Source organism: Mycobacterium intermedium (assembly GCF_002086275.1).
GTDB classification, from domain to species: domain Bacteria; phylum Actinomycetota; class Actinomycetes; order Mycobacteriales; family Mycobacteriaceae; genus Mycobacterium; species Mycobacterium intermedium.
In genome coordinates, this window is record NZ_MVHT01000056.1 from 1 (window position 1) to 43775 (window position 43775).

Here is a 43775-nt window from a genome sequence, read left to right on the forward strand (position 1 = left end):
ACCACGTCGGCGACGCCGGTCGCGACGGCCATCGCCGCGTGCACAACGGTGCCCGCTCCGCCGCGACCGATCATCCCCGCAGCGCCGCCTTGACCGCCGGCGCCACCCGCGTCCGCGGCACCAACTCCGCCCCCGCCGCCATTGCCTCCGCCGCCGTAGAGCAGCCCACCGGTTCCGCCGTTGCCACCTGCTCCGCCGACCCCGGTTGCTGCCGAGGTGCCGCCACCGCCGGCGCCGCCGACGCCGCCCTGACCGATCCATCGACTGGAGCCGCCGTCGCCGCCCGATCCGCCCAGGCGTAGCCCGTCGCCTCCAGCTCCACCGGCCCCGCCGTCACCGACCAGTCCGCCGGTACCACCGAATCCACCCGCGCCGCCATTCGAATTGCCGACGCCGCCATGGCCGCCGGCTCCGCCTTGACCGAACAACCCCGCGGCGCCACCCGCACCGCCCGTGCCGCCGTCGGCGACCATGCCTTCACCCCCCGCACCCCCGTTGCCGCCGTTGCCCCAGAAGAACCCGCCGAGGCCACCGGCGCCGCCGGTCGAGCCGCTCCTACCCGCCCCGCCGGCACCACCGGCGCCGCCATGGCCGAACAACAACGCGTCGCCTCCGGAACCCGCGGTACCGCCGGCCAACAGCGGGTTTAGACTCGCTCCACCGTTCCCGCCCGCGCCGCCGTTGCCGAACAGGATTCCGCCGGTGCCACCGTGGCCCCCCGCCGCGCCGGCGCCGCCGCTTCCCCCGTTGCCGCCATTGCCGATCAGGCCGGCGCTCCCACCGTTGGTTCCCGGCACACCCGGCGTCGTGCTGGTGAAGCCGGCGCCGCCATTGCCGTACAGGATTCCGCCGGCGCCACCGGCCTGACCCGCCACGGTCGCGTCCGCGCCGTTGCCGATCAGCGGACGCCCGAACAACACCATCGTCGGGGTGTTGATGGCGTTCAGTACCGCCTCTTCGAAGGCCTGTAGCGGATTAACGCTGGCGGCTTCAGCGGTGAGATACGCACCGGCACTGGCGCTCAGTGCTTGCACGAACCGTTGCTGGAACGCGGCCGCTTCGGCGCTCAGCGCCTGATACGACTGTCCTTGCGCGCCAAACAACCTCGCGACGGCCACCGAAACCTCATCCGCGGCGGCGGCCAACAGTCTGGTCGTAGGTCCTTCGGCGGCCGCGTTGGCATCGCGGATCGCAGCAGCGATGCCCGACACGTCTGCGGCCGCTGCCTCCAAGATCTCCGGTTGAGCGAGTAGAAACGACATCCGGCACCTCCCCCGACACTGGCCGGCGCTCGCCTGCCAGTGCGCGTGAACGGATCATATCGCCGATCCGCGTTGATGATCCGGCTTTTTGACCAGACTTTGCGCGGTCCTACCGTCCACGGTGGGCCAATGCTCGCGCAAAGAACCCGAGGTTGGCGGGACGTTCGGCCAACCGTCGCATGAAGTACCCGTACCACTGGGTTCCGAACGGAACATAGACCCGCACCTGGTTTCCCGCGGCAACCAGCCGAAGCTGTTCGTCGTCGCGAATGCCGTACAGCATTTGGTACTCGAAATCGCCTGCACCACGCGCTGATTCGCCGGCCATCTCCGCCGCGGCTTGGATGAGCACCGGGTCGTGCGAGGCCACCATGGGATACCCCGATCCCGCCATCAGCACCCGTAGACACCGCAGATACGACTCGGTCACGTCCGCACTGTCCCGATAGGCCACCGGCGCGGGTTCGTCGTAGGCGCCCTTGCACAACCGCACCCGCGCGCCCACGGCGGCCAACTCCTCGCAGTCACCTACGCTGCGTCGCAGATATGCCTGCAAAACCGTGCCCACCCAAGGAAAGTCGACCCGCAGATCCCCTGCGATCGACAGCGTCGAGTCCGTGGTGGTGTGATCTTCCGCGTCCACCGTCACCCAGACACCCACTTGCTCGGCCCGCTCGCAAATGACGCGCGCGTTGTCGAGGGCGATCTTTTCGCCGTCTCGCTCGAGCGCCTGCCCCAGCGCGGACAGCTTGAGGGACACCTCGAGCGGGCGCACCCCTTCAGCCACGGCGTCTGCCCGCCGGCCCAGCCGGTCGAGCAGTTCGACATAGGCCTGCACCGTGGCGGTGGCATTGTCGGCGTCGGTGACGTTCTCGCCGAGATAGTCGATGCTGACAAGCCTGCCCGAATCACGCAGCGCAACAACGGCATTCATGACGTCATCCAGAGTGTCACCGGGCACGAACCGGTGGACCACCTGACGGCTGACCGGCGACCGCTCGACCACCCGGCGCAGCCCGGTGGACCGGCTGGCGGTCAGCAGGGCAGGTCGCACCGTGTGAGCGAAGATTCCGGCCATCAGTCGACCGCCATGTGCGGATAGGTGTAGTCGGTGGCGGGGACGAACGTCTCCTTGATGGTGCGGGCCGACGTCCAGCGCAACAGGTTCAACGGCGATCCGGCCTTGTCGTTGGTTCCCGATCCGCGCGATCCGCCGAACGGCTGTCGTCCGACCACTGCGCCGGTCGGCTTGTCATTGACATAGAAGTTGCCCGCGGCGAACCGCAACCGATGCTGCGCAGTCAGCACCGCTTGGCGGTCGTCGGCGATGATCGCGCCGGTGAGCGCGTACCGGGTTCCGGAATCGACGAGGTCGAGGATCTGCTCATACTGGTCGTCGGGGTAGACGTGGACCGACAGCAATGGGCCGAAGTACTCGGTGCTGAACGCCTCGTCGGTCGGGTCGTCGGACAGCAGCACCGTCGGGCGCACGAAATAACCTTCACTGTCTTCGTATTCACCACCGACGGCGATGGTGATCCCGGCGGCGCCTTTGGCCCGTTCGATGGCGTCGACGTTCTTGACGAAAGCGCGTTCGTCGATCAGCGCGCCGCCGAAGTTCGACAGGTCGGTGATGTCGCCGTAGCGCAACTCGGATGCGGCACCGAGGAAGTCATCACCCATCCGCTGCCACACCGAATGCGCTATGAACGCCCGCGATGCCGCCGAGCACTTCTGACCCTGGTAGTCGAACGCGCCACGGATCAGCGCGGTGCTCAGCACATCTGGGCGCGCCGAGGCGTGCGCAACCACGAAGTCCTTCCCGCCGGTCTCACCGACCAGGCGCGGGTAGCTCTGGTAGTTACCGATATTGGCGCCCACCTCCCGCCAGAGGCGTTGGAAGGTGGCCGTCGACCCGGTGAAGTGGATGCCGGCCAGCCGCGAATCGGCCAGTGCCACATCCGAAACCGCGTATCCGTCACCGGTGACCAGGTTGATAACCCCGGGCGGCAGCCCGGCCGCCTCCAGCAGCTGCATCAGCACACAGGCCGAGAACGTCTGGGTGATCGACGGTTTCCACACCACGGTGTTGCCCATCAATGCCGGGGCGGTCGGCAGGTTGCCGGCGATGGAAGTGAAGTTGAACGGCGTGATCGCATACACGAACCCGTCCAGCGGACGGTAGTCGATGCGGTTCCACTCCCCTGGCCCGCTGATCGGCTGCTCCGCCAGGATTTGCCGCGCAAACGCGACGTTGAACCGCCAGAAGTCGATCAACTCGCAGGGCGCGTCAATCTCGGCCTGGTACACCGACTTTGACTGGCCCAGCATGGTCGCGGCGGCGACCCTTTCTCGCCACGGCCCGGCCAGCAGGTCGGCGGCGCGCAGGAAGACCGCGGCGCGTTCGTCGAACGGCAGTGCCGCCCAGTCGCCTTTCGCGGTCATGGCAGCGTCAATGGCCGCCGTCGCGTCGGCGTGGCTGGCGTTCGTCAGGGTGCCCAGCTTGGCTGAATGCCGGTGCGGTTGGACGACATCGATCCGCTCGCCGTCGCCCATCCGATGCCGGCCGGCGATGACGTGCGGCAGCTCGATCGGATGGTCAGCGAGGGCGGTCAGGGCGGCCTGCAGCCGGGCGCGTTCGGGGGAATTGGGTGCGTAGTCGTGGACCGGCTCGTTGACCGGTGCGGGAACCTCGGTGACAGCGTCCATGTTTGCCAGGGTCCCCCTGCAACCCGCACAGATGGTTGTCTGATCGGACAATACTCAGGACATGTACTAGTAGAATCAGACAATATGCGCGCGACCGGTGTGGGACTGGGCCAGTTGCTGCTGGCGCTCGACGCCACCATGGTCACCTTGGTCAGCGCCCCGCGCGGCCTGGACCTTCCGGTCGCATCGGCCGCGCTGATCGATTCCGACGACGTGCGCCTGGGCCTGGCGCCCGCGTCCCGTTCTGCCGACGTGTTCTTCCTGGTGGGCGTGGGTGCCGACGAAGCGCTGCGCTGGGTCAAGGGGCAAATCAAGGGACGCACGAACGCACCGGTGGCGATCTTCGTCAAACAACCCTCGGAAGCACTCACGACGGCGGCGGTACGCGCCGGATCGGCCGTCGTGGCCGTCGAGCCACAAGCCCGCTGGGAACGCCTCTACCGGCTGGTCAATCACGTCTTGGAGCACCGCGGTGACCGTGCTGACGACGAGTCGGGCACTGACTTGTTTGGTCTTGCACAGTCCCTGGCCGACCGTATCCACGGCATGGTCAGCATCGAAGATGCGCAATCTCACGTGCTGGCATATTCGGCCTCCAACGACGAGGCCGACGAACTGCGCCGGCTGTCCATCCTTGGGCGCGCGGGGCCGCCGGAGCATCTGACATGGATCGGCCAGTGGGGCATTTTCGATGCGCTACGGGCCGGCGACGAGGTGGTGCGCGTGGCCGAACGGCCGGAATTGGGGCTGCGCCCGCGTCTGGCAATCGGCATCCATCAGCCGCAGGCCGGACGGCCGCCGGTGTTCGCCGGCACAATCTGGGTTCAGCAGGGCTCACAGCCGCTGGCCGATGACGCCGAGGAGATGATGCGCGGCGCGGCGGTGTTGGCTGCGCGGATCATGAAGCGACTGTCCAGCCGGCCGTCCACACACACCCGCCGGGTGCAGCAGCTGTTGGGCCTGGACGTCGGCGGTCCCGGAGAACAGGGCGATGCCGGCGAGGTGGAAATGATCGCCCGCGAGCTCGGCCTGCCCACTGGGAGCAACGCCGGAAACGCCGCCCTGATCGGCTTCGATACCGCCGTCACCACCGATGCTGCCGACACCAATGCGACCAACACCCGCAACGCCCGGCTGACCGAGGTTTTGGCGTTGAGCGCCAGTGCATTTCGCCCGGACGCCCAGGTAGTTTCGAACGGCTCGCGAGTTTACGTACTGCTACCGCAGATCACCGCCAGCCGGCCGGTTGCTTCGTGGGTACGCGGCACGATCGGCGCGCTGCGCAGTCAGCTAGGCGTGGAACTGCGGGCGGCGATCGCCGCGCCGATCGCCGGGCTTACTGCAGTCGCGACGGTACGAAGCGAAGTGGACCGCGTGCTCGATAGCGCTGAGCGGCACCCGATCTCGCTCAAGCGAGTCACCTCCTTGGAGGAGGCGCGCACCACCGTTCTGCTTGACGAGATCGTCACCATGGTGTCCGCCGATGCGCGGCTCATCGATGAGCGCATACGCGACCTGCACGAGCAAGATCCGGTGCTGGCGCAAACATTGCGGTCGTATTTGGACAGCTTCGGCGACGTCGCGGCCGCGGCGAACTCGCTACAGGTGCATCCCAATACGGTGCGTTACCGGGTGCGACGGATCGAGAAACTCTTGTCGACCTCATTGGCCGATCCTGATGCACGACTGGTCTTTTCGCTGGCACTGCGGGCACTCGAGAGGCCGCGGCAGCCCGGACAACATTGACAGAGCGCCACGGTAAAGCCCAAAGAGTGAAGTCACTTCCGCTCGACGCAATTCGCCGGCGGTGTGTGGATTTTGTGGAGGCTCCCGTGACGAATCAACCGGATCATTATCGATCACCGGGGGGCTATGGTTATCCGCCACCGCCACCGCCACCGCCACCGCCACCGCCCGGTTACGGCTACCAGTCCGGGACCCCGGGCGGTTATGGATACCCGTCGCCGTGGCCGCAGCAGTCACCGCAGGTCAGTACCAACGGACTCGCCGTCGCGTCGCTCATCTGCGCCTGCGTCTCGTTGGCATGTATGGGGTACGGGATCTTTCTTGGGCGTCATTTTCGGAATCATCGCCTTGTTTCAGATCAATCGGACCGGTCAACCGGGGCGCGGCATGGCTATTGCCGGAATCGCTATCGGCACCGTGGTCACTGTCGGGTGGGTGATATTCATTTTGCTCGCGGGCTTCTTTGGCGCTCACGACGCCAACAAACACAATCACCGCTATCACCGGTATGACAGTTCTGCACCCATGCCTGTGCCGATCGATGTTGCCACGCAGCCGCTCGGTCTCGTCAATTCCGGTTGAGCGGTCCCAGCACTCTGCCGGTATTGCAGATTTCTCTGGGAGAACCCGTTGGCGAACTCTATGGTTAGCGAATAGCAGTTACCGGGGAGGCCACTTGGACGGGACGCCGTTCGGCCGCTACCGCCTCATTGAGGTGCTAGGTCGTGGCGGCATGGGCGAGGTGTGGCGAGCATTCGACACCATCACCGAGCGGGTGGTCGCGCTCAAAGTGCTGCCCGTTGAGCTCGCCGACGACGAGACCTTCCAGCAGCGATTCCGTCGCGAAGCCCGCTCCGCGGCCGGGCTCGACGAGCCGCACGTGGTGCCCATCTACGACTTCGGTGAGATCGACGGACGTCTGTTCGTCACGATGCGTCTGATTCAGGGCTGCGATCTGCAAACACTGGTGGCGCGCAAACCGCTACCGCCCGAGCGCGCCATCTACATCATCGACCAAGTGGCCTCGGCCCTGCACGCCGCGCACCGCATCGGCCTTGTCCACCGCGACGTCAAGCCCTCCAACATCCTGGTCACCGACGACGACTTCACCTACCTGATCGACTTCGGCATCGCCCGCACGACCGGGGAAACCTCCCTGACGAACACGGGAAGCGTCATCGGCAGCTGGGCATATCTGGCACCCGAACGGTTGACCAGTGACCGCAGCGACCATCGCGCCGACATCTATGCGCTGGCCTGCGTCTTGCACGAATGCCTCACCGGGAGCCAGCCCTTCCCCGGCGACAGTCTCGAACAGCAATTGGGTGCCCACCTGACCGCACCGCCCCCACGCCCGTCCAAGATTCGCGCCACCCTGCCTCCCGACATCGATGACGTCATCGCGAAGGGCATGGCCAAGAACCCGGAGGAGCGTTTCAACAGCACCAGAGAACTGGTTGCCGCGGCTCGCAACGCCATCACCGCCCCCGTCAAACAGCGCCGGCCACCTCCGCCACCCGAGGCACCCCCGCAGCCGAAGCCCAAGCCCAAACCGCAGCCCGCACCGCAACAGAAGCCCCAACCCAAGGCCCAACCTTGGTACGCGCCACCCGCCCGGCCGCCGGCCTGGTCATCGCGTTCCGTGGCGATGACGAGCCAGCGCCCGTACCGCCAACCACCCGCTTGGCCACCTTTCCGGCCGGTCTGTACCGCGCCGACTTCGGCCCACCGAGCACGCACGGCCAGGCCGACGAGGGCGGGACGGCGTCAACCGGACAGTGGTCCGTCCGCTCCGAGTGTGGATCCAACGGTTGCGTGGCCACCGCCTCTGCGAACGGCGGTCCCGCCCTGCTGTCGGACTTCGTTTTCGACGAAGTCGACGGCAAGTGGCAATCCGTCGCCACCTCCTGGCCTACCACCGCCCCGGAAGGCGTCACGGGTTTCACGGGTTGCAAGTTCCCCGGCGAGTACTGGACCGTGATCACGCTGCAGCCTCAACCTGACGGAACGATGACCGGCGACTACCGCGCCGAAAGCAGCATCACCGAAACCTCGTGCACCACCGAGCGAACCGTCACCTTCACCCGAGTCGGCGACGCCGTCGAAAGTGAGGCCAGCAATCCCGCCAACCTGCCGGCGCGGACGGTGTCTCCCGCGCGAGGGTTCCGCGGCCGCTACCGCGGGACCGAAACCCCCGACAACGGTTGGCCGCCATGGTCCTGGGATGCCACCGTTGCAACCCACTGCCTCCGCACCGGCGAACGTTGCATCAGTTTGATAGACGCCGCGGACAATTTCTACGGGCGTTACTTATTCGCACACGATAAATGGACCACCGACGCGGTCGGCGATAATCCGTGCGCCTCCGATAATGTCACTGCACACTCGGTACTCCATTTGGAAATTCCCCTGCCGCAACAGCACGAAGATCCGTTCAACACACTTACCGGTAGCGGGCATCGGGAGGTGACGGGCCACAGTCGTTGTACCGCCTCATATGGCGAAACACTGGGGCTGGCGCGCACCGGTGACTAACCGACCCTGACGTCGCAGCAATGGGACGCGAAATATAGACGGCGAATACGCCAATCAAAGCAATCCAATTTTGGGGCAAGAGTTTTGTTCACGGTGAGGGTAAATCCCTGTGTTGCAGCCGATTTCCGTGCGGTTAGGCTTTGAGAATGGCAGATCCACCGAAGTCCTACCTAGTGCTGGCCTCGCAACGCAGCGGCAGCACGTTGCTGGTCGAATCGCTGCGCGCTACCGGTGTGGCCGGCGAGCCCCAGGAGTTCTTTCAGTACCTGCCGACCACCAGCCAATCCCCCCAGCCTCGGGAGTGGTTCGCCGACGTCGACGACGAGTCGATTCTGAGCCTGCTCGATCCGCTGGACGAAGGTAAACCCGACCTCGCGCCGCCGGAGATCTGGCGCGACTACATCCGCACGGTCGGCCGAACCCCGAATGGCGTATGGGGCGGCAAGCTGATGTGGAACCAGACGCCGCTGCTGTTGAACCGCGCGGCCGGATTGCCCGATCGATCGGGTGAGGGCCTGCTGTCGGCGATTCGCGACGTCGTCGGCGAGGATCCGCTGCTCATCCACATCCACCGACCTGATGTGGTCTCGCAGGCGGTGTCCTTCTGGCGAGCCGTACAGACCCGGGTGTGGCGAGGCCGACCGGACCCGGTGCGCGACGCGCGCGCCACCTACCACGCCGGGGCGATCGCGTACGTCGTCAAGATGCTGCGCGCCCAGGAAGAAGGCTGGCGGAACTGGTTCGTCGAGGAGAACGTCGAACCGATCGAGATTTCGTATCCGGTGTTGTGGCGCAACCTGACCCAGGTGGTGGCCGACATTCTTGAGCGCCTCGGACTGGACCCGCGCCTGGCACCGGAGCCGGTGCTGCAGCGCCAAGCGGATCAACGCTCTGACGAATGGGTAGACCGATACCGAGCGGATGCCGAAAGAGAGGGACTACCGACATGACCGCAACCGCGGAGACTCTGCACGTCGACGAACTGCGGCTATTGGAGGCCGAGGCGGTACACATCATCCGCGAAGTCGTCGCCGAACTTGAGAAGCCGGTCCTGCTGTTCTCGGCGGGAAAGGATTCCATCGTGCTTCTTCGCTTGGCGGAGAAGGCTTTCCGCCCATCCCCACTGCCCTTTCCGGTGATGCACGTCGACACCGGGCACAACTTCCCGGAGGTCATCGAATTCCGTGACCGCAGGGTCACCGGCCACGGACACAAGCTCATCGTGGCCTCGGTGCAGGAATCGATCGACAAGGGCCGCGTCCCCGACCCAGGCCCGACCGCGTCGCGCAACCGGGCCCAGACCCGCACGTTGCTCGACGCGCTGGAAGAAAACGGATTCGACGCCGCGTTCGGCGGCGCCCGCCGCGACGAGGAACGCGCCCGCGCCAAGGAACGCATTCTGAGCTTTCGCGACGAATTCGGCCAGTGGGACCCCCGTGCCCAACGCCCCGAACCGTGGACCCTCTACAACGGGCGCATCAAAAAGGGCGAGCAGGTGCGCGTGTTCCCGCTGAGCAACTGGACCGAGCTGGACGTGTGGCGCTACATCGAGCTGGAACAGCTTGAAATACCGTCCATCTACTACGCGCACGAACGCGAGGTGTTCGAGCGAGACGGCATCCTGCTGGCGGTCTCGGAATACGCCAGCCCGCAGGACGGCGAGCAGGCGTCCAAGGAATGGGTGCGGTACCGCACCGTCGGGGACCTGACCATCACCGGCGCCGTGCGTTCCAAGGCCACCGACATCGCCGGGGTCATCAAGGAAATCTCGGCGGCAACGGTGTCCGAAAGAGGCGAAACCCGCGCCGACGACCGCACTTCGGCCGCCGCGATGGAAGACCGTAAGCGAGAGGGTTACTTCTGATGACCACCACCGAGAAGTCTGAGCAGGGCGAAAGCTTCCAGCCGGCCAAGGGCATAACGCGCCAGCTGCTGCGGATCGCCACCGCTGGTTCGGTGGACGACGGCAAGAGCACGCTGATCGGCCGCTTGCTGCACGACACCGACAGCTTGCCGCTGGACCATCTGGCTGCCGTCACCGACGAAGAAGGTATCGCCGATCTGGCAGCGCTGTCGGACGGGCTGCGCGCCGAACGCGAGCAGGGCATCACCATCGACGTGGCCTACCGGTTCTTCTCCACCGCCACCCGCAGCTACATCCTGGCCGACACGCCAGGACACGAGCGCTACACCCGCAACATGTTCACCGGCGCTTCCAATGCGCACGTGGCGATCCTGCTGGTCGATGCCCGCGCCGGTGTGCTGCGCCAGACGCGTCGGCACGCGCGCATCGCAAAGCTGTTGGGTATCAAGCACTTTGTCGCGACGGTGAACAAGATCGACCTGGTCAATTTCAACGAAGACGCGTTCCGCAAGGTTGAGGAAGAGCTGAACCAGACGGCGGAACGCCTTGGCGACGTCGACATCCAGACGATTCCGATCGCTGCCAAGTTGGGCGACAACGTCGTACACCGCTCGACGAGAACGCCGTGGTATGACGGCCCGACGCTGCTGGACTACCTGGAGAACGTCGAATTGGCCGCGCCCCAGCCCGAGCCCTCCCGGCTTCGACTGCCAGTCCAATGGGTTTCGCGTCCGACCGACAACGTGCGCCGCCGCTACACGGGCCGGCTCGCAGCGGGAACGCTGAGCGTCGGCGACGAGGTCGTGTCGCTGCCCGCCGGCACACGTTCGAAGGTGACCGCGCTGGACACCCTGGACGACGACCGAACGACAGCCGTTGCGCCGCTGTCGGTGTCGATCGAGCTGGAAGACGACATCGACGTGGGCCGCGGCGACGTTTTCGTCAGCGGCGCCGAGGACGCCGTTCCGCCCGTGCTGGCTCGGGAAATCGACGCACACGTCTGCTGGTTCGTCGACTCACCGCTGCGGGCCGGTGACCGGCTGGCGCTCAAGCAGACCACCAAGACCGTGCGGACCACCGTCCAGGAGCTGCACTCGCGCCTGGACCCCGAGACGCTCGACGAGTTGGATCAGCCGGTTGAATTGACCCTCAACGACATTGGCACGGTGACGTTGCGGACCAGCTCGGTCATCGTCGCCGACCCGTATGACGAGAATCGGGACAGCGGTGCGTTCATCCTGATCGACGAGACCACCAACGACACGGTCGGCGCCGGCACCATCATCGAAGCCCGCGAGGTCAAGCCGGGCACCCACGCCCGCACCGACATCCGTTGGCATCCTTCGGCACTGGACCGCAAGCACCGCTGGAAGGCGACCGGCCAATCCGGCGCAACCATCTGGTTCACCGGCCTGCCCGCCTCGGGCAAGTCGACGATCGCGGTCGCGGTGGAACGTGCACTGGTGGAGTCGGGACGGATCGCGTACTTGCTCGACGGCGACAACTTGCGCCACGGCCTGTCCGACGATCTGGGCTTCTCACCCGGAGACCGGACCGAAAACATCAGGCGGGTAGGGCATTTGACGCGACTTTTGGCAGATGCCGGTGTGGTGGCGCTGGCCTCGTTGGTATCACCGCTGAAGTCGGACCGCGAGACGGCCCGCGCACTCAATGACGCCGCCAAACTTCCGTTCATCGAGGTTCATGTCAGCACCTCACTCGAGGAATGCGAGAAGCGTGACCCCAAGGGCTTGTATGCGCGCGCACGCAAGGGCGAGCTGAAGGGCTTGACGGGTGTGGACGCGCCTTATGAGCCGCCGGAGGACCCGGATCTGGTGCTGGACACCACCGGCGCCGACATCGACGAACTTGTCGCGCAGGTCATCGCGCTGCTGAACGAACGCAGCCCGCGCTAATTTCCGCCGCGAGCAGACGCAAAGTTGTCTTTTTTCAAGGGAAAATGTACAACTTTGCGTCTGCTCGGCGTTCAAAAGTGACCTAGATTCAGGGCGAGCCAATCACTTGGTGGAACCGGGGCGCTGGGAAAACATGGCGGCGTGAGTGGCGTGAGTGACAAAGGGTGGGGACGGCTCCGGGCGGTATCGGTGGATTGGTGGGCCACACTGCTGGCCGGCGTGATCGTCGCGTTGGCGGTGGCCGACGTGCTGCCTCGGATCCCCTGGTAATCACCGTGAGCACGGTGACCTCCGAGCCTGCGGAGTCCGAAGAGGCGGGCTTTACCAGCACGCGGCCGCTGGATTACCTGCCCGGCATTCTGCTGCTGGTCGCGGTGGGCTTGCTGGGTAAGTACGCCCAGATCTGGTGGAACTCCCTTGCCCGTCACCAACACTGGACGGTGCCCGATATCGAGTACGTCTTGTGGGCGATCGTGATCGGGCTGCTGATCACGAACACCGTTGGGCTGCACAGGGTCTTCCGCCCCGGCGTGCTGACCTACGAATTCTGGCTCAAGGTCGGGATCGTCCTACTCGGCTCCCGGTTTCTGCTTGGCGACATCGCCAAACTCGGTGGCGCCAGTCTGATCCAGATTCTGGTCGACATGACGATCGCGGGCACGATCATCCTTCTCGCCGCCCGAGCCTTCGGGTTATCGGGCAAGCTCGGTTCGCTGCTGGCCATAGGCACCTCGATCTGCGGTGTGTCGGCCATCATTGCCGCGAAAGGCGCGATCCGGGCTCGCAACTCCGACGTGAGCTATGCCATCGCGGCGATTCTGGCACTCGGCGCCGTGGGGTTGTTCACGTTGCCGTGGTTGGGGCATGTGATCGGACTCAGTGATTACGAGTTCGGCCTGTGGGCGGGCCTGTCGGTGGACAACACCGCCGAGACGACCGCGACCGGCTACCTGTTCTCCGATCACGCCGGCAAGATCGCGGTGTTGGTGAAGTCCGTCCGTAATGCGTTAATCGGTTTTGTGGTGCTGGGTTTCGCGCTGTTCTGGGCCGCACGCGGGCAGGCCGACGAGGTCGCCCCCGGTGTGCGGGCCAAGGCCTCGTTCGTCTGGCGCAAGTTCCCGAAGTTCGTGCTCGGCTTCCTGGCGGTCTCGGCCGTCACGACGCTGCACTGGTTGAGCAAGGGTCAGACGGCGAACCTGGCCAACGTGTCGAAGTGGGCGTTCCTGCTGACCTTCGCCGGTGTCGGCCTCAACACCGACATCCGCCAGATCGCGCGGACCGGTTGGCGGCCGCTGGTGGTCGCCGTCATCGGGTTGACGGTGGTCGCGGTGGTCTCGTTGGGCATTGTGTTGCTGACGTCGCGGGTCTTCCATTGGGGCGTCAGCGTCTGATTGCTCCTCGCCGCTACAGGTCCAACAAAATTCGCAATGCGGCGTCGACGCGGCGCAGATCGCCTGCGCTCAGATGGCCCACGCTGTCGCCTAGCCGACTGGGATCGACTGCCGCCGTTTGCTCGGCCAGCACCCGCGTGACACGACCGGCGATTTCAACCTCCGGTCGAAAGCTCGCGGCTCGGGCAGCTGTGGACGTCGGGGCGACCAGCCACGTCGACAAGGGTAGGTGGTCGGATTGGACCACGACCGCATATCGAGGGCCGGACTGCTCGTGGCCGCGGACATCCCGCGGAGAGCGCAGCCGGAAGACCTCACCACGCACGCAGCGTCTCCATGTCGCGAAGCACCTGCATGGCCTCGGCACGGTCGGATTCGTCGGCAGCCAGTGTCGCCGCCTCAGCACGGATGGTCGCGGCAGCCTCGCGGCGTGCTGCGTCGATAAGAGCTGCACGCACCGCCGCAGAAACTGATGTGCCGTCCTTCGTCAACACCTCAAGCGCACGGGAGGCGTCCGCGTCAAGTCGGAAGGTTATGGTGTCAGCCACTTCACCAGCGTAAGACAACTCGTATGACATTCCACTTCGCACTGCCCTAAGACGGCACCCCCGCGCGTAGGGTTCCTATATGAACAGAACTTTCGTCGTCACGTTGGCGCTCGGAGTGATCGTCGCGCTGTTCGGCCTCATCTGGGCATTGCAAGGCTTCGGCGTGCTGCAAGGCAGCCCGATGAGCAACACGACGACCTGGTCGATCATCGGCCCGATCACCTCGCTGGTAGGCATCGCGCTAGCGGTCTTCAGCTGGCGCAAAATCTCGGCGAAGTAGCGTTTTACGGCGCTTTACCCCTCTGCCACGGTGAAGTTCACCGTGTGCCAGCCAGTCGCGCCGTCGGGGGTGGGTGGAGCCTGGTCTGACGTTTGTACGGCTCCGGTGTTGTCGATCGCACGCACGGTAATGCTCTGCCTCCCAGAAGTTTTCGCCTCCCAGGGAAAGCTCCACAACCGCCAGGTGTCGTTGGAATAGCCGGCGCCCAACTGGGCCGGCTGCCACTCGCCATCGCCGATGCGAACCTCCACTGCCCGCACGCCGCGGTTCTGCGCCCAGGCGACACCGCCGAACACCACCGGGCCCGGCGGCACCCGTTGACCCCGTTTGGGCACGTCGATGCGCGACTCGGTCTTGATGGGTGCCTTTGCCGCCCAGCCATAACGCGTCCAGTACGCCTTGGCCCTGTCGAAGCGGGTCAACTCCAGATCGACGACCCACTTGGTGGCCGACACGTAGCCGTAGAGGCCGGGCACCACCAGCCGGGCCGGGTAACCATGTTCGACGGGCAGCGGCTGGCCGTTGAGCCCGATCGCCAGGAGCGCCGCACGGCGGTCGGTGAGTGCCTCGACGGGCGTGCCGGCGGTGAACCCGTCGATCGACTTCGAGAGGACCATGTCGGCGTCCTGGTGCACGCCAGCGGCCGCCAGCAGGTCTGCCACCCGGTAGCCGGTCCAGATCCCGGTCGAAATAAGGTCGCCGCCAACGGGATTCGACACACAGGTCAGCGTCGTCACCGATTCGACCACCTCGAATCGGTCCAAATCGGCGAAACTGTAGGTAGTTTCGCGGTCCACCATGCCGTGGATGCGCAGCCGCCAGTCACCGCGGCTGAGTTGGGGGGTCGAAAGCGCGGTGTCCACCCGGTAGAAGTCCGCGGCGGGGGTGATAAAACTCGGCAGCGCAACGCCCTTCGGCTGGACCTCCGGCGGTATCGGCGTTGCGGGGGTTCGCGGTGGAGGAAGGGCGAAGTTGGTGCGGTCACCGGCCACCGAATGCACCATTCGGGTGATCACCGCACCCGCTACCCCGCTGACGACCCCGATGCCTAACAGTCCCAATGTCAGCAACGAACGCCTGCGTGCATCGCGGTCGTCGTCGGCGCCGTCGTCTGAGCCCTCTGAGTCCTCCGAAACAGGCTCGAACCGACGGACGAGCCAGCGCAGCGCAACCACGCCGCACGCGGCGCCCACGATGGTGGGGATGGTGTCCAGCGCCGTCGCACCGTGCCGCGACAGCACCGCCGCGCAACCGAGGACGCCCGCCGCGGCGATCGCGACGCTGCCGACCGGGCGGCGCCGAGTCTCGAAACTCCCGGCAATGGCGGCAATGGCGGCGATGACGATCAGCACGACGACAGCCAGGAAGAGCTTGTCCATGGTGCCCAGGGTCTGGATCGCCCATTCCTTGACCGGCCCTGGCGTGAGGTCGACGACCACCGAGCCGATGGCGGCCCGCGCATCGGCTCGCGCACCGAACGGGATGCCGACCAGCTGGGCTATACCGAGGGCGACGGCTGCGGCGGCCACTCCCGCAATCATCCGCTGATTCGTCGAGCCTTGATTCGATGAGGCTTGATTCGACGAGGCCACGGAGTCACTCTACGCGCGTTGGCACGCGGGCAGCGAAGTCGTTGCGCTGCAGTAGAAACGGAGACTTACACCGCGGACGCGGTGCGGCTCTCGACCCGACTGGACGCGTAGACCTCAGCCAGGAACTGCTCGACCGCCACCGCGGTGTGCGCGGCACGTACCGACCCGAAGATGTCGAAAGCATGCTGCGCCCAGGGCAATTCGGCATACACGACCGGCTGACGGCTCACCTCCCGCAACCGCTTGACGAAGCTGCGGGCCTGCTCGACCGGGACCAGCGTGTCGTTGACGCCGTGCAGGACGAAGAAGGGCGGCGCATCTTCGGAGACATGCGTGATCGGTGACGCGAGGCGCAGCGGTTCTTCGATTTCCGCGCGGCTCAGCTTGAACACCCGCTTACCCACCACCGGCAGCAGCAGCGGATTCGAGGCTTCAGGGCGGGTGAAGTCGTACACGCCATAGAAGGGCACGGCCGCCTGCACCCGGGTGTCGGCGTCCTCAAAACCGGGCTGGAACCGCGGATCGTTAGGCGTAACGGCGGCAAGGGAAGACAGATGCCCGCCGGCCGAACCGCCGGTGATCGCGATCCAGTCCGGGTCGCCGCCGTACTCGGCGATGTGCTCCTTGACCCACGCGATGGCGCGCTTGACGTCGATGATGTGGTCGGGCCAGGTCCAGCGCGGGCTCAGCCGGTAGTTGACCGACACGCAAATCCAGCCCAGCTCGGCCAGGTGACTCATCAACGGATGTGCCTGTCCCCGTTTGTCGCCCACCATCCAGGCGCCACCGTGGACCTGCAACAGCACCGGCGCCTTGCCGTTGCGGTCCAAGTCAGGCCGGCGCCAGATGTCGAGGCGGTTGCGCGACCCGTGCTCTCCGTAGCTGATGTTCCCGTCGTGGGTGTAGTCGCGATAAATCCGCATCATGCGGACGACGCCGGGCTTCTTCGCCGTGGCACCGCCGGGCGCCGGCCGCTTCCACAGGTCGCCTGCCTCTTTGCGCCGGTCGGGGCCGAGTCCCTCGTCCAACGCCGCGGTCAACGTCTCGTCAGCCGAGCGCCCCAGGTGATGCAGACCCAGCAGGCCCAGCCACGACAGCACCGAGGCCACCCAGCTGAACCGACGGACGCGCGGCGGCATGTGGGGCGTGGCGGCGGCCAACGTAACCGCGTGAGCGCCCAGTGACGGCTTGGGCAGCTCCGAGGCCAACAGACCGTAGGCGAAGGCAGAGAGCGAGCCGTACCCGCGCTTGGCCAGCGGCCGGTAGCCGTTGGCTGTGTACGCCAACCCCAGCAGTGACGCGAGCGTGCCCAGCGCGGCCAACAATCGCTTCATAGTCGTCCCTCCGTCGTCCAACCGCGGCACAATCTTAACTACCCGCGAGCAGACGCTAACTCGTACGAATCGGGCCGCTTTGGTACAAGTTTATGCCTGCTCGCGAGCACAAAAGTTAGGTGAGGCGCGCGGCGGCCGTGGCGATGCGTTCGTCGCTGGCGGTCAACGCCGCCCGCACATGCCGAGCGCCGGCCGGACCGTAAAAGTGGCCGGGCGCCACCAGGATTCCGTGCTCTGCCAGCCAGGCCACACTGTCCGCGCACGGTTCGCCGCGGGTGGCCCACAGGTACAAACCAGCCTCGGAATGCTCGACGGTGAAGCCGGCACCACGCAGCGCCGGCAACAGGATCTCCCGCCGACGCGCGTAGCGCTCCCGCTGCACCTTCTCGTGATCGTCGTCATCCAGGGCTGCGACCATGGCGGCCTGCACGGGCGTCGGCACCATCATTCCGGCGTGTTTGCGTACCGCCAGCAGCTCGGCGACCAGTTCCGGATCCCCCGCGACGAAGCCGGCCCGGTAGCCGGCCAGCGACGACGTCTTGGACAGCGAGTGGATGGCCAGCAGCCCGCTGTGGTCGCCGTCGCAAACCGACGGATGCAACACCGACAGCGGTTCGGCGTCCCAGCTCAAACCCAGATAGCACTCGTCGGAAGCGACCAGGACCCCGCGGTCGCGGGCCCATCCGACCACCTTGCGCAGGTGGTCGACGCCGAGCACCCGACCGGTCGGGTTGCTCGGCGAATTCAGGTAGACCAGGGTCGGGGTTTGCGGGCCCAACTGGGTCAACGAGTCAGCCCGCACCACCTGCGACCCGGCCAGCCGGGCGCCCACGTCGTAGGTCGGATACGCCAGTTCGGGTACCACGACGAGGTCGCCCGCGCCCAGACCCAGCAGAGTGGGCAACCAGGCGATCAGTTCCTTGGAGCCGATCACCGGCAGCACCGACGATTCGACCAGGCCGGTGATGCCGTACCGGCGGGCCAGCGCCGCTACCGCGGACTCACGCAGCGCCTTGGTGCCGGCGGTCGTCGGGTATCCCGGCGAGGAACTGGCCGCCGCGAGCGCATCCTGGATCAGCGGCGCCACCGGATCGACCGGGGTTCCGACCGACAGGTCGACGATCCCGTCGGGATGGGCCCCGGCCAGCGCCTTCGCGTCGGTCAGGGTGTCCCAGGGAAACTCGGGCAGATCGGCCGAGACCACCCGGCGATGCCTGGGAAGCCGCGGCTTTTCGGACCCGCTCAGTCTTCGCCCTGCGGGGGCAGGTCCTTGACGACCTGCGGGTCGTTCTCGGTCAGTCCCACCTTGGCAGCGCCACCCGGCGAGCCCAACTCCTCAAAGAAGGCGGCGTTGATCTGCGTGTACTGACTCCACTGCTCGGGCACGTCGTCTTCGTAGTAGATCGCTTCGACAGGGCAGACCGGCTCGCAGGCACCGCAGTCGACGCATTCGTCGGGGTGGATGTACAGCATCCGGGCACCCTCGTAAATGCAGTCGACGGGACACTCTTCGATGCAGGCCTTGTCCTTGATGTCGACGCAAGGTTGGGCGATCGTGTACGTCACGGACGTCTCCTCAACGTTCCTCTAGTGCTGCTCAGTGTGGGCTGTGCTAGTCACGCACGCCGCCGAGGCTGCTTCCCGGCGACAGGTTCGGTTACTGATACTAGACGTTGCACATACACCCTCAGCAATTGGCACACCCGTCGTTTCACGCACCATATGCAGTTGGTTGCTTGGCAACGCCAGCCGCCTCTATGGTGCCCGAAAGGCGCTGCCCACTCGCGCCGAACGGAGAGGCCATGCTGAGCCCGTACCCCAACCTGCTGTCGCCGCTGGATCTCGGCTGCACGACGTTGCGCAACCGGGTGGTCATGGGTTCCATGCACACCGGGTTGGAAGACCGGGCCGGTCACATCGACCAACTCGCCGAATACTTCGCCGAACGGGCCCGCGGGGGCGTCGGACTTATCGTTACCGGCGGCTATGCACCCAACCGCACCGGCTGGCTGCTGCCGTTCGCCGCGGAGCTGACCACCTCGACCCAGGCTCGCCGGCAGCGCAGAGTCACCCGCGCGGTGCACGATGCGGGCGGCAAGATCCTGCTGCAGATCCTGCATGCCGGCCGCTATGCCTTCCACCCACTTTCGGTGAGCGCATCGCCGATCAAGGCCCCGATAAACCCGTTTCGCCCGAGAGCCCTGTCGAACCGCGGCGTCGAAGGCACCATCGACGATTTCGTGCGGTGTGCGCTGCTGGCCCGCGACGCCGGTTATGACGGCGTCGAAATCATGGGCAGCGAAGGCTATCTGGTCAACCAGTTCCTGGCGCCGCGCACCAACAAGCGCACTGATCGCTGGGGCGGCACGCCCGCCAACCGCCGCCGCTTCCCGACCGAAATCGTGCGCCGCACCCGCGCGGCGGTGGGACCCGATTTCATCATCAGCTACCGGATGTCGATGGCCGATTACGTCGAGGACGGTCAGAGCTGGGACGAAATCGTCGCGCTGGCAACCGAAGTGGAGGCGGCGGGGGCGACCATCATCAATTCCGGGTTCGGCTGGCACGAGGCAAGGGTGCCGACGATCGTCACGTCGGTACCCAACAGCGCGTTCGTCGACATCAGCAACGCGGTCGCACAGCACGTCAGCATTCCGGTGGTCGCGTCGAACCGGATCAACATGCCCGAAGCCGCCGAACAGATCCTGGCCGACACGCAGGTGCAGTTGATCTCGATGGCCAGGCCGCTACTCAGCGATCCGGAGTGGGTGCTCAAAGCGCAGTCCGACCGCGCCGAAGAGATCAACACCTGCATCGCCTGCAACCAGGCCTGCCTGGACCATGTCTTCGTCAAAAAGACGGCGACGTGTCTGCTCAACCCGCGGGCAGGGCGCGAGACCAAATTGGTGTTGTCGCCGACGCGTCACGCTCGCTCGGTGGCGGTCGTCGGGGCCGGTCCCGCTGGGCTGGCCGCGGCCGTCAACGCCGCGCAGCGGGGCCATCGGGTGACCCTCTTCGAGGCCAACGAGTTCATCGGCGGCCAGTTCGACATGGCCCGGCGCATTCCCGGCAAAGAGGAGTTCGGCGAAACCATCCGATATTTCACCGCGATGCTGGCCAAGCACGGCGTCGAGGTGCGGCTGGGTACCCGGGTGACGGCGGACGAGTTGACGGGGTACGACCCTCAGTTCGAGGCCGTAATTCTGGCCACCGGCGTGGCGCCACGCGTGCCGCCCATCCCGGGCATCGACCACCCCAAAGTGCTGACCTACGCCGAGGCCATCACCGGCGCCAAACCGGTCGGCAAGAAGGTGGCCGTGGTCGGAGCCGGCGGCATCGGCTTCGACGTCAGCGAATTGCTGGCGACCGAAACTTCGCCGGTGAACGTCAAGGAATGGAAGGCCGAGTGGGGTGTTGCCGATCCGCAAGAGGCGCGCGGCGCCCTCACCACGCCCCGACCGGCGCCGTCCGCTCGCGAGATCTACCTGCTGCAACGCACCAAGGGGCCGCAAGGCAAGCGGCTGGGCAAGACCACCGGCTGGGTTCACCGCGCATCACTGCGGGCCAAGGGCGTGCACCAGTTGTCCGGGGTGAATTACGAGCAGATCGACGACGCCGGTCTGCACATCAGCTTCGGTTCGAAGCGGCAACGACGCCAGGTGCTCGCCGTCGACACCGTGGTGATCTGCGCCGGGCAGGAACCGGTGCGCGATCTGGAGGACGAACTGCGGTGCCGCGGCGTTGACCCACACATCATCGGCGGTGCGGCGTTGGCCGCCGAACTGGATGCGAAGCGGGCGATCAGGGAGGGCACCGAGTTGGCGGCTCGGCTTTAAGGGGCCGTCCTTTTCGTGGCCCTTTGGGTGGCCCTATGCGTGGCCCTTTTCATGCCCGCCCGCCGCCCGCCAGGCAACGGTCTCGCGGCTGATGCGCCTAAGAATCCCGTTAGTTTTCGGGCGCCGTTCGCCCACGGCGAAATCCCGCCAAAATGCCCCTGACCAGCTAAGAGTTACGTATGAAAGGCGCCGTGCGATAACAGAAGCGATAGAGCAAGCCCGGGGGGCCTGGTAGCCTCGGTCAATGACGGCAACCCGCTGGGCATATGTCGTCGCCGCCGAAATAGACGGTGCAATAGTTGGGGAAGGTGTCCACAAAATGAGGTTGTCCAAGACGTTAGCGGCCGGTGTAGGCGGGTTGGCATTGTCGCTGACCGTGGGAGCCGGCATCGCCTCGGCAGATCCGATCGAGGATGCAATCAACACGACCTGCAATTACGGCCAGGTGATGGCCGCGCTCAACGCCACCGACCCGGCGGCGGCGGCGCAGCTGCAGGCCAGCCCGCTGGCGCGGGCGAAGGTGAGCGAGTTCCTGAGCTCCGGTCCGGCCGGCCGCCGGGCGATCCTGACGCAGCTGTCCGCCTACCCGGGCGCCCAGCAGTACGTCAACGACCTCGGCATCGTCGCGGGGTCCTGCAACAACTACTGAGTTTGGTCCGCGGGCGCAACGCCGCGGCGAGGCTCTTTCCGAGCCGAGCTGGCGTTGCGCTCGCGGCTTTATGCCGCCAGTAATGAGTAGGTCGTCGTGCGCTGACGCGCGGGACGTCCGATCCCCTCGGCGATCGCCACCAACTCAGCAACGGTCTTGGCGGACCCGTGTTCGGAGCCGGCCATCCGCGAGATCGTCTCCTCCATCAACGTGCCGCCCAAGTCGTTGGCGCCGCCGTTCAGCATCACCCGCGTGCGCTCGACGCCGAGTTTCACCCAGCTGGTCTGGATGTGAGAGATGCGCCCGTGCAGCATGATCCGCGCCAACGCGTGCACCGCCCGGTTGTCCCGGTGCGTCGGCCCCGGCCGTGCGGCGCCCGCCAGATACAGCGGCGAATTCTGGTGCACAAACGGCAGCGGCACGAACTCGGTGAAGCCACCGGTCTGATCCTGGATGTTGCGCAGCACATTCAGGTGGGCCACCCAGTGCCGCGGACTGTCGACGTGGCCGTACATCATCGTTGACGACGACCGCAGGCCCACCTCGTGGGCGGTCGTCACGATCTCGATCCACAGCGACGTCGGCAGCTTGCCCTTGGTGAGCACCCAGCGCACCTCGTCGTCGAGAATCTCGGCGGCGGTGCCGGGGATGGTGTCCAGTCCGGCCTCGCGCAGCGCGATCAGCCATTCGCGAATGCTCAATCCGCTCTTGGTGACACCGTTGGCGATCTCCATCGGCGAGAACGCATGCACGTGCATCGACGGCACCCGGGCCTTGACCGCCCGCACCAGGTCGGCGTAGCCGGTGACCGGCAGTTCGGGGTCGATCCCACCCTGCATGCACACCTCGGTCGCACCGGCGACGTGGGCCTCCCATGCGCGGTCGCCGACCTCCTCGGCCGAGAGCGAATACGCGTCCGCGTCGCCCTTGCGCTGAGCGAACGCGCAGAACCGGCAGCCGGTGTAGCAGATGTTGGTGAAATTGATGTTGCGGTTGACCACGAACGTCACGTCGTCGCCGACGGCATCGCGGCGAAGCGAATCGGCAAGTGCCACAACAGCTTCTAGGGCAGGCCCGTCAGCGGTGGCCAACGCCAGGTATTCGTCGTCGGTGCAACCGCCCGGGGAGCGTTCGGCCGACCGCAGCGCGGCGAGCACATCGGTGTCGAGGCGCTCTGGCGCTTTGGCGCCTTGTGCCGCCAGGTCGTGCACCTGGGCACGAATCGATTCCCAGTCACCGAAAGCACTTTGCAGGTCGCTACGGGTTTCGGTGTTGCGCCCTTCGGTGTCGATCGCCGCATTGAGGTCCACCCGGCCGGACGACGCCACGTCGTCCGGTTCCTGCCACGGCATGCCTACCGGGTTGACATCGCGGGCGAACCCGGTTTCCGGATCCGCCAGCGCCACAACGTGTCCGCGCACCCGCGGGTCGATCCACGCCGCGCCGGCTTGCACGTATTTCGGCTGCGCGGTCAGCCGCTGCACGAGGTCGTATCCGGCTTCCGCGGTGACGGCGGCCAGATCATCCAAGGCCGGCCAAGGACGCTCGGGGTTGACGTGGTCGGGCGTCAGCGGCGACACGCCACCCCAGTCGTCGACGCCGGCGGCGATGAGCGCCAGGCATTCCTCTCGCGATACCAGGTTGGGCGGCGCTTGCACCCGCATGCCCGGCCCCAGCACCAGCCGGGCAACCGCGACCGTCGCCAGATAGTCCTCGATGCCGGCGTCGGGAACGGCGGCCATCGCGGTATGCGCCTTGGCCCGGAAGTTCTGCACGATCACCTCTTGGACGTGCCCGAACTCCTTGTGCAGCTTGCGAATTGCATGCAAGGTGTCGGCCCGTTCGGCCAATGTCTCGCCGATGCCGACCAGCAGACCGGTGGTGAACGGGATGGACAGCCGCCCGGCGTCGGTCAGCGCGCGCAGTCGTACGGCTGGGTCCTTGTCCGGGCTGCCGTAGTGCGCAAGCCCTTTCGTCTCGAAGAGACGTCGCGACGTCGTCTCCAGCATCATGCCCATCGACGGTGCGACCGGCTTGAGCCGCGACATCTCCGACCAGCTCATCACCCCGGGGTTCAGGTGCGGCAGCAGCCCGGTTTCCTCCAACACCCGAATCGCCATGGCGCGCACGTACGACAGCGTGGAGTCGTAGCCTCGCTCCTCAAGCCATTGGCGCGCCTCGGGCCAGCGCGCCTCGGGCCGGTCGCCGAGGGTGAACAACGCCTCCTTGCAACCGAGTTCGGCGCCGCGGCGGGCGACGTCGAGAATCTCGTCGGGCTCCATGTACATGCCCTGACCCTGGGCCCGCAGCTTGCCCGGCACGGTGACGAACGTGCAGTAGTGGCAGTTGTCGCGGCACAGATGGGTGACCGGAATGAAGACCTTGCGCGAATAGCTGATCGGCAGCCGGCCGTTGGGTCCGCGTCGGCCCGCCGACTCCAAGCCCGCGTCACGCACCCGCGCCGCGCTGGCACACAAATCGGCCAGGTCGTCGCCGCGCGCGGTCATCGCGACGGCCGCCTCGTCGACGTTGAGCACGACACCGTCTCGCGCCCGTCGCAGCACCCGTCGTAACGCCGACGCGCTCACTGTCGGCGCAGTGGGGATGCTCGTAGGAGTGGGCAGCATTACGGGCGCCGCATGTTCCGGCACCGCATGGTCGGGCGGCTCCGGCGGCTCCGGCGTTAAAGGCACTTTGGTGTAACTTCCCCGCGATCGAATTTCATCCGCGCGTCTCGACAATCCAGATCCTGGCGCGTGCCATGTTGGCAACAGTAGCGACCGCCCGTTCCCGCCCGCGACCGACCGGCATCGAATTGGCCAGTTCGGCACCGCACATAGCCGATCGCGATACCATACGCACAGGTCAAACAAGGGGTGGTTAAGGGATGTCGTTTTTCCTCGAGGGGCCGCAGGCCCTGACGGCGGCAGCTTCGAATGTCGCCGGCATCGGGTCGGACATCACAGCGGCGAACGCCGCCGCGGCGGCTGGGACGACATCTATCGAGGCTGCAGCCGCGGATGCGGTTTCGGCCCAGGTGGCCGCCTTGTTCTCCAAATACGGCCAGGGATATCAGCAGATCAGCGCGCAGGTGGCGGCGTTCCATGAACACATCGCTCAGACGCTGGTCGCCAGTGCTAACGCGTACGCGTCCACCGAGGCCGCCGCGGCACAGAGCCTCGCGAGCGCGGTGAATGCGCCGGCCGCCGCGTTGTTGGGTCAGCCGTTAGTAGGCCCGGGCAGTGCCGCGAGCGGCCTCGTCGCCGGCGTCTCCGGCGCCGCGAGCCAGGTTCAAAGCGCCGTCTCCCACGCGACCGGAGCCATCAGCGCGCTTGCGGCGGCACCCACCGGCGGGGTCTGGGCGCTCACTGCGGCCGGCACGCTGCTGGGGCCGGCGGCAGCCGAGATAGCGCCGGCGGCCGTGATACCGGTGAGTTGGGCCACCGCCATCGAGAACGCCTACCTCGTCTTCGAGCCGTGGGTGCAATACGGCTTCCAACTCGCCGCGTACGTCGCGGGCTGGGTGCCGTACGTGGGCATACTGGCGCCGCAGATCAACTTCTTCTACAACCTCTTCGAGCCGATGGTGCAGGCCGGCCTGTTCAACACCCTGGACTGGCTGGACGGATCGATCACCTTCGCGACGGGCTGGGAGAACTTCTGGTCTACCACGGCGGCCTCGATCAACTACTTCATCCAGACCGAGATCTGGTGGATACGCAGCTTCTTCCCGCCGCTGCCGCCGCTGCCGATTATCTAACCGGCACCGGATCACTTCAGCGACGCCACAACACCCACGCCGGCGGCACGACCCCCAGCACGATCAGCAGCAACGCGCCCCAGGCCATAAAACCCTGACCCCCCAGGATGACATCACCGCCCGGGCCACCCAGACTCATCACGGCCACCGTGAGGAGCCACGTCCACAACGGCAGCGCGGCAACGCGCGGCGATCGGGCCCATTTTCCTGCCGCCCACACCAGGGCGGCGTTGACCAGCCCACTGATCAGGGCGCTGATGGGGAACGGAACGGAGCCGATGTACAACGGCAGCAGCAGGGCTCCGATGAGGGCGGAGATCACGCCGTCGATAGCGAGCAACACCAGGACGACGAATCGAAGTGCGGGATCGGTCGCGCCGGTTTCTTCAGCCATTGAGGCGGCGCGAGTTTCGGTTTCGGTCAGGTCGGAATGCTGTCGAGTTGGGAGACTATCGAGCCGAGGACCCACTGAAGGCTGTCCAGTCGGTCTTGCCAGTGCTGCATGTTGGGGTCGAGGTCGGGGTCCATACGAATTCCTTCCGTGACTACCGGCATACCGGCTCAATGACAGCCTATGCGCCGACATCTGGGATGCCCAGACCGGCGAGGAGATCCGTCTCCCAGCCGCGCTGGTCTCGATCGCCCGCCGATCCGCTGGCCAGCACGTAATGCTCCGCCCGCGAGATCGGCAGCGCCCAGTTGTTGGACAGCGCACAGGCCCGCCCGGTCGGGCCGACGAGAACCTGGGTGGCATGCGCGGCCAGCGCCGCTACCTTGGCGGCGTGTGCGGCGGCATCTGCCTCCACCACGGCGTCGATGCTGTCGTCGGAATACCCGAACGGAATCTCTTCCGGCGCAGGGACCGTCCATTGCGGAAGCAAGTCATCAGCCGTCAGGGCCTGGGCACCGGCGATCATCGCGCTGCGGCCAAAGACCGTCCAATAGAACTTCGGCACCGCCCACGGCTCACCGGGATGGTCCGCGCCTTCGGAAGCGGCCGCCGCCACGGCCGCGGTGGTGACCTCGTGCGTGCGTATGTGGTCGGGATGGCCGTAGCCGCCGGCCGGGTCGTAGGTCACCACCACGTGCGGGCGCATCTCCCGGATGATCGCCACGAGTTCCCCGACGGCTTCGCGCTCGTCGGCGTCGACGAATCTGCGCCGGCTTCGTGGCTCGGTGCCGGCCATTCCAGAATCGCGCCACCGTCCCGCGCCGCCCAGGTAATGGGGTCCGCTGACCCCCAGCGCACGCAAGGCGGCCGTCAGTTCACCGATGCGGTATCCGCCCAGTTGGTCCGCGTGATCGGCGGCGAGTAGGGCCCATTGGTCGCCGATGACCTCGCCCTCTTCACCGAGCGTGCATGTCACGACCCGAACCGTCGCGCCGCGCGCGGCGTAATGGGCTATGGTGGCCCCAGTACTGAGGCTCTCGTCGTCGGGATGTGCGTGCACGAACAGCAGTCGCGGCGTCTCGGACATGGAACCGGACCCTACTCGCCGTCCAGAATTGCGCCGACGACTTGGAACGGTGTCGCACAAAAAGGAACGCTACCGGCTACTATCTAGGGATGCCGCAGCTAACCGCAACGAAACCGCGAGCCGGTCGCAGCAGACGGCGTGGCGAGGTTCTCGAACGCGCGCTCTACACAGCGACCTTAGCCGAACTGGCAGACGTGGGCTACGGCCGACTGACGATGGAGGGCATCGCCGCCCGCGCCCATACTGGCAAAGCCGCGCTGTACCGACGATGGGCCAACAAGCGCGATCTGGTGCGTTCGGCGTTGCTGTTCGCCGTGCCGCCCCTGCCGGAGCCGCGGCCCGGGCGTTCAGCGCGGGAGAACCTGCTGACCGTGTTAACCGCGCACCGGGATTTGTTGGCGGGCAAGACCGACTTCCCCGGCTTGGTCATCGTCGGTCAGCTGGTGCACGAGTCCGAGCTGCGGGCCATCTTCGCCGATGCCGTCGTATTCCCCCGGCTGAAAATCGTCGAGTCGATCCTGCAGGCGGCGGTCCGCACCGGCGACCTCGACCCCGCACACCTGACTCCGCTGAGCGCACGGGTCGGGCCGGCGTTGATCAATCAGCACTTCATGCTCCTGGGTACCCCCCCGACCCGGCGCCAACTGCTGCAGATCGTCGACACCGTCATCCCGCCGCGAGCCGAGGAAGTCAGCGCTAACGGCCAGTAATGAGGCCGAGGAAGTTGATGCCGGCCATCGTGGTCTGGTCGAAAGCACCTAGCAATCCGCCGATCTCGCCGCCGTTGAACGGCTGAGCCCCGCTGCCGATCAGCAGGCTGGAGTTGAAGTCGACGGGCACTTGCGCACCCGCAACGGTGTTTATCAGCTGCTGGCCGGTGCCCAACAGCAGGTTGCCCGCGTTGAAGCCCCGGTTGATCACCCCGTTGAGCGCGCTGTCGGTGCCGAAAGTCGCCCGCTCCCAAGCCACCTCATTGAGCACCAAGGACTTGTCGAAGGCCAGCTCGGAGTTGACCAAATTGGTGTTGAACGCTATTTGTGATTGCTCAAGCTGCTGCAGGAATACCCCTGGAGTTGCCAACGCCGACTGAACCGGTGGCGGGGCGAGGCTCAGCAGCGCCAGGCCCGGCGGACTGCCTACGACGAGACCGGCCACGTTGACCGCGCCAGCCAGGCTCTGGTCGAAAGCGCCTACCAAGCTGCCGATTTGGCCGCCGTTGAAGACCTGAGCGGAACTGCCGAGCAGCAGGCTGGACGTGAAGTTCGTCGGAACTTGCGCGCCCACCACGGTGTTGATCAACTGCTGGCCGGTGCCAAACAGCAGGTTCCCCGCGTTGAAGCCCCGGTTGATCACCCCGTTCAGGGCGCTGTCGGTACCGAAAATCGCCCGCTCCCAAGCCACCTCGTTGAGCACCAAGGACTTGTTGAAGGCGAGTTCGGAGTTGACCAGGTTGGTGTTGAAGGCGATCTGCGCCTGATCCAACTCTTGGATGAATTCGGCCGGCGTAGCTTGGGCAGCCGCGCCCACCTGATTCGCCAGCAGTTGCACTGTATTGGCCTCCGCCGCGGCGTATTTCCCGGCGCCTACGGTCAAGGTTTGCACAAACAAGTCGTGGAACTTTGTCGCCTGGGCACTGAGCGACTGGTAGGTCGCGGCGTGCGCGTCGAAAAGCGCTGCGACGGCGGCCGAGACCTCGTCGGCGCCGGCCGGTAGCAATCCTCTGATTGCTGTCGCGGCGGCGCGGTTGGCCTCGCTTATCGTCGAATTGATCCCCGCCAGATCCGTGGCGGCGGCCTGCAGCAGCTGCGGTGACGTAACAACGAATGACACCGTGGGCCTCCCTCCCTAACCCAGAGACCAAATGATGCATTCGCCCTGATCCCGCTTGGTCCCCCTTGATCTGAGGCTAGCGGAGGGAGCGTTCCCGTCGTGTGGTTTTTACGAATTGTGGTGGAGATATTCGCTGGGTGGCCCGCCGCTTCGCATCGGGCCACCCAGCGATCGATGACTGCGGGTTCTAGAGTTCGATCTCGCCGCCGACTTCACCGCCGACTTCACCACCGACAGAGACATTGCCCGTCAGCACCGCGTTCAGATTGGCCAAGACTTCCGGCAGGCTGCCGTTGAGCGTCACCTGGATCGGGTACGCCAAGTTGCTGAGGAACGCGAGATCCATTAGCCACTTGTTCTCGAACGCGCCCAACAGGCCGCCGGTTGCGACGCCGCCGAAGAGGTCCGCGGAGCCATTGGCAATCAAGCTGGCGCCGAAGCCCGGTGGCATCGGGAACCCGAGCAGCGTGTTGAACACCTGCTGACCTGCGACAACCACGCCACCCACCATGTTGAAGGCGTTGTTGATCACGCCGTTGAACGCGCTCGAGGTACCGAACAGGGATTCCTGCAATCCGATCACGTTGGCAACCGCTGCGGCGTTGAACGCCAATTGGTCGCTGACAATGTTGGCACCGGTCAGCTGGAGCTGCCCCAGGAACGAGCCGTCGATGGCTGGTCCGCCCAAGGCCGCATTGAGCGCCAACCCCTGCTCCAAGACGCCGATCAGACCACCGGTGGGGATGCCACCTTCGATGTCGGCGCCGATCACCAGGCTGCTGGTGAAGTCGGCAGGAATCGGGGCGCCGAGCAAGGCATTGATGGTTTGCTCGCCGGTGCCGACCAGCAGGTTGAACGCGTTGAAGCCAGCGGTGACGGCGGGATTGAGGGCTTGGCCGAAGATGGCCTGTTGCAGCGCGATCTCGTTGGCGACCAAGGCCTGGTTGAAATCGATTTGGCCGCCGACGATGTCGGCCAACAGGTTGGCTTGGGTCACTCCGGCAGCGTCGACCGTCAGCGTCGGCAGTGCGGCCGTGGCGTCGACGAGCGCCGAGAATTCGGTCATGTCACCGCTTAACGCGCCGTTGACGGCCGCATCAATCCGGCCCCCCAACCCCGACAGGTCAGCACCGAGGGCGGCCGTCAGCGACGGCACGCTCGCGTTCAGGTTTGCCGCCAGGCGGGAAAGCCCGGAGAGGCCGCCGTTCAGATTCGCAGCGAGATTCGCCGCCAACGACTCACCTGTCTGCACCAATCCGGTAAAGCTTGGCAGCCCACCACTGAAACCACCCGACAGAGCGGCGTCCAGTTGTGCCCCCAGGTTGGCTCCCAGGTTGGAAAGTTGGCCACCAAAGCTGCCGGCCAATCCTGGGAGGTTGGCGCCCAACCCGCCCGTCAGGGTCGCGCTCAGCGCCTGCAGGCCACCGCTGAACTGACCCGCTATCGCCGGCAGAGCGGCGTTGAAGTTGCCCAGACCCGAAAGTCCTGCCGATACTGCGGAATTCAAATTCGCCGCCAACGACTGACCGGTCTGCACGAACCCGGATATCCCGGGCAGCCCACCGCTGAAATTTCCGTTGAAACCGCCGCCCAGCTGAGCGGCGAGACCCGGCAGTCCCCCGCTGAAACTGCCCGACAAGGCGGTATTGATTTGGGCTCCCAAACCCGACAGGCCCGCACTCAATTCCGCGGCGAGACCCGAGAAATTACCCGAAAGGGCCAGTTGCAGAGCCGTTTCCACACTTGCGGCGCTCCCGATGACCTGCGCCGCAGCGCTCTCGGCCGCGACATACGCATTCGAGCCGGCGCTCAGCGCCCTGATGAACTGCTCGTAATACGCCGCAGCTTGCGCGCTGGCTTCGTGATATCCCGCAGCACTTTGCGAGAAAAGCGCGGCGATTTGCACGGAAACCTCATCAGCTGCCGCTGCCGCCAACCCACTAATTTGTGCCGATGCGGCGGCATTGGCGGCGCTCAGCGCCTGACCAATCCCCGCCAAATCGGCGGCGAACGATGCCATCAGTTGCGGTTCAACAAAAACAAAGGACATTTCAGCCACTCCCCCGACCAGTCCTGTCATGAATGTGGCAGCCCCTCCCCGACACGGGCCACCACGCAGGCGGTATGTTCCCAGCGCGTCGGGATGCTCAAACCTGGATTTGATAACGATTTGGCGACGGCGAAAATAACCCCCCGGGAACTGGCTGATCCGGCGGGAAACGGGCTAGGACCCGGTCTTGACCCACTGGCCGGCGTCGCCGACGATGCCCACCGGCACCGCGCCCGACAAGCTGACGTTCTGCACGCTGGGGCCGGCCGCGACGATCGTGGTGTCCTGCAAGATCGGCAATACCGTCGCCATGTTCCACAGGCGCGGCTCGACTGCGGTGATCACGTCATTGATGTTCTTGGTACCGCTAAGGGCGGCATCGATATTCGACTGGATGCTGCGGTCGCACGTTCCGGTGAGGTTTGACGGCGCTTTGACCAACGCTCCAGGTTCGGGTGGGCGAGTTGTCGTCGGCGGCACGGGCGTTTCCGGGTCGGCTGCGGTGGACGGCGTCGATCCGGTAGATCCCGCCGAAGTGGTCGTCGCGTTGGGCGGTGGAACCTCAGTGGGCTGCAGTGCCGCACAACCGAATCGGGACGCCAGCGACGTCGCCAGGTTTCCGCCGGCTTGCCGCCAGCCCACAATGGCGTCGATCCGGTTCTCTTTCAACGCTTCCCGGTAGAGCACCACCGGATCCAGCGCGAGCACGGATGCGGCGATACCGACGTTGCGCAACTGATCGGCGGCCGTGTTGGCGACGGCTACCGAGGTCGGGTCGTTGGCCGCCACCCCGATGACCAGCGACAATTGATTGCCGTCTTTACTGATCCGGCCGTGAATGACTTCCGGTGTCCCCGTCGGGCTCGTCGTGGTACCGGTTGGGGCGGTCGATGTGTCCGTGCTGTTGTTGCTTTCGATCTGGAACCCCGCCGCCGAGAACAACGCCAGTGCCGCCGCCGTCGTCATCGCGGGCGGCGCCGTCGGCACATAACCGGGATCACTGGGCGAACGGATCTGCGCCTGATCCAGGGTGACGGTGTTGTCGCTGCCGGCACCGACGGCGGCGAGCAGGTCGACGTCGAGCAAGCCCAAAATCCCCTTGCGCACTTGGACATCGGAAAGTTTGGGCACGTTGGCGCGCAGCACCAACTGCATGATCCGCGGCGTGACGATGCGAGCCGTCCGTACGTCGGGGATGGCGGACAGCTGCGCGAAGGCAGCCGAGCCGCCGTGCACCTGAGCCACTTGGGTGTCGCCGTTGCGCACCGAGTCCGCGAGCGCCGCGGGCGCACCCGCCCGGCGGAATTGGATCAGACCCGGTTTGGCGGGAGGTCCCCAATAGCGGTCATTGCGGGCGATGAGGATCTCGTCGCGTTGTGGGTCGATGGTCTCCACCCGGAACTGGCCGCCGGTCACCGGCAGCGCCCTGGCCAGGCCCGCCGCGAAACCGCCCGGAGCGTCCTTGACGATGTGCGCCGGAAGGATGTTGTTGAACAACTCCCGCCACGCCGGGTACGGCTGCGAGAAGGTGACGACCGCCTGCTTACCGCCCTCGAGCGACTGGACCCCGGTGATCAGCTGGTACCCCGCGGGGTCAACCACACCCGGCTGGCTGACCATTTGCCGCCACAGATACCAGAAGTCGTCGGCAGCGATCGGCGCGTTGTCGGTCCATTGCGCTTCGGGGCGGATCTTGTAGGTGACGGTGAACGGGTTCTCGTTCGTCACCTCGGCGGACACCAACAGCGTCGGGTCCATTTCCCACCGCGAGCCGGTCGGCGTCGTGGGATCGGGCACCGGCCGGAACGCGCTAGGCAGCACCAGCGCGCTGATAGCGGCGTTCACCGGCGACAGGTCGGACAGCAGATGCGGGTTGAATCCGGCGCCGATCGAGTCGATTCCCATGATGATCTGGGTGGGGCGCTGCGGAGGCGGCGGCGTGCTGTGCGGTGTGTCGGTGCTTTGCGGAGCCGGTGGCGGACTGACCGTACACGCCGCAAGCAGGCCCAACAGGGCGACCAGCGCGCCGACCGTCACAAGCACGGGTCGGACGCGAAGCAGCACGAGCATCAGGGTAGCCAGCTGCCTCGAAACGGCCACCGCGCCACCCTGTCAGCCCCGAGCCTTTGCCCGGGAACGGCTGCGGGCCCGTGCGGTGGCGTCCAGTTCGACCTTGCGCACCCGGATGATCTCCGGAGTCACCTCGACACACTCGTCTGGCGCGCAGAACTCCATCGCGCGTTCCAGGTCGAGTTCGAGCGGCTTGGCCAGCGTCTCGATGACGTCGGCGGTGGAGGACCGCATGTTGGTCAGCTTCTTTTCCCGGGTGACGTTGATGTCGAGATCCTCTGGGCGGGGGTTGATTCCGACGACCATGCCCTCGTAGGTGTCCTGTCCCGGTTCGACGAAGAACTGTCCCCGGTCGGCGAGCTGAAGCAGTGCGAACGGAGTGATGGTGCCGGACCGGTCAGACACCAGCGACCCGGAGTGGCGGGCCCGGATCTCACCCGCCCATGGCCGGTAGCCGTCGAAGACGGCGTTGGCGATGCCGGTGCCGCGGGTCAAGGTGAGGAAGTCGGTGCGGAAGCCGATCAGGCCGCGGCTGGGCACGATGAAGTCCATGCGAACCCACCCGGCGGCGTGATTGGTCATCTCCTCCATGCGGCCTTTGCGGCCGGCCATCAATTGCGTGATCGCGCCCACGAATTCCTCGGGGCAGTCGATTGTCATGGCCTCGAACGGCTCGTGCAGCTGGCCGTCGATCGTCTTGGTAACCACCTGCGGCTTGCCGACGGTGAGCTCGAAGCCTTCCCGGCGCATGGTTTCGACCAGCACGGCCAGCGCCAGCTCGCCGCGGCCTTGCACCTCCCACGCGTCGGGCCGGCCGATGTCGACGACCCGGATCGAGACGTTGCCTACCAGCTCCTGGTCGAGACGGTTGCGGACCATGCGCGCGGTCAGCTTGTGTCCCGACACCTTGCCGGCCAGCGGCGAAGTGTTGGTGCCGATGGTCACCGAAATGGCCGGCTCGTCGACGGTGATGCGGGGCAGGGCGTGGGCGTGGTCTGGATCGGCCAGGGTGTCGCCGATCATGATGTCGGGAAGGCCCGCGACGGCGACAATATCGCCGGCAATCGCCTCGTCGGTGGCGCTGCGCTCGACGCCCTCGGTCGCCAGCAGTTCGGTGATCTTGGCGCTGGTGATGACGGGCACGCCGTCCACCTCGCGCATCCACGCCACCTGCTGACCCTTGCGCAGCTTGCCGTTGTAGATCCGGACCAGCGCGAGCCGGCCGAGGAAGGCGGACGCGTCGAGGTTGGTGACCAGGGCCTGCAGCGGCGCCTCGGGGTCACCCTTCGGCGCTGGAACGTGCTTTTCGAGGACCTCGAACAGCGGATCCAGGTTCGTCCCATCCGGAACCTCGCCGTCGGCCGGTTGGGTGGTGCTGGCGATGCCTGCGCGCCCGGATGCGTACAGCGTCGGTAGACCCAGCGCGTGCTCGGCGGCCTCCGCGGCTTCGTCGTCGAGGTCGGACGCAACGTCGAGGAGTAGGTCGTGGCTGGCTTCCACCACCTCGGCGATGCGCGCGTCGGGTCGGTCGGTCTTGTTGACGACAAGGATCACCGGCAAGTGGGCGGTGAGGGCTTTCCTTAATACAAAGCGCGTCTGCGGCAGTGGCCCTTCGGAGGCATCGACCAGCAGCAACACCCCGTCCACCATGGACAGCCCGCGCTCGACTTCACCGCCGAAATCCGCGTGCCCTGGGGTGTCAATGACATTGATCACTGTCACCGTGCCGTCTGGGTGGTGGCGATGGACGGAGGTGTTCTTGGCCAGGATGGTGATGCCCTTTTCCCGCTCCAGGTCACCGCTGTCCATGATGCGTTCCTGCACTTCACCGCGCTCATGCAAGGCTCCGGACTGCCGCAGCATCGCATCGACCAGCGTGGTTTTGCCGTGGTCGACGTGCGCGACGATGGCGACATTGCGGAATGACACGTCGGTGATTGTGGCAGTGACGGTCCCGGATAGCGAACTGGCTGCTGGGGGCGCCCCCATTGACACTTCTGCGCGTTCCCGTTGACACTGCGGATTTGGCGGCCTCCACTCGCACTTCCCCGCCCAGGACGCAGACTCAACGACGGCGGCTGAGGCGCCCCCATTGACACTGCGGATTTGGCGGCCTCCACTCGCACTTCCCCGCCCAGGACGCAGACTCAACGACGGCGGCTGGGGGCGTGGCGGCCTCCACTCGCACTTCCCCGCCCCACACGCAGTGTCAATGGCCGTGAAACCGGGCCTGAGCGGCGCTTTCGTGGGTAGCATCCACCGCTATGGGTCGGCGTTATGGATGAGGTGGCGTTCGGGCGCTACCAGCTGCGCGATTTGATCGGTGAAGGTGGCATGGGTCACGTCTACAAGGCCCATGACACCGCGATCGGCCGCGACGTCGCTATCAAGGTGCTGCCACCCGAAATGGCGGCGCTGGACGGCTATCGGGAGAGGTTCCGCCGCGAGGCTCAGATCGCCGCCCGCCTGAGCGAGCCCCACATCATTCCCATTCACGACACCGGGGAGCTCGACGGACGCCTCTACCTGGTGATGCCGATTATCGACGGCGTCGACGTGCAGACCTTGCTGCGACGCGACGGACCGATGAGCCCGCCAGAGGCGGTGCGGGTGATCGAGCAGTTGGCCGCGGCGCTGAATGCGGCGCACCGAAACGGCCTGGTGCACCGCGACATCAAACCGTCTAACGCGCTGATGACGCCCGACAGGCACGTCTATCTGATCGACTTCGGCATCGCCCACGACGCCGAGGCGACCCGCCTGACCCAGACCGGTGCGATGGTGGGCACCTTCTCCTACATGGCTCCGGAACGCTTTCTCGACGGCGGCTCCGTTGACGCCCTCGCCGACGTCTACGCGCTGACGTGTGTGCTGCACGAATGCCTGACCGGAACGACGCCGTTTCGCGGCACCAGCGTGGAACAGCAGATCGCCGCACACCTGACCAAGGAACCGCCGAAGCCCAGTACGTTGAATCCCGCTATCCCAGCGGGATTGGATAACGTCATCGCCCGCGGGATGGCCAAGGAACCCAAGGAGCGGTATCAATCGGCCGCCGAGCTGGCGGAGGCCGCTCGGCATGCGCTGGGTCAACCGGCCCCGCAGCCGCAATCCGTCGTGGCGCCAGAGCGGGCCATGCCGGCGGCGCCCGAAACCCAACCGCTCGAACCCACTATCAGCATCGGGACATTCGCTTACGCACTGTTCGGCGTGGTCCTGTTGTGGTCGGTCACGGCGGGTCTGCTGGCGCCATGGCGCGATGCCAGCTGGGATCCGAAGTACGGCACTGTCGCAAGCCTTTTCATGTGGGCATGCATCCTTACCGTGATCCCGGGGCTGGTGTTGTTGGCGCTGGGCCGCGAGCGAATACACGTCGTTCGAACCATGGTGGGACGGGCGCTTGTCACGCTGGGCCTGGGCACCTTGCTCTTTCGACTGCTGGGTTGGGAATTAACCCCCTTTCTCGGGATCGCCGGCGTTCTTTCAGCGGCCGTTCCCCTCTACCCCCGAGTCCCCGCCCTGGCGCGCGGATACCTGATCTGCGGCCTCGGCGTCCTGGCGCTGGCCTTGGTCGACACGGTTGCGCGCGCGTTGGGTTGGGTCGGCATCGGATCGCTACAACTGATCCTCGGAGCCACCGTCGGCCTGCTCTGGGTAGTGGCCGCGAAGATCACTGGGCGCTCGGTTGCTCGGAACACGGACAACTGAACGCCTGGCATCGATAGTGGGCGTGCTTTGCTAGCGGCCGTTGTCGCCCTGCTCGCATTCCTGATCCCTATTGCGCTGCGGCGCAGACATATTGACGTGGATCCTGGTCGACTGCCTACACATCGCGCGGCGCGCGTTCGACATCGGACTGAGTCGGTTGATCAGCCGGCGCAATCGCATGGCGGTTACCCGTGGCAGCCTGCTCAGTGGGGGCGGCATCTTGATGCTGTCCCCCATCGAAGGGGCAATGATCCCCCACTTTGCGCTGTTGTCTCTTGGAGCGTTTTACGTGGTTCTTGAGGCGCGCCGCAACAACCGCAACGCTCACCAACCCCGCCGGCGCGGCGCCGAACCCACTAATTGGTTGTCATCAGCCACGTCTCGGCTGCGATAGACGATGTAGGGCCGGAACAGATACATGACCGGAGCGCTAAACGCATGCACCAGGCGGGTATACGGCCACAGCGCGAACAACATCATCGCCAGCAGCACGTGCAACTGGTAGTAGAACGCGGCCTGTGACATCAGGTCACCGCGCGGATCGAGGATCCAAATCGACCGGAACCACACCGATACCCGCTGCCGGTAGTCGTGCAGCTCGCCGAAATGCGTGGCACCGATCAGCGTGCAGGACATGCCGGCCACCAGCGCGCACACCAGCACCACGTACATCAGCTTGTCGTTGCGTGTGGTAGCCAGGCGGACGCGGGGATTGACCCGCCGCCGGTAGATCAGCAATCCGATACCGATCAACGTTGCCGCACCTGCGGGAATGCCGAGCAGTAATGCCTGCAGGTGATACAGGTGATCGCTCATCCCCATGTCCCGCGTCCATGATTCCGGAATGAACAGCCCGGCAACGTGACCCATGATCACCATGAGACTGCCGAAGTGAAACAACGGACTGCCGATCGACAGCAACCGCGACTCGTAGAGCTGCGACGAACGGGTGGTCCAGCCGAACTTGTCATACCGATACCGCCACCAGGCGCCGATCACCACGATCGCCAACACGACGTACGGTACGTCGTCCCAGAAGATTTCGATCAGCTTCACTGTCATCCACCACGCCTCGGCGGGACGGTCAGCGTAAATGGCTGCAGTCCAACGGCTTCTGCCGGCGGTCCGGCCTGGGCCAGGTGCTGCGCCCGGCGCACATCCTGATCGGTGGCGACGGGCAGGGTGGCGCATACCGCCGCGATCGTGTGCTCATAGGGCGATCCGGCCTCGGCCAGGGCGCCACGCAGCACATCGATCGGCACTCGGTGCTGGGTGAGCAACCGCCGGCCGGAGACCGGTGCGACGGTCGCGGCGAACTCCAGCACCACCGGCAGATAATCGGGTGCCTCGCCATGTGGCGGCTCCACCCCGGCATCCCGGTAGAGATCAGCGAAGGCCAGCATCTCGCGGCCCCGGTTGCGGGTGTCGCCGGCGGTCCAATACGTCAGGTACATCGTCGCGCGCCGACGCATGTCGAACGTCGCCACGTAGTCCGCCGCCGCGGCCATCGGCTCGCGGGCACGTAGCGCTGCGAGCGTCCGCTCGAGCAGCGCCGCGGTTGTCCCACGGATGTGACCAAGCAGTTCTTCGGCGGTATCCATTCGGTCGCCGAACTTCTCGTCGGGATATCCCAGCAACAGCGAAGCGCATTGCCACACCAGCCGGTCTTGCAGTCCGCTACTACCTCCCCTGGTTTTGGTTGACGACTTCATGGTTGGACCCGTTGCGGGAAGAGACTGGTCGGCTGGCCCCGGCCGTCCCAGTTCAGCAAGTTGGTCCTCGGTTCACGCACGGCGTGGAAGCTCTCGACGGACACTGGCACCGGCGCGTCTTCGTACATCCCGGGTCCGCCGTCGAACGATAACGAGCAGCCCATCTCATCAGACATTCCGTCGTCGGGCAGTTCCCCCACGTATGCGGTCGGAATAACATACCGCTCTTCGTATTTCGCGATGGCCAGCAGCCGGTACATGTTGTAGATCTGCTCTTCGGTCATTCCGACGGCGTGGGGGATGTGCGGCTGACTTTCGCGGCCCAGATTGATATCGCGCATGTAGGACCGCATCGCCGCCAACCGCCGCAACACCCCGGCGACCACCTCGGTGTCACCCGCGGTGAACAGCTCGGCCAGATACTGGATGGGGATGCGCAGCGAGTCCAGCGCGCCGAAGAGATTGCCCAGATCCTCCCCGTCGTGCCCGCTCTGGCTGACGGCGTCGACCACCGGTGACAGCGGTGGGATATACCAAACCATGGGCATGGTGCGGTATTCCGGATGCAGGGGCAGCGCCACCCGGTAGGTGCTGATCAGCGCGTACACCGGGGAGCGTTGCGCGGCGTCGATCCATTCCTCCGATATGCCCTGCGCGCGCGCCCCCGCAATCACCTCGGGATCGTTGGGATCCAACAGGATTCGACACTGCGCCCCGTACAAGTCGGTGTCCTGTTCCACCGACGCCGCCTCGGCCACCCGGTCGACGTCGTAAAACACCAGTCCGAGGTAGCGCAGCCGTCCGACGCAGGTCTCCGAGCAGACCGTCGGCAACCCGACCTCGATGCGCGGGTAGCACATGGTGCACTTCTCGGCCTTGCCGGTCTTGTGGTTGAAATACACCTTCTTGTAAGGACATCCGGACACACACATCCGCCAGCCGCGACACCGGTCCTGGTCGACCAGCACGATGCCGTCCTCGGCCCGCTTGTACATTGCGCCCGACGGGCACGAGGCCACACACGACGGGTTGAGGCAGTGTTCGCAGATCCGTGGCAGGTAGAACATGAAGGTCTCTTCGAGCCTGAGTTTTACCTCGGCGCTGATCTTCTGCAGGATCGGGTCGTTGGGCAGGCTTTCCGTCGAGCCGGCCAGGTTGTCGTCCCAATTCGGCCCGGCCGACACCTTCATGGGTTCACCGGTGATCTGACTGCGCGGTGCGGCGGTCGGGAAGGTGTCACCGGCCGGCGCCCGGGTCAGATTCTCGTAGTCGTAGGTCCACGGCTCGTAGTAGTCGTCCAAGGTCGGGAGCCTGGGGTTGGCGAAAATCCGCAGCAGCTTCTCGATTCGGCCGCCGTCGCGCAGGCGCAACCGGCCCCGCTTGTCGCGCACCCAGCCACCGCGCCACCGGTCCTGGTCCTCGTAGGCGCGCGGATAGCCGACGCCGGGACGGGTTTCGACGTTGTTGAACCACACATACTCGGTCCCGGGCCGATTGGTCCATGTCTGCTTGCAGGTCACCGAACAGGTATGGCAGCCAATGCATTTGTCGAGGTTCATCACCATCGCCATCTGCGCCATGACTTTCATCTAGTAAGTCACCTCCTGGCTGCGACGGCGCACGATCGTCACCTCGTCGCGTTGGTTGCCGGTGGGACCCAGGTAATTGAACGCAAACGCGTGCTGGCCATAGCCACCAGCGAGATGGCTGGGCTTGATCCGGACCCGGGTGAGCGCGTTGTGGTTGCCGCCGCGCTTGTTGCTGGTTTCGGTGCGCGGCGTGTCCACGGTGCGCTCTTGCACGTGATAGACGAATACCACCCCGTCGGGCATGCGGTGCGAGACGATCGCCCTGCACACAAAGACACCGTTGACGTTGACCGCTTCCACCCAATCGTTGTCGCGCACTCTGATTTTGGCGGCGTCGCCTGGGCTCATCCACATCGTCGGCCCACCTCGCGACAGCGACAGCATGTACAGGTTGTCCTGGTAGGTCGAGTGAAACGACCACTTCGAGTGCGGCGTCAGATACCTTACGGTGAGGGCGATTCCATCCACGCAGTGTCCGAGCTGCGGCTGGTCGAACAACCGCGCCATGTCCAGCGGAGGCCGGTACACCGGCAGCTGTTCGCCGAGTTCCTCTATCCAGTCGTGGGCCAGGTAGAAATGCATCCGGCCGGTCAGGGTGTGAAATGGCTTGAGGTGCTCGATGTTGATCGTGAACGGGGCGTAGCGGCGCCCTCCGGTCTCACTGCCCGACCATTCCGGGCTGGTGATCACCGGCACGGGACGCGCCTGTGTGTCCGCGTAGGTGATACGGCGCTCCTCGCTGCCCTCGGCTAGCTGTGCCAGCCGCTGCCCGGTGCGCTTCTCCAACTCCAGAAACCCTTCGACGGCGAGGCGGCCGTTGCACGTCCCGGACAGCGCCAGAATGGTATCGGCCATCCGCTGGGCCGTGGTGATCGCCGGGCGGCCCACTGCAACACCGGAGTTCAACACCCCGAACTTGGCAGCCAGTTCGCTGACCTCGCGGAGGGGATGGACGGTATAGCCCTTGACGGTAATCCCGAACCGCTCGACGAGCGGGCCCAGGGAGATCAACTTGTCATAGATTGCGGCGTAGTCGCGTTCCACCACGGTGAGCGTGCCCATGGTCTTGCCGGGCACCGGTGTCTCGCCGGTCTCCAACCAATTGCGTTGGGTGCCATCGGGATAGGCCATGGCGTCGGGGGTGTCGTGCTGCAGCGCGGTCAGCACCACATCCGCGCGGGTGCCGAGATGGCGCCTGGCCAGCGCGCTGAACGCGCGAGCAATGGCGGCGAATGCGTCGAAATCCGAACGTGTTTCCCACGGCGGGTCGACCGCCGGACTGAACGCATGCACATACGGGTGCATGTCGGTGCTGGACAGGTCGGCCTTTTCGTACCAGGTGGCGGCGGGCAGCACCACGTCGGACATCAGCGTCGTCGACGTCATGCGGAAGTCGATCGACATCATCAGGTCGAGCTTGCCCTCCGGTATGTCGGGGTCCGGATGTTGCGCCTGCACGTTGGAGTCGGTACCCAACAGATGTCGCAGGAAGTACTCGCCGCCCTTGCCCGAAGAGCCAATCAGGTTGGCCCGCCACACGGTCAACACCCGCGGCCAGTTGACCGGGTTGTCCGGATCGGTGACGGACAGCTTCAAATTGTGTTGCGCAAGTTGCTCGGTGACGTATGCCGAGACGTCTTGGCCCGCGGCATGCGCCTCGTCCGCGACGTCCAGGCTGGACCGGTCGAACTGCGGGTAGAACGGGCTCCATCCCATCGCCGTCGCCGACGCCAGCAGGTCCATGGTCTGTTTGTCGGCGAACCGGCCGCGGCCCACCGGACTGCTCAGCTTGTCCGCGCCGTGACTGTCGTAGCGCCACTGGTCGGTGTGCGCGTACCAATACGACGCACCGGGGACCTGCCTCGGTGGCCGGACCCAGTCGGTCGCGTTGGCCATCGTCTGCCACCCACTCAGCGGGCGGACCTTCTCCTGGCCCACGTAGTGCGCCCATCCCCCGCCGTTGCGCCCCATCGACCCGGTCAGCATCAGCAGCGCCAGCACGGATCGGTACATGACGTCGCTGTGGAACCAGTGACAGATGCCGCCGCCCATGATGACCATCGATCGGCCGCCGGATTCCTCTGCGTTGCGGGCGAATTCCTTGGCGATGCGGATGGCCTGCGCGGCCGGCACCCCGGTGATCGTCTCCTGCCACGCCGGGGTGTTCTGCTGCGTGGCGTCGTCGTAACCAGCGGGCCAGTGTCCGGGTAGACCCTCGCGCGCCACGCCGTAGTGCGCCAGCATCAGATCGAAAACCGTGCAGACCAAGTGCTCGCCGACCTGGCGCACCGGAACGCCGCGCGACACCGTTTCGCCGTGGCCGTCGATGGTGTCGAAGCAGGGCAGCTCGACGAGTTCGGCATCGCCGGAGCCGGAGACGCTCAGCGCGGGGATCACCGGCCCCAGGTCCAAGTTCCACTTTCCGACGCCGTCCTCGCCGTACCGGAATCCGAGCGAGCCGTGCGGCACGACGACCGAGTCGGTGACCTGGTCGAGCAACGCCGGTTTGAACGCCGCGTTGTCGACTTCCTGGCCGATGTCTCTCGCGGTCAGGAACTTTCCGGGCACCAGTGCTTGCCCACGGCGTTCCAGCTTGATCAGGAACGGCAGATCGGTGTAGCGGCGCACATAGTCGACGAAGAACGGAACCTGCTTGCGCACATAGCATTCGGTCAGAATGACGTGGCCCATCGCCATGGCCAGCGCGGCGTCCGTCCCTGCGGCGCAACGCATCCACTCGTCGGCAAACTTGGTGTTGTCCGCATAGTCGGGGCTGACCACCACCACCTTGGTGCCGCGGTAGCGGACCTCAGCCATCCAGTGCGCGTCGGGGGTCCGGGTGATCGGCACGTTGGAACCCCACATGACCAAATACGAGGCGTCCCACCAGTCCCCGGACTCGGGCACGTCGGTCTGGTCACCGAAGACCTGCGGTGAGGCCACCGGCAGGTCGGCGTACCAGTCGTAGAACGACGTCATCACGCCGCCGATCAGTTCAATGAAGCGCGAACCCGCCGCGTGGCTGACCATCGACATCGCCGGGATCGGCGTGAAGCCCGCAACCCGGTCCGGGCCGTATGTCTTGATCGTGTGCACGTGCGCCGCCGCAATCATCTCGGTCGCTTCGGCCCAGCTCACCCGGACCAGTCCGCCCTTGCCGCGGGCCTGCTGATAACGACGACGACGCTGGGGATCTGACTGGATGTCGGCCCACGCCAACACCGGGTCGCCCAGGTGGGCTTTGGCCTCCCGATACATCTCGACCAGCACTGCCCTGGCATACGGATAGCGGACCCGGGTCGGCGAATAGCTGTACCAGGAGAACGACGCGCCACGCGGGCAGCCTCTCGGCTCATATTCGGGCCGATCCGGCCCCACCGACGGGTAATCGGTTTGCTGGGTTTCCCAGGTGATGATCCCGTTCTTGACGTAGATCTTCCACGAGCACGATCCCGTGCAGTTGACGCCATGAGTGGACCGGACGACCTTGTCGTGGCTCCACCGGTCGCGGTAGAACACGTCACCCTCGCGGCCGCCGCGGCGCGTCACCGTGCGCAGGTCAGGCGATATCTCACCGGGGGTGAAGAAGCGCCCGCTACGCTGTAGCAACTCCTCGAGCGGTCCGCCCACACGAGGTATAACCGTCACGGGATGACCTCATACGTCCCGGATTGCTTAGTTGCCATCAAATACAGTTGACTACGGATATCTTCAATGAAGCTGAATTATTGCTGTTAAGCAACTGTGTGCTTTTGCTCCTGGCAGAAGGGTTTTCAGCCTGCCCTGTCCAACACTTTATTTAGGTCGGGTAGGAAGGCACGGTCGGCCGGCACCCAATCCACGTCGCCCAATTCAGCGGCGGTGACCCAGCGCAATGCGCGGTGATCGTGGGGGTGCGGTTCACCGCGAAGCAGGT

The 43775-nt window shown here is 65.8% G+C and carries 34 protein-coding genes and 2 pseudogenes; 15 read left to right on the forward strand and 21 right to left on the reverse strand.

Annotated elements, in window-relative coordinates:
* From BST27_RS18885 to pruA, 3 genes are all read right to left on the reverse strand, one after another.
* A partial coding sequence (locus tag BST27_RS18885) for a PE family protein (protein WP_139805240.1) occupies positions 1-1262 on the reverse strand: 1262 nt, incomplete at its 3' end.
* Positions 1263-1371: 109 nt separating this feature from the next.
* The gene (locus BST27_RS18890; protein WP_069419802.1) at positions 1372-2340 is read right to left on the reverse strand and encodes a proline dehydrogenase family protein; all 969 of its coding nucleotides are present in this window, start codon (positions 2338-2340) and stop codon (positions 1372-1374) included.
* Positions 2340-3971 (reverse strand): L-glutamate gamma-semialdehyde dehydrogenase, encoded by a 1632-nt coding sequence (pruA, locus tag BST27_RS18895; RefSeq protein WP_069419803.1) that lies wholly within the window; start codon positions 3969-3971, stop codon positions 2340-2342. The genes BST27_RS18890 and pruA overlap by 1 nt, the downstream gene beginning before the upstream one ends.
* 84 nt (positions 3972-4055) lie before the next feature.
* Between pruA and BST27_RS18900 the strand changes: the two genes are divergently transcribed.
* The 9 genes from BST27_RS18900 to BST27_RS18935 all read left to right on the forward strand — a co-directional run bounded on the left by BST27_RS18900 (position 4056) and on the right by BST27_RS18935 (position 13423).
* A complete protein-coding gene (locus BST27_RS18900; RefSeq protein ID WP_069419804.1) occupies positions 4056-5717 on the forward strand; it encodes a PucR family transcriptional regulator in 1662 nt (553 codons plus the stop codon).
* Between the two features lie 321 nt (positions 5718-6038).
* Complete coding sequence (locus BST27_RS33190) at positions 6039-6299, forward strand: DUF4190 domain-containing protein (protein ID WP_069419805.1); 261 nt, start codon at positions 6039-6041, stop codon at positions 6297-6299.
* A 94-nt stretch (positions 6300-6393) separates the two neighbouring features.
* Positions 6394-7698, forward strand: a complete 1305-nt coding sequence (locus tag BST27_RS18910; RefSeq protein ID WP_083148587.1) for a serine/threonine-protein kinase — start codon at positions 6394-6396, stop codon at positions 7696-7698.
* Positions 7695-8252, forward strand: a complete 558-nt coding sequence (locus BST27_RS18915; protein ID WP_083148589.1) for a hypothetical protein — start codon at positions 7695-7697, stop codon at positions 8250-8252. The genes BST27_RS18910 and BST27_RS18915 overlap by 4 nt, the downstream gene beginning before the upstream one ends.
* A gap of 146 nt (positions 8253-8398) precedes the next feature.
* Positions 8399-9202, forward strand: coding sequence for a trehalose 2-sulfotransferase (gene stf0 / locus BST27_RS18920; RefSeq protein WP_069419807.1), 804 nt, complete (start codon positions 8399-8401; stop codon positions 9200-9202).
* Entirely contained in the window at positions 9199-10116 is a 918-nt protein-coding gene (gene cysD / locus BST27_RS18925; protein WP_069419808.1) for a sulfate adenylyltransferase subunit CysD, read from the forward strand. Before stf0 ends, cysD begins: the two co-directional genes overlap by 4 nt.
* Positions 10116-12032, forward strand: coding sequence for an adenylyl-sulfate kinase (cysC, locus tag BST27_RS18930; protein ID WP_069419809.1), 1917 nt, complete (start codon positions 10116-10118; stop codon positions 12030-12032). Before cysD ends, cysC begins: the two co-directional genes overlap by 1 nt.
* Before the next feature lie 141 nt (positions 12033-12173).
* A complete protein-coding gene (locus tag BST27_RS34540; protein ID WP_264000589.1) occupies positions 12174-12302 on the forward strand; it encodes a hypothetical protein in 129 nt (42 codons plus the stop codon).
* Entirely contained in the window at positions 12296-13423 is a 1128-nt protein-coding gene (locus BST27_RS18935) for a YeiH family protein (RefSeq protein WP_069419873.1), read from the forward strand. Before BST27_RS34540 ends, BST27_RS18935 begins: the two co-directional genes overlap by 7 nt.
* 13 nt (positions 13424-13436) lie before the next feature.
* Here the strand turns inward: BST27_RS18935 and BST27_RS18940 are convergent, their stop codons facing one another.
* Positions 13437-13748 carry a type II toxin-antitoxin system PemK/MazF family toxin gene (locus tag BST27_RS18940; protein ID WP_069419810.1) on the reverse strand — a complete coding sequence of 104 codons (312 nt, stop codon included), beginning with the start codon at positions 13746-13748 and terminating at the stop codon, positions 13437-13439.
* Positions 13738-13971, reverse strand: a complete 234-nt coding sequence (locus BST27_RS18945; protein ID WP_069419811.1) for a hypothetical protein — start codon at positions 13969-13971, stop codon at positions 13738-13740. Before BST27_RS18945 ends, BST27_RS18940 begins: the two co-directional genes overlap by 11 nt.
* A gap of 79 nt (positions 13972-14050) precedes the next feature.
* Here BST27_RS18945 and BST27_RS18950 point away from each other — a divergent pair, with 79 nt between their 5' ends.
* Positions 14051-14251 (forward strand): hypothetical protein, encoded by a 201-nt coding sequence (locus tag BST27_RS18950; RefSeq protein WP_069419812.1) that lies wholly within the window; start codon positions 14051-14053, stop codon positions 14249-14251.
* Between the two features lie 14 nt (positions 14252-14265).
* Here BST27_RS18950 and BST27_RS18955 read toward each other — a convergent pair whose 3' ends face one another.
* The 4 genes and pseudogenes from BST27_RS18955 to fdxA form a co-directional block, all read right to left on the reverse strand.
* On the reverse strand, positions 14266-15792 hold the full coding sequence (locus tag BST27_RS18955; RefSeq protein WP_069419813.1) for a molybdopterin-dependent oxidoreductase: 1527 nt from the start codon (positions 15790-15792) through the stop codon (positions 14266-14268).
* Positions 15793-15908: 116 nt separating this feature from the next.
* Positions 15909-16937, reverse strand: a pseudogene (locus tag BST27_RS18960) (alpha/beta hydrolase fold domain-containing protein); the annotation flags it as partial.
* 355 nt (positions 16938-17292) lie between these two features.
* Positions 17293-18381, reverse strand: coding sequence for a succinyldiaminopimelate transaminase (dapC, locus tag BST27_RS18965; protein WP_139805241.1), 1089 nt, complete (start codon positions 18379-18381; stop codon positions 17293-17295).
* A 38-nt stretch (positions 18382-18419) separates the two neighbouring features.
* Positions 18420-18743 carry a ferredoxin gene (gene fdxA, locus BST27_RS18970; protein ID WP_069419816.1) on the reverse strand — a complete coding sequence of 108 codons (324 nt, stop codon included), beginning with the start codon at positions 18741-18743 and terminating at the stop codon, positions 18420-18422.
* Positions 18744-18979: 236 nt separating this feature from the next.
* On the opposite strand from fdxA, the gene BST27_RS18975 reads away from it, so the two are divergent.
* Together BST27_RS18975 and BST27_RS18980 are read left to right on the forward strand one after the other, a co-directional pair.
* Entirely contained in the window at positions 18980-21013 is a 2034-nt protein-coding gene (locus tag BST27_RS18975; RefSeq protein ID WP_069419874.1) for an NADPH-dependent 2,4-dienoyl-CoA reductase, read from the forward strand.
* 319 nt (positions 21014-21332) lie between these two features.
* Entirely contained in the window at positions 21333-21662 is a 330-nt protein-coding gene (locus BST27_RS18980; RefSeq protein ID WP_069419817.1) for a hemophore-related protein, read from the forward strand.
* A 68-nt stretch (positions 21663-21730) separates the two neighbouring features.
* On the opposite strand, the gene BST27_RS18985 is transcribed toward BST27_RS18980, so the two are convergent.
* Positions 21731-24289: a bifunctional FO biosynthesis protein CofGH gene (locus BST27_RS18985; RefSeq protein ID WP_069419875.1), complete on the reverse strand. Its 2559-nt coding sequence runs from the start codon at positions 24287-24289 to the stop codon at positions 21731-21733.
* A 260-nt stretch (positions 24290-24549) separates the two neighbouring features.
* On the opposite strand from BST27_RS18985, the gene BST27_RS34545 reads away from it, so the two are divergent.
* On the forward strand, positions 24550-25422 hold the full coding sequence (locus tag BST27_RS34545) for a PE family protein (protein WP_069419818.1): 873 nt from the start codon (positions 24550-24552) through the stop codon (positions 25420-25422).
* A gap of 16 nt (positions 25423-25438) precedes the next feature.
* Here BST27_RS34545 and BST27_RS18995 read toward each other — a convergent pair whose 3' ends face one another.
* The gene (locus BST27_RS18995; RefSeq protein ID WP_069419819.1) at positions 25439-25891 is read right to left on the reverse strand and encodes a hypothetical protein; all 453 of its coding nucleotides are present in this window, start codon (positions 25889-25891) and stop codon (positions 25439-25441) included.
* A gap of 103 nt (positions 25892-25994) precedes the next feature.
* Positions 25995-26900, reverse strand: a complete 906-nt coding sequence (mshB, locus tag BST27_RS19000) for an N-acetyl-1-D-myo-inositol-2-amino-2-deoxy-alpha-D-glucopyranoside deacetylase (protein WP_069419820.1) — start codon at positions 26898-26900, stop codon at positions 25995-25997.
* A gap of 89 nt (positions 26901-26989) precedes the next feature.
* Between mshB and BST27_RS19005 the strand changes: the two genes are divergently transcribed.
* On the forward strand, positions 26990-27610 hold the full coding sequence (locus BST27_RS19005) for a TetR/AcrR family transcriptional regulator (RefSeq protein ID WP_069419821.1): 621 nt from the start codon (positions 26990-26992) through the stop codon (positions 27608-27610).
* Here the strand turns inward: BST27_RS19005 and BST27_RS35085 are convergent.
* The 4 genes from BST27_RS35085 to typA form a co-directional block, all read right to left on the reverse strand.
* Positions 27597-28730, reverse strand: a complete 1134-nt coding sequence (locus BST27_RS35085) for a PE family protein (protein WP_069419822.1) — start codon at positions 28728-28730, stop codon at positions 27597-27599. The two genes, BST27_RS19005 and BST27_RS35085, sit on opposite strands and share 14 nt — an antisense overlap.
* A 187-nt stretch (positions 28731-28917) precedes the next feature.
* Positions 28918-30780 carry a PE family protein gene (locus BST27_RS19015; RefSeq protein ID WP_069419823.1) on the reverse strand — a complete coding sequence of 621 codons (1863 nt, stop codon included), beginning with the start codon at positions 30778-30780 and terminating at the stop codon, positions 28918-28920.
* A 174-nt stretch (positions 30781-30954) separates the two neighbouring features.
* On the reverse strand, positions 30955-32850 hold the full coding sequence (locus BST27_RS19020) for an ABC transporter family substrate-binding protein (protein WP_069419824.1): 1896 nt from the start codon (positions 32848-32850) through the stop codon (positions 30955-30957).
* 42 nt (positions 32851-32892) lie between these two features.
* Entirely contained in the window at positions 32893-34779 is a 1887-nt protein-coding gene (gene typA, locus BST27_RS19025) for a translational GTPase TypA (protein WP_069419825.1), read from the reverse strand.
* A gap of 348 nt (positions 34780-35127) precedes the next feature.
* On the opposite strand from typA, the gene BST27_RS19030 reads away from it, so the two are divergent.
* Positions 35128-36558 carry a serine/threonine-protein kinase gene (locus BST27_RS19030; RefSeq protein ID WP_069419826.1) on the forward strand — a complete coding sequence of 477 codons (1431 nt, stop codon included), beginning with the start codon at positions 35128-35130 and terminating at the stop codon, positions 36556-36558.
* Positions 36559-36882: 324 nt separating this feature from the next.
* Here BST27_RS19030 and narI read toward each other — a convergent pair whose 3' ends face one another.
* The 5 genes and pseudogenes from narI to BST27_RS33845 form a co-directional block, all read right to left on the reverse strand.
* On the reverse strand, positions 36883-37620 hold the full coding sequence (gene narI, locus BST27_RS19040) for a respiratory nitrate reductase subunit gamma (protein ID WP_069419828.1): 738 nt from the start codon (positions 37618-37620) through the stop codon (positions 36883-36885).
* A complete protein-coding gene (gene narJ, locus BST27_RS19045) occupies positions 37617-38270 on the reverse strand; it encodes a nitrate reductase molybdenum cofactor assembly chaperone (RefSeq protein WP_069419829.1) in 654 nt (217 codons plus the stop codon). The genes narI and narJ overlap by 4 nt, the downstream gene beginning before the upstream one ends.
* A complete protein-coding gene (narH, locus tag BST27_RS19050; protein ID WP_069419830.1) occupies positions 38267-39859 on the reverse strand; it encodes a nitrate reductase subunit beta in 1593 nt (530 codons plus the stop codon). The genes narJ and narH overlap by 4 nt, the downstream gene beginning before the upstream one ends.
* Complete coding sequence (locus BST27_RS19055) at positions 39860-43507, reverse strand: nitrate reductase subunit alpha (RefSeq protein WP_069419831.1); 3648 nt, start codon at positions 43505-43507, stop codon at positions 39860-39862.
* 125 nt (positions 43508-43632) lie between these two features.
* Positions 43633-43775 (reverse strand): annotated as a pseudogene (locus BST27_RS33845) (DNA mismatch repair protein MutT); the annotation flags it as partial.

Coding starts and splice junctions, on each gene's coding strand:
- narI (WP_069419828.1), bottom strand. CDS start 37,620: ATGACAGTGAAGCTGATCGAAATCTTCTGGGACGACGTACCGTACGTC.
- BST27_RS18980 (WP_069419817.1), top strand. CDS start 21,333: ATGAGGTTGTCCAAGACGTTAGCGGCCGGTGTAGGCGGGTTGGCATTG.
- BST27_RS19020 (WP_069419824.1), bottom strand. CDS start 32,850: ATGCTCGTGCTGCTTCGCGTCCGACCCGTGCTTGTGACGGTCGGCGCG.
- BST27_RS18955 (WP_069419813.1), bottom strand. CDS start 15,792: ATGATTGCGGGAGTGGCCGCCGCAGCCGTCGCCCTCGGTATAGCCCAG.
- narH (WP_069419830.1), bottom strand. CDS start 39,859: ATGAAAGTCATGGCGCAGATGGCGATGGTGATGAACCTCGACAAATGC.
- BST27_RS18890 (WP_069419802.1), bottom strand. CDS start 2,340: ATGGCCGGAATCTTCGCTCACACGGTGCGACCTGCCCTGCTGACCGCC.
- BST27_RS34545 (WP_069419818.1), top strand. CDS start 24,550: ATGTCGTTTTTCCTCGAGGGGCCGCAGGCCCTGACGGCGGCAGCTTCG.
- narJ (WP_069419829.1), bottom strand. CDS start 38,270: ATGAAGTCGTCAACCAAAACCAGGGGAGGTAGTAGCGGACTGCAAGAC.
- BST27_RS19015 (WP_069419823.1), bottom strand. CDS start 30,780: ATGTCCTTTGTTTTTGTTGAACCGCAACTGATGGCATCGTTCGCCGCC.
- cysD (WP_069419808.1), top strand. CDS start 9,199: ATGACCGCAACCGCGGAGACTCTGCACGTCGACGAACTGCGGCTATTG.
- cysC (WP_069419809.1), top strand. CDS start 10,116: ATGACCACCACCGAGAAGTCTGAGCAGGGCGAAAGCTTCCAGCCGGCC.
- BST27_RS18985 (WP_069419875.1), bottom strand. CDS start 24,289: ATGCTGCCCACTCCTACGAGCATCCCCACTGCGCCGACAGTGAGCGCG.
- BST27_RS18950 (WP_069419812.1), top strand. CDS start 14,051: ATGAACAGAACTTTCGTCGTCACGTTGGCGCTCGGAGTGATCGTCGCG.
- BST27_RS19005 (WP_069419821.1), top strand. CDS start 26,990: ATGCCGCAGCTAACCGCAACGAAACCGCGAGCCGGTCGCAGCAGACGG.
- pruA (WP_069419803.1), bottom strand. CDS start 3,971: ATGGACGCTGTCACCGAGGTTCCCGCACCGGTCAACGAGCCGGTCCAC.
- BST27_RS18900 (WP_069419804.1), top strand. CDS start 4,056: ATGCGCGCGACCGGTGTGGGACTGGGCCAGTTGCTGCTGGCGCTCGAC.
- mshB (WP_069419820.1), bottom strand. CDS start 26,900: ATGTCCGAGACGCCGCGACTGCTGTTCGTGCACGCACATCCCGACGAC.
- BST27_RS19030 (WP_069419826.1), top strand. CDS start 35,128: ATGGATGAGGTGGCGTTCGGGCGCTACCAGCTGCGCGATTTGATCGGT.
- BST27_RS18975 (WP_069419874.1), top strand. CDS start 18,980: ATGCTGAGCCCGTACCCCAACCTGCTGTCGCCGCTGGATCTCGGCTGC.
- stf0 (WP_069419807.1), top strand. CDS start 8,399: ATGGCAGATCCACCGAAGTCCTACCTAGTGCTGGCCTCGCAACGCAGC.